Annotated in this window: 47 protein-coding genes, 2 tRNA genes and 1 pseudogene (1 of these 50 only partly in view); 26 read left to right on the top strand and 24 right to left on the bottom strand. The window is 38.7% G+C overall.

The window, feature by feature from the left end; genetic code table 11:
* The 4 genes from D0T08_RS03595 to D0T08_RS03580 form a co-directional block, all read left to right on the top strand.
* Window positions 1–259, top strand: the 3' portion of a protein-coding gene (locus D0T08_RS03595; RefSeq protein WP_116981204.1) for a hypothetical protein. It extends 311 nt beyond the left edge of the window; the window shows 259 of its 570 coding nt (coding positions 312–570); its start codon lies beyond the left edge, outside the window; the stop codon is at window positions 257–259.
* Window positions 249–809, top strand: a complete 561-nt coding sequence (locus D0T08_RS03590) for a hypothetical protein (protein WP_116981203.1) — start codon at window positions 249–251, stop codon at window positions 807–809. Before D0T08_RS03595 ends, D0T08_RS03590 begins: the two co-directional genes overlap by 11 nt.
* A gap of 210 nt (window positions 810–1,019) precedes the next feature.
* On the top strand, window positions 1,020–1,379 hold the full coding sequence (locus D0T08_RS03585; RefSeq protein WP_116981202.1) for a hypothetical protein: 360 nt from the start codon (window positions 1,020–1,022) through the stop codon (window positions 1,377–1,379).
* 119 nt (window positions 1,380–1,498) lie between these two features.
* Window positions 1,499–1,693, top strand: a complete 195-nt coding sequence (locus D0T08_RS03580; protein WP_116981201.1) for a hypothetical protein — start codon at window positions 1,499–1,501, stop codon at window positions 1,691–1,693.
* 182 nt (window positions 1,694–1,875) lie between these two features.
* On the opposite strand, the gene D0T08_RS03575 is transcribed toward D0T08_RS03580, so the two are convergent.
* From D0T08_RS03575 to D0T08_RS03555, 5 genes are all read right to left on the bottom strand, one after another.
* Window positions 1,876–1,949: transfer RNA gene (locus D0T08_RS03575), tRNA-Pro, on the bottom strand.
* 89 nt (window positions 1,950–2,038) lie between these two features.
* Window positions 2,039–2,126, bottom strand: a tRNA-Ser gene (locus tag D0T08_RS03570).
* A 109-nt stretch (window positions 2,127–2,235) separates the two neighbouring features.
* Complete coding sequence (locus tag D0T08_RS03565) at window positions 2,236–2,964, bottom strand: energy transducer TonB (RefSeq protein ID WP_116981200.1); 729 nt, start codon at window positions 2,962–2,964, stop codon at window positions 2,236–2,238.
* A gap of 83 nt (window positions 2,965–3,047) precedes the next feature.
* Window positions 3,048–3,779, bottom strand: a complete 732-nt coding sequence (locus D0T08_RS03560) for an energy transducer TonB (protein ID WP_116981199.1) — start codon at window positions 3,777–3,779, stop codon at window positions 3,048–3,050.
* Window positions 3,780–3,798: 19 nt separating this feature from the next.
* Window positions 3,799–5,307 carry an acetyl/propionyl/methylcrotonyl-CoA carboxylase subunit alpha gene (locus tag D0T08_RS03555; protein WP_116981198.1) on the bottom strand — a complete coding sequence of 503 codons (1,509 nt, stop codon included), beginning with the start codon at window positions 5,305–5,307 and terminating at the stop codon, window positions 3,799–3,801.
* A gap of 488 nt (window positions 5,308–5,795) precedes the next feature.
* Here D0T08_RS03555 and D0T08_RS03550 point away from each other — a divergent pair, with 488 nt between their 5' ends.
* Entirely contained in the window at window positions 5,796–7,058 is a 1,263-nt protein-coding gene (locus tag D0T08_RS03550; protein WP_116981197.1) for a pyridoxal phosphate-dependent aminotransferase family protein, read from the top strand.
* A 235-nt stretch (window positions 7,059–7,293) separates the two neighbouring features.
* The gene (locus tag D0T08_RS03545; RefSeq protein ID WP_116981196.1) at window positions 7,294–7,470 is read left to right on the top strand and encodes a histone H1; all 177 of its coding nucleotides are present in this window, start codon (window positions 7,294–7,296) and stop codon (window positions 7,468–7,470) included.
* A gap of 59 nt (window positions 7,471–7,529) precedes the next feature.
* On the opposite strand, the gene D0T08_RS03540 is transcribed toward D0T08_RS03545, so the two are convergent.
* Window positions 7,530–7,937, bottom strand: a complete 408-nt coding sequence (locus tag D0T08_RS03540) for a MaoC family dehydratase (protein ID WP_116981195.1) — start codon at window positions 7,935–7,937, stop codon at window positions 7,530–7,532.
* A 410-nt stretch (window positions 7,938–8,347) separates the two neighbouring features.
* Window positions 8,348–10,786: an outer membrane beta-barrel family protein gene (locus tag D0T08_RS03535; RefSeq protein ID WP_116981194.1), complete on the bottom strand. Its 2,439-nt coding sequence runs from the start codon at window positions 10,784–10,786 to the stop codon at window positions 8,348–8,350.
* Window positions 10,787–11,454: 668 nt separating this feature from the next.
* Here D0T08_RS03535 and D0T08_RS27520 point away from each other — a divergent pair.
* Together D0T08_RS27520 and D0T08_RS03530 are read left to right on the top strand one after the other, a co-directional pair.
* Entirely contained in the window at window positions 11,455–11,616 is a 162-nt protein-coding gene (locus D0T08_RS27520; RefSeq protein ID WP_158561184.1) for a hypothetical protein, read from the top strand.
* Between the two features lie 143 nt (window positions 11,617–11,759).
* A complete protein-coding gene (locus D0T08_RS03530; RefSeq protein ID WP_116981492.1) occupies window positions 11,760–14,540 on the top strand; it encodes a glycoside hydrolase family 2 protein in 2,781 nt (926 codons plus the stop codon).
* A gap of 304 nt (window positions 14,541–14,844) precedes the next feature.
* On the opposite strand, the gene D0T08_RS03525 is transcribed toward D0T08_RS03530, so the two are convergent.
* A complete protein-coding gene (locus D0T08_RS03525; protein ID WP_147322696.1) occupies window positions 14,845–15,537 on the bottom strand; it encodes a hypothetical protein in 693 nt (230 codons plus the stop codon).
* Between the two features lie 108 nt (window positions 15,538–15,645).
* Here D0T08_RS03525 and D0T08_RS03520 point away from each other — a divergent pair, with 108 nt between their 5' ends.
* The 3 genes from D0T08_RS03520 to D0T08_RS03510 are packed head-to-tail and all read left to right on the top strand — an operon-like array spanning window position 15,646 to window position 19,087.
* Complete coding sequence (locus tag D0T08_RS03520; RefSeq protein ID WP_147322695.1) at window positions 15,646–16,518, top strand: hypothetical protein; 873 nt, start codon at window positions 15,646–15,648, stop codon at window positions 16,516–16,518.
* Window positions 16,519–17,445, top strand: coding sequence for a tRNA (adenosine(37)-N6)-dimethylallyltransferase MiaA (gene miaA, locus D0T08_RS03515; protein ID WP_116981191.1), 927 nt, complete (start codon window positions 16,519–16,521; stop codon window positions 17,443–17,445).
* A 58-nt stretch (window positions 17,446–17,503) separates the two neighbouring features.
* Window positions 17,504–19,087, top strand: coding sequence for a ThuA domain-containing protein (locus tag D0T08_RS03510; RefSeq protein ID WP_116981190.1), 1,584 nt, complete (start codon window positions 17,504–17,506; stop codon window positions 19,085–19,087).
* Between the two features lie 39 nt (window positions 19,088–19,126).
* Here D0T08_RS03510 and D0T08_RS03505 read toward each other — a convergent pair whose 3' ends face one another.
* The 8 genes and pseudogenes from D0T08_RS03505 to D0T08_RS03475 all read right to left on the bottom strand — a co-directional run bounded on the left by D0T08_RS03505 (window position 19,127) and on the right by D0T08_RS03475 (window position 25,556).
* Window positions 19,127–19,729: a histidine kinase gene (locus tag D0T08_RS03505; protein ID WP_116981189.1), complete on the bottom strand. Its 603-nt coding sequence runs from the start codon at window positions 19,727–19,729 to the stop codon at window positions 19,127–19,129.
* Window positions 19,730–19,887: 158 nt separating this feature from the next.
* Window positions 19,888–20,070 carry a hypothetical protein gene (locus tag D0T08_RS03500; RefSeq protein ID WP_116981188.1) on the bottom strand — a complete coding sequence of 61 codons (183 nt, stop codon included), beginning with the start codon at window positions 20,068–20,070 and terminating at the stop codon, window positions 19,888–19,890.
* Window positions 20,071–20,352: 282 nt separating this feature from the next.
* Complete coding sequence (locus D0T08_RS03495; RefSeq protein WP_116981187.1) at window positions 20,353–21,369, bottom strand: hypothetical protein; 1,017 nt, start codon at window positions 21,367–21,369, stop codon at window positions 20,353–20,355.
* A gap of 148 nt (window positions 21,370–21,517) precedes the next feature.
* Window positions 21,518–22,180, bottom strand: coding sequence for a response regulator transcription factor (locus tag D0T08_RS03490; protein WP_116981186.1), 663 nt, complete (start codon window positions 22,178–22,180; stop codon window positions 21,518–21,520).
* Between the two features lie 149 nt (window positions 22,181–22,329).
* The gene (locus D0T08_RS03485) at window positions 22,330–22,947 is read right to left on the bottom strand and encodes a hypothetical protein (protein ID WP_116981185.1); all 618 of its coding nucleotides are present in this window, start codon (window positions 22,945–22,947) and stop codon (window positions 22,330–22,332) included.
* Window positions 22,948–23,060: 113 nt separating this feature from the next.
* Window positions 23,061–23,420 carry a hypothetical protein gene (locus D0T08_RS28190; RefSeq protein WP_409012903.1) on the bottom strand — a complete coding sequence of 120 codons (360 nt, stop codon included), beginning with the start codon at window positions 23,418–23,420 and terminating at the stop codon, window positions 23,061–23,063.
* A gap of 9 nt (window positions 23,421–23,429) precedes the next feature.
* A pseudogene (locus tag D0T08_RS03480) lies at window positions 23,430–25,088 on the bottom strand (glycoside hydrolase family 127 protein); the annotation flags it as partial.
* Window positions 25,089–25,127: 39 nt separating this feature from the next.
* Window positions 25,128–25,556 carry a hypothetical protein gene (locus tag D0T08_RS03475; RefSeq protein ID WP_116981184.1) on the bottom strand — a complete coding sequence of 143 codons (429 nt, stop codon included), beginning with the start codon at window positions 25,554–25,556 and terminating at the stop codon, window positions 25,128–25,130.
* Window positions 25,557–25,803: 247 nt separating this feature from the next.
* Here D0T08_RS03475 and D0T08_RS03470 point away from each other — a divergent pair, with 247 nt between their 5' ends.
* Window positions 25,804–27,315 (top strand): sulfatase, encoded by a 1,512-nt coding sequence (locus D0T08_RS03470; RefSeq protein WP_116981183.1) that lies wholly within the window; start codon window positions 25,804–25,806, stop codon window positions 27,313–27,315.
* A 46-nt stretch (window positions 27,316–27,361) separates the two neighbouring features.
* Here D0T08_RS03470 and D0T08_RS03465 read toward each other — a convergent pair whose 3' ends face one another.
* On the bottom strand, window positions 27,362–30,505 hold the full coding sequence (locus D0T08_RS03465) for a two-component regulator propeller domain-containing protein (RefSeq protein WP_116981182.1): 3,144 nt from the start codon (window positions 30,503–30,505) through the stop codon (window positions 27,362–27,364).
* 482 nt (window positions 30,506–30,987) lie between these two features.
* On the opposite strand from D0T08_RS03465, the gene D0T08_RS03460 reads away from it, so the two are divergent.
* Window positions 30,988–31,410: a hypothetical protein gene (locus D0T08_RS03460; protein WP_116981181.1), complete on the top strand. Its 423-nt coding sequence runs from the start codon at window positions 30,988–30,990 to the stop codon at window positions 31,408–31,410.
* 110 nt (window positions 31,411–31,520) lie between these two features.
* Here the strand turns inward: D0T08_RS03460 and D0T08_RS03455 are convergent, their stop codons facing one another.
* On the bottom strand, window positions 31,521–32,897 hold the full coding sequence (locus D0T08_RS03455) for a glycoside hydrolase family 30 beta sandwich domain-containing protein (RefSeq protein WP_116981180.1): 1,377 nt from the start codon (window positions 32,895–32,897) through the stop codon (window positions 31,521–31,523).
* 160 nt (window positions 32,898–33,057) lie between these two features.
* Between D0T08_RS03455 and D0T08_RS03450 the strand changes: the two genes are divergently transcribed.
* The 9 genes from D0T08_RS03450 (at window position 33,058) to galK (ending at window position 46,099) form a co-directional block, all read left to right on the top strand.
* Window positions 33,058–34,041: a nucleoside hydrolase gene (locus D0T08_RS03450; RefSeq protein WP_116981179.1), complete on the top strand. Its 984-nt coding sequence runs from the start codon at window positions 33,058–33,060 to the stop codon at window positions 34,039–34,041.
* 35 nt (window positions 34,042–34,076) lie between these two features.
* Window positions 34,077–35,072, top strand: coding sequence for a GRP family sugar transporter (locus D0T08_RS03445; protein ID WP_116981178.1), 996 nt, complete (start codon window positions 34,077–34,079; stop codon window positions 35,070–35,072).
* A 33-nt stretch (window positions 35,073–35,105) separates the two neighbouring features.
* Entirely contained in the window at window positions 35,106–36,026 is a 921-nt protein-coding gene (rbsK, locus tag D0T08_RS03440) for a ribokinase (RefSeq protein ID WP_116981177.1), read from the top strand.
* 49 nt (window positions 36,027–36,075) lie between these two features.
* Window positions 36,076–36,972, top strand: coding sequence for a PorP/SprF family type IX secretion system membrane protein (locus D0T08_RS03435; RefSeq protein WP_116981176.1), 897 nt, complete (start codon window positions 36,076–36,078; stop codon window positions 36,970–36,972).
* A gap of 224 nt (window positions 36,973–37,196) precedes the next feature.
* Window positions 37,197–37,490 (top strand): hypothetical protein, encoded by a 294-nt coding sequence (locus D0T08_RS03430; RefSeq protein ID WP_116981175.1) that lies wholly within the window; start codon window positions 37,197–37,199, stop codon window positions 37,488–37,490.
* Window positions 37,491–37,862: 372 nt separating this feature from the next.
* Entirely contained in the window at window positions 37,863–40,682 is a 2,820-nt protein-coding gene (locus D0T08_RS03420; RefSeq protein WP_116981173.1) for a 2-oxoglutarate dehydrogenase E1 component, read from the top strand.
* Window positions 40,683–40,754: 72 nt separating this feature from the next.
* Entirely contained in the window at window positions 40,755–42,359 is a 1,605-nt protein-coding gene (odhB, locus tag D0T08_RS03415) for a 2-oxoglutarate dehydrogenase complex dihydrolipoyllysine-residue succinyltransferase (RefSeq protein ID WP_116981171.1), read from the top strand.
* Between the two features lie 257 nt (window positions 42,360–42,616).
* Entirely contained in the window at window positions 42,617–44,941 is a 2,325-nt protein-coding gene (gene ppk1 / locus D0T08_RS03410; RefSeq protein WP_116981169.1) for a polyphosphate kinase 1, read from the top strand.
* Between the two features lie 3 nt (window positions 44,942–44,944).
* On the top strand, window positions 44,945–46,099 hold the full coding sequence (galK, locus tag D0T08_RS03405; protein WP_116981167.1) for a galactokinase: 1,155 nt from the start codon (window positions 44,945–44,947) through the stop codon (window positions 46,097–46,099).
* A 70-nt stretch (window positions 46,100–46,169) separates the two neighbouring features.
* Here the strand turns inward: galK and D0T08_RS03400 are convergent, their stop codons facing one another.
* Both D0T08_RS03400 and gyrB read right to left on the bottom strand, forming a co-directional pair.
* Window positions 46,170–46,658 carry a DUF6252 family protein gene (locus tag D0T08_RS03400; protein ID WP_116981165.1) on the bottom strand — a complete coding sequence of 163 codons (489 nt, stop codon included), beginning with the start codon at window positions 46,656–46,658 and terminating at the stop codon, window positions 46,170–46,172.
* Window positions 46,659–46,957: 299 nt separating this feature from the next.
* Complete coding sequence (gene gyrB, locus D0T08_RS03395) at window positions 46,958–48,931, bottom strand: DNA topoisomerase (ATP-hydrolyzing) subunit B (protein WP_116981163.1); 1,974 nt, start codon at window positions 48,929–48,931, stop codon at window positions 46,958–46,960.
* A gap of 226 nt (window positions 48,932–49,157) precedes the next feature.
* Between gyrB and D0T08_RS03390 the strand changes: the two genes are divergently transcribed.
* Together D0T08_RS03390 and D0T08_RS03385 are read left to right on the top strand one after the other, a co-directional pair.
* Window positions 49,158–49,673: a phosphoglycerate mutase family protein gene (locus D0T08_RS03390; RefSeq protein ID WP_116981162.1), complete on the top strand. Its 516-nt coding sequence runs from the start codon at window positions 49,158–49,160 to the stop codon at window positions 49,671–49,673.
* A gap of 111 nt (window positions 49,674–49,784) precedes the next feature.
* A complete protein-coding gene (locus D0T08_RS03385; RefSeq protein WP_116981160.1) occupies window positions 49,785–51,437 on the top strand; it encodes a S41 family peptidase in 1,653 nt (550 codons plus the stop codon).
* A gap of 198 nt (window positions 51,438–51,635) precedes the next feature.
* Here D0T08_RS03385 and tsaB read toward each other — a convergent pair whose 3' ends face one another.
* The 3 genes from tsaB to D0T08_RS03370 form a co-directional block, all read right to left on the bottom strand.
* On the bottom strand, window positions 51,636–52,334 hold the full coding sequence (gene tsaB, locus D0T08_RS03380) for a tRNA (adenosine(37)-N6)-threonylcarbamoyltransferase complex dimerization subunit type 1 TsaB (RefSeq protein ID WP_116981158.1): 699 nt from the start codon (window positions 52,332–52,334) through the stop codon (window positions 51,636–51,638).
* A 70-nt stretch (window positions 52,335–52,404) separates the two neighbouring features.
* On the bottom strand, window positions 52,405–53,652 hold the full coding sequence (locus D0T08_RS03375; RefSeq protein WP_116981156.1) for an ABC transporter permease: 1,248 nt from the start codon (window positions 53,650–53,652) through the stop codon (window positions 52,405–52,407).
* 136 nt (window positions 53,653–53,788) lie between these two features.
* On the bottom strand, window positions 53,789–54,955 hold the full coding sequence (locus tag D0T08_RS03370) for a nucleotidyltransferase family protein (RefSeq protein ID WP_116981155.1): 1,167 nt from the start codon (window positions 54,953–54,955) through the stop codon (window positions 53,789–53,791).
* An 861-nt stretch (window positions 54,956–55,816) separates the two neighbouring features.
* Between D0T08_RS03370 and D0T08_RS03365 the strand changes: the two genes are divergently transcribed.
* Together D0T08_RS03365 and D0T08_RS03360 are read left to right on the top strand one after the other, a co-directional pair.
* A complete protein-coding gene (locus tag D0T08_RS03365; RefSeq protein ID WP_116981153.1) occupies window positions 55,817–56,101 on the top strand; it encodes a PqqD family peptide modification chaperone in 285 nt (94 codons plus the stop codon).
* 13 nt (window positions 56,102–56,114) lie between these two features.
* A complete protein-coding gene (locus D0T08_RS03360; protein ID WP_147322694.1) occupies window positions 56,115–56,564 on the top strand; it encodes a lasso peptide biosynthesis B2 protein in 450 nt (149 codons plus the stop codon).
* Window positions 56,565–56,573: 9 nt separating this feature from the next.
* Here D0T08_RS03360 and D0T08_RS03355 read toward each other — a convergent pair whose 3' ends face one another.
* Window positions 56,574–57,503: a serine kinase gene (locus D0T08_RS03355; RefSeq protein ID WP_116981150.1), complete on the bottom strand. Its 930-nt coding sequence runs from the start codon at window positions 57,501–57,503 to the stop codon at window positions 56,574–56,576.
* Window positions 57,504–57,671 lie beyond the last annotated feature (168 nt).

Genomic DNA, 57,671 nt, shown 5'->3' with positions numbered 1-57,671 from the left:
AAATAACGAAGAGACTATTAAGGTTATAATTCCTCATGGAGAAAATTTGCTAGTTTCTAATGAAAAATTTCCTACGTTTTCTAATGATATTAGAATTGAAGAAAGAGCAAGACTATCTAAATGGCTAATTTTTAAGCAACCATTAGTTATTTCAAATGAATACAGAATAGCAAGTTATTTAGTGAAAGTAATAGATGTTTTCAATAATGAAGAGACTATAGAAGTATTAATTTTAAGAGAATTAAAAAATGAAGCCTAGAAAAGTAAAGTTAAATTGCCCGTTTTTCAGAATAGTTTCAGACGGAAGTATATCCAACGTAAGTGTAGGAGAAGGCAGACTTATACCTTCATTAGTAATTGATACGGGAAATCACTTTGAGATTAACGAATTAATTAAACTTCATAAAGATACATTGCCTGGAGATTCAATAACTACTTGGGGATTACCAGATACTTTTTTTAAACCAAAGAATGTGTTTCTCTCTCTTAACTTTATTAAACCTATGAAAATAGACTTTGCCATTGAATTTTCTTTAGTAAATCATTGTGCTACTATAGATGGAATTATTCATGCAAATGCGTTCTATTTGCAAGTTGGTAAGAAAGGAGATAAAGTTTCAGAACAAAAAAATGATAGTATTATGATAGAAGTCTCCAGTACTGACTTTAGAGAAAAATGGGAACAATTGTTCTTTTATACAGTAAAAGAAAAATTTTGTAAAAAATTAAACTTATCAAAAAAAGAAGAGTTTGAAATGACTACGAAGATTATAAATAAAATGAGGGATGCTTGGAAACTAAGAAGATAATCTAAGTAAGAATTTTGTTTGTGGCTAAGGAGCAATAAATAAAGTAAACGATAGAAAGTTCTATTAAAGTAACTTAAGAAAACTTTTACATTACGGCAACCAAATCCAAGCTGCTTATATTTTTCTACCGCTCCCAAATAATGTCCTTGCCCTTTTCATCAAAAACCACCCTTTTTCACTAATTTCACAGCTCATTTTAAACCTAACCCAATGAGCCGATATTTACTGTTGGTTTTTGTTATATTTCTTACTTCCTGCGGACAACAATTAAAAGATAAAGCGCACGCACTCCATTCTGCTGATAGTACCGCTGTGGGGCAATGGACGCCGCCTGATGAAAATATTAAAGACTTGACCATTTATAAAAAAGGAGGCAAAGTATTTCTTCACGAGAATTTTAAAGACAACTCGGTATTGAACGAAGAAATGGTAGTAGAGTCAACTACGAATGTAATCACATTAAAATATAAAGAGATTATAGCAGATCAATACATGGTCATTGATAAAGATGGAAGTTTGAAATGGTTTACACCGGATGGACGGGAATATGCGAAATCTAAACCTAAGTGATAATTCCCTTGGGAATTAGCAACGGCTGTTTTCAATAGAAATTGAGATATAATTGTTTTGTCAGGCAAACTTATGTTTGCCTTTTTTGTTTATACTTCATCTATAATCAATAATGAAATATGAATGTAAAAGTAGTGTATGAAGAAAGGGGGATATTACTAGAAAAAGACTTCCATGATTGTGATTCTGTTATAGCCGCTATGAATTTATTGGCAGAACAGGAGATTGATGCCCGATCAATCATTGGTGTAATTAATAATGACGAGATAGATTACATAAGAAAGCCTTACAGGGCTTCTAATGTTGATGAATAAAGGTTTTAAAGACGAAATTGAACTAATAATCATTATCAGTTACTCAGAGGGTGGCCAGATTCGAACCGCAGCGGCGGACCGTTGACGACCCAACATCATGATAATTGGCAAATAACTATTTGCAAATTTTAGGATAAAAACCAAAAACCCTCTCAGAATCACTTCTAAGAGGGTTTTGTGTGTCGGGGTGGCCAGATTCGAACTGACGACCTTCTGCTCCCAAAGCAGACGCGATACCGGGCTACGCTACACCCCGAGGGCGGTATCTAAAAATTTGAGAGTGCAAAGGTAGAAAAATTTATTTTTAAATCAAAAATTTATTTTTAAAAATTTCTACTCATCTCGCGGAGAGGGCGGGATTCGAACCCGCGGTACGCTTTAGACGTACGACAGTTTAGCAAACTGCTCCTTTCGGCCACTCAGGCACCTCTCCTTTCCCGTTTGGGACTGCAAATATACAGGCTCATTTTATTTAATCAAAAACTGAACCCTATTTTTTATTAATTTTTTTCAAAATAAACTCAACTGCCCAAATTACGCCATTATAGAAAGCTAATCGGGATAGTATGGATAACTTTTACGGGGGTATCGCCTTTCATTGCCGGTTGCCAGCCTTCAATCAGCTTCACTACTCTGATAGCCTCAGCATCCAGGTCTTTGTCTCCTTTTTTGAGTACGCTGTAATCAGAGGCTTTTCCCGTTTCGTCAATGATGAATCGCACATATACTCTTCCATTGGCACCTCTTTTAAAAGCGCCCGGAGGTATCCGCAGATTTCGGGCAATTACTTGTAGATAGACACTGCTACCCCCAATTACTGTTGGTGGTCGGCTAAGGGCTTCATAAGTAGTATCACTTCCACTAATTACCTGATAAGTAGTTTTGGATGGGTCAGCCTTGACTGATACAAATTTCTTGTCGGCATAATCATATGCCTGTTCTAATTCACCTCCGGGTAAGAAGTATTTCCAGATGCCTGTTTTCTCATCTTTTGCATAATTCCCGATAGCTAACACATTCTGATTGACACCATAGCGAATCCAGGTACTGTCTTTCTGATTGTCTTTATAATAACCTTCTTCCGCCAGCTTATTATTCACCCACTTTTTATATAAGCCATTCTTTATCTTTTTGGCATCTTTCATTACATAATACTCCTCTTTAATGTTGGTGAATGGGCTGGGGGAGGAGGTATCCGTCACTTTCTTTAATTCCTGACAAAAGGCAGTCGATGTGCTGAGCATTAATGCTAGGATTATTAGTTTTTTCATAGTCACAAAAGGTTTATTGTATGGTTTATTTTAATTTTGTGCGATCTGGCTGATTATTTTCTATTCTATTGGCGATTCACATTTCAATCTTTTGCAAATATAATTGGCAGAATATGAATGACTTTTACCGGCTTACCATCCTTGATTGCAGGCAACCAGTCATCAATTAATTTTACTACTCTGAGTGCCTCCATATCCAAACTCTTATTTCGTTTATTTATTACCTTAAAATCTGAGGTTTTCCCGGCTTCATCAATCGTAAAACGGACAAATACAGTTCCGCCGATATTATTTCTCATAGCTTCAACAGGATACCGAAGATTCTGGGCAACTTTTTCCAGATAAGCGTATTGTCCACCAATAATTAAAGGTGGACGGCTAAGTGGAGCGTATATAGTATCTATATCACTGATTATCTGATAAATGGTATTTTTTTTTGGAGGTTTAAAAGATACAAGGACTTTCTTCGTAAAGTCATATTCCTGGTCGAGTTCAGTAGCGTTTATATAAAACTCCCATATACCTACTTTCTCATCATTGGCATAATTTCCAATATTCAGGATGGTTTGACCGGAATAGCGTGTCCAAATGCTGTCTTTCTTATTATTTTTATAATAACCTTCTTCTGTTAATTTATCATTTACCCATTTTTTATATAAACCATGCTTCACCTTTTTGTCATCTGCTAATACCTCATATTCTTCTCTTTCGTTTGTAAAAGGGTTAGATGAATGCTTTTTAAGCACTTTCTTCAACTCCTGCCCTGGGGCTGTCAATGCACCAAACATCAACACAGCAATAATTACTTTTTTCATAGTCACATACTTGTATAGCTTATCTCAATTTTGTGCGGTTCTTTCGCCATTGGCTGGCGTTATTAACCAGCGTGCCGTTATTATCAGCAACTTTTGGTTTGTTCTTATTGTTCAATAATTCGGCTGCTAATACAGCCACAATTTCCAGTTCGCTTTTGTCGGTTTCTTCTTCCAGAACTTCAGGGGTGAAATAGAGGCTTACGAAACGGGTATCAAAATTGCCGCTCACGAATGCTTCGTGTCTGAGGGCAAATTTGCAGAAAGGCAGGGTAGTAGCTACACCTGTAATCTTGAATTCATCTATGGCGCGAATCATCTTTTCTATGGCCTCAGTGCGGTCGTTGCCATAGGTAATGAGCTTGGCTATCATCGGGTCATAATAAATCGGAATCTCCATGCCTTCTTCGATGCCATCATCAACTCGCACCCCGTTTCCTTGCGGACGAACATAAGTTTGAAGTGTGCCCACGTTGGGCAGGAAATTATTAGCAGGGTCTTCTGCACAGACGCGTACTTCAATCGAGTGACCGTTTATCTGTAAATCTTCCTGTTTCATGCTCAAAGGTTTCCCCTCTGCCACATGAATCATTTCTTTTACCAAATCAACGCCTGTAATTAACTCCGTAACCGGATGCTCTACCTGTAAGCGGGTATTCATTTCCAGAAAGTAAAAATCCAGATTTTCGTCTACAATAAACTCTACTGTGCCCGCGCCATAATAATTGCAAGCTTTGGCCACATTCACGGCACAAATCCCCATCGCTTCTCTGATACCCGGAGTTAAGACTGCTGATGGCGCTTCCTCAATCACTTTCTGATGGCGACGTTGGATGGAGCATTCACGTTCAAAGAAATATACTACATTGCCGTGCTGGTCGCCCATTACCTGTATTTCTATATGCTTGGGCTTGGTGATGTATTTTTCAATGAAACAAGAGCCATTGCCAAAGGCTGAAATAGCCTCGCCTACCGCTCTGTCCATTTGTTCGTCAAATTCTTCTTCTTTTTCTACTACCCGCATCCCTTTTCCACCGCCACCGGCACTCGCTTTTATCAGAATCGGGTAGCCGATTTCGGCTGCTTTGGCTTTGGCTGCCACACGGTCGGTAATGGCATCAGGCGTGCCTGGTACCATTGGAATATTATAGGAGGCAACGGCATGTTTGGAAGAAAGTTTATCCCCCATAATCTCAATAGATTCAGGTGATGGGCCGATGAAAATGAGTCCGGCATCTTTTACTGCCTTAGAAAAACCTGCATTTTCAGAAAGAAACCCATAGCCCGGATGAATAGCATCCACACCCAGGCTTTGGGCTACTGCTATGATTTTATCGCCTAACAAATAAGATTCTTTAGAGGGGGGCGGGCCAATGCACACGGCTTCATCGGCATATTTTACGTGAGGTGCGTTTCTATCTGCTTCCGAGAAGACCGCTACGGTACTGATTCCCATTTCACGGGAGGTTCGCATGACACGAAGCGCGATTTCACCTCTATTGGCTACAAGAATTTTTTTGATGGTCGGCATATTGAATTTCTGGCTGTAAAAGCGTTGTCTGGTTGTGAGTATATTTATTAGAATGCAAGAAATAGCCCTTATTAAATTTAAAATAAAATACTTATTAAAGGTGCGCAACGTAGAGACAGGGCAATGCCCTGTCTCTACAAATAAGATAATCCAAAGACTTTTATTTTATGAAGAATAATAATGGGCGCCACGCAGCCAAAACTATTGCGTTTCAGCAAGCAAACTTTAAACGGGCCTATATTTCTTGAATCTATTAAACATACTCTTGTTTTTAGATTACGAAGTAACAGCAAAATCTCATTTATTTTTGAATATTTAATTAAAAATCTTGCACATTTTTCATAAAATACTCTAGCATAGGGGTAGACTGCTTGTTATCCATCCAAAATATTGATACTTTTGTTGAAAAAATGAAGATTTCTTCATCATTTTATTGTTAATAAATCAGGCAACGGACAATTGTGTTCCTTCATTTCCTCCTTATTATAATGGCAAGAGATATTTTTGATAAAACAATTAGCGATTTAGGATCTATTGGTACTGCTGCAAAACAGCTTAGTGCTCACCATTACTACTCTTTTCCAAGATTGACAGGCGAATTAGGGCCTCATATGCAATTTAACGGAAAGCCTGTATTAAACTGGTCGTTGAATAATTATTTAGGTTTAGCCAATCATCCGGAAGTACGTCAGGCAGATACAGAAGCAACCGAAAAATACGGTCTGGCTTATCCGATGGGCGCCAGAATGATGACAGGTAATACTGAATTGCACGAGGCGTTTGAAAAAGAACTGGCAGCGTATGTAGGGAAAAAAGATTCTTTCTTGTTGAACTATGGCTATCAGGGAGTAATGTCGGTAATTGAGTGTATTGTTGACCGTCGTGATGTGATTGTTTATGATGCCGAAAGCCATGCCTGTTTGATAGATGGTATCCGTTTGCACAAAGCCAAAGGAGGCGAATACTACAAGTTTGTGCATAATGATATGGATAGCCTTGAGAAAAACTTAATCAGAGCGACTAAACTGGCAGAAGAAACGGGTGGAGGAATATTGGTGATTACCGAGGGTGTATTTGGTATGTCGGGCAAGGTGGGTAGTCTGGATAAAATTGTTGAGTTAAAGAAAAAATATAGCTTCCGTCTGTTGGTGGATGATGCGCATGGTTTCGGAACGATGGGTGCTACAGGCGCGGGTGTTCCTGAACATTTTGGTGTGCAGGATGAAGTAGATTTACACTTCTGTACATTTGCCAAATCAATGGCAGCTATTGGTGCATTTATAGCGGCTGACCCTGATGTGGTGATGTTTTTGAAATACAATATGCGTTCACAAACTTATGCCAAAGCATTGCCCATGCCATATGTATTAGGTGGAATGAAACGTCTGGAATTGATAAAAAATCACCCGGAATACAGAGAGAAACTTTGGACAATTGTTCACGCTTTGCAGGATGGTTTCCGTAAGCGTGGTTTCGATATCGGTGATACTACGTCGCCTGTTACCCCGGTTTTATTGCATGGTAATTATGACCTGCCAACGGTTACGAATCTGATTCGTGACCTGAGAGAAAATATGGGTATTTTCTGCTCGGTTATCATCTATCCGGTAGTGCCAAAAGGTGTAATTATGTTGCGTATTATCCCTACAGCCTCTCATACACTGGAAGATGTGGAATACACGATGGATTGCTTCGAAAAAGTGCAGGCCAAGCTACAGGCGGGCGAATATGCTCCTTTGACATTGGCTTAGTTATAGAGAGGGAAAAAGCCATTTTTTTGCCCTCCAAACAACATTCTACATATATAGACGTTAAAAAGTCAGGCTAAGACCTGACTTTTTGCATTTTTTTACAAAAAAGGGCATTTTTGCATGGTATTTTTTGTAGAAAAATTTGTAATTTTCATCAAACTATCTAACTTGCAAGTAGTTTATTTCGTATTTAAGTAGATAATTTCATTCATTAACCAAATCCGTTACAATTACTATGAACAAGTACAAAGAACTCAGTGACCTTGTTGCTTCATTAGCAGGAGATTTTGACAAATTTTATGACAAAGGCAACAAAGCTGCTGGCACAAGAGTTAGAGCCGGAATGGCACAACTGGCTGCTTGGGCAAAAGCTACAAGAGCCGAAGTTCAGTCCATAAAAAATGGTGAATAAAACCGCTTTTGTTTAAAGATTTGTATAGAGAGATAAGCTCACAAAAAGAGCTTATCTCTCTATATTTTTTCGGGGTGCATCAACGTCGCTAAACCTCTGATGGTGCGGCGGGAAGTACCCTTGATAAATACCTCTCCGGTTATCTCTGCTACGTGTTTTTCACGGTCGACAGTCATTACGTTAAATACTACTTCGTAATCTGTATCTACAAACATCGGGAAGAGGTATTCTGTCTCCTGCTTCATATATACCGAGCCCTCACCCGGAAACTCCATACCCAGAATACGTGTAAAAACACTACTACTCAAGTGCCCATGAATAATCGGGCGTTTGAAGCGGGTTTTAGCGGCATACTCAGGGTCAAGGTGCAGAGGGTTTTTGTCTCCGGTTACTTCGGCAAATTTCTGTACATCTTCCTGCGAAAAGCGGAATTCATATTTATAGGTATCTCCAATTTCTAAAGGCATAAGAATGGGTTTGTTTTTTTAGGAATGATGTGCAAATATAGGAATTAGTCTATTATTATTTTATTGGGTGAAATGGTGGATGTTATGGTTGTTACTTCCAGTATTTAGGGTGTGCCTTATATTTTTCGTTTTCATAGTCCCGGGTGTTACTTTTTTGGGCTGCAAAAAAGTAACCAAAAAAGCAGCCATCATTTAAACTCGTACAATTAAAAACCTATTATTTCTCTTCTTATTGCACAAACTTTCTCTAGGTTTTTAATCGTACTCAGACAGGAAATGATGTTTTAAGGTTATCATTTTTAGTTGTTATTTTTTGATTTGTTCATTCCTATGGTTTTAAAATTTATAAATAAAAAAAGCGAACCAGTCTTTAGTCTCCTGGTTCGCCTCGTAATAGGTTCAACAACTAATCAATTATCTCCCTGCACATCATCATTTTTGATACCGCGTTTGTTCTTTTTGATTGATTCTTTGAGTTTACCAAATTTATAATTCAGGCTGAAGTTGAATGATCTGAAATAATTCCGCTGCTCACTGTATTGCAGGAAATCGGGGCCAAAAGAGTCTCTTATATTTCTTCTGAATTTATTAAAAGGATTATTGAAAGAGGCCGAAAACGACAACTTATCTTTTACTACATCTTTATTGACACTAGCCGAGTAACCCAAAAAAGCATTGGTTTTTTCCTGAATATTAATATTCGGGCCATTAAAATTGATATTCACATTTACACGCCAGTTTTTCTCTAATCTATAGCCCGATGAAAGATTTGCGCCATACATGAGGCCTTTATTTTTGATGAGTTTGCCATTGATAATACCCTCTGTCATGGCATAAGCCATTCTAGGGTTGATGCTCATGTTCCATTTTTTTGTAATCGGATAGTTGAAATTGACCATAACCATCGGTAATAATTTAGCTTTCCCCACATTACCAAAGGAAGAGCGTGTAATTCTGGTAGCCGGATCATAAACAATAACAGGGAAAAACATATTTTTAATGAATGTATGTCCTACACTGAGACTGAAAGAACTTTTACCCGACCAGTTGTAACCTATATTGATATCATTCATAATAGAAGGTTTCAAGTCAGGATTACCTGTGCGCTCAAAACTTGGATTTGAACGATCAATAAAAGGATTGAGCTGATAAATATTAGGTCTTCTGATACGTTGCGTATAACCGAAGTTCAGTCCGGATTTTTTAAATTTCCGGTTGAGTGAAATCGTTGGAATTACATTAAAGTAATTCTGACTTACTGTTGAATTGGTAGTAGCAAAATTAGCATCCAGCACTGTTTGCTCCACTCTTACACCTGCTTTGACACCCCATTTCTTGAAATTATATTGATAGGTATTATAGATTCCGTAAATATTCTGTGTGTTAGAAAATTTATTGCTAAGCTCGTTTATAACCTCATAAACATCTGTATCAGAACTATAGGTGCGATATTCAAAATTACTCTTGTTATCTCTTAGAATACCTTTCAATCCTGCTTCTATCGTCAGCTTTTTGATAGGATGTACATAATCGACCTGTAGGGTATGTTCAGAAAACAGCTGGTCGTTTAATTGACGATAATTGGGTAAATCATAGTTGATACGCTCTGAAATGCCAATCACGTTATCTTGTCCGCTGTCAAAACCATAGTATCTGTAAGAAAATGTAAGCAAACGATTTTTGTCTGCCTTGAAACCCAATTGATAATTCAGCGCTGCATCAAAGCCGGAACCTGTGCCATTGCCTGTATTATTGAGAAAATAGCGTTGTAAGATTTGACTGCCTTGTGTCAGGTCTGAACTTTGGCTGCTTACAGCATCATTGGTGTTGCCGTTGATGTTAAATTGTCCGGAAATCAGGTTCAGACTATCTAATTCATAACTTAGCTCCAATCCCAGATATCCACTCGTATTTTCTGACTTGTTGAACCCACGCTGGTCGAGTAGGGTTGAAGTTTCGCCAAAAGTATTTCGGGTAAGAATGGTAGCAGTTTGAGGATTCTTATACAGATTGCCACCACCAAAAGCCGAAAGTCCCCATTTACCCATTTTAGCAGAGAGTGAACCTCCAACACCAGGACCGCCCACAGGAAAACGTTCGCTTATGTTTAAACTACCATTATATCCATTAGTTACATTCTTATTGGTAATGATATTGATAATGCCTGAGAGGCCCTCAGCATCGTATTTAGAAGGGGGAGTAGTGATTACTTCAATGCGCTGAATAGAGGAAGCAGGCATACTTCTGAGTATATCTTTATAACTTCTTTCGACCATACTTGATGGCTTGCCATTAATTAATATCCTGAAGTCAGTGTTTCCCTTTAATTGGATATTATCTTCGGCGTCAAGAGAAAGATACGGCACTTTTCTCATCATATCCAATACGCTGAATACTTTACTTTCAGGGTCAGCCTGTGTATCGTAGGAGATACGGTCAACTTCCTGTTTTACTATTTGTTTGGTGGCGCTCACTTTTACTTCTTTCAAACCAAGGGCTTCTTCAGTAATAGATATTTTGCCTAAATCAAGAACGGCTTTGGTTGAATCAGACAAATCGGCTTTCAGTATTTTCCCTTTATACCCAACCCCTGATATGACGAGATAATATTTATAAGGTTTGAGTCCGACAAATTTGAATGAACCATCCGCTTTAGAATAATCTACTTTTACGGACACATTTTTGTCTTTCATGAGAGCAACTGTAATAAAATCAGGATTTTTTTGTGATAATGAATCGACAAGAACCCCCATAATTTGCTGGCCTTTCGGGGCCTTTTGTGCGTGCGCATAAGCGGTGAGTAGCAAGCCTGCCAAAGCAAGCATGCAAGAAAGTAAGAGCTTTTTCATGAGTTTTTATTCGTTTTTGTATTTATAAAGCAATAGTTTTCCATCAGGGCAAAATGCCCTTAAAATTTTCACTCATGACCCATCAAAGTCATGAAGTGAAGAACCCTTTATTCGTGATACGGTTTAGTGATTTTAATCTATGACATTACAAATATATAATAAGGTACTTTGTAATGCAAGGTAATATGTAAAAAAATATTTCACTTAAATTGATAAGGATTACAGACTATTAGATGCGAGTGAATAAAAATTGTTACAATAGAATGCTGATTTAGAATAGTTGCTCTATCAAAAATTGATAAAGCACTTGACAAAGCATTGATAAAGCATACATCAAAGCAAAGTAAAAGCACCTGACAAAGCAATGCAAAAGCACTAATAGTATATATAAACAAAGAATAAAATAAACTATTAAACTAAAAAAGTATAAACAGTAGAGGCCGATTAGGATTCAGGAAATAGGTGTTCTTTAAAATTTTTCGAAATTCGGAAAAAATAATCTTTTGCATCTACACCTAACAGTATGATTAGACCAAAATCTTCCCAAATACTTTGAAAACAAAATTCTAAGTCAGAAATTTCGAGGATAACCATTCACGACTGGCCGTCGCAACTAGCAGTCCGCAACTGGCCGTCTGCAACTAGCCGTCTGCATAACAATTATTGCAATGGAGAAAGAGAAAGGCAAGATAGACAACCAAACGGAACCGAAAAAGGTAGCCAATACGGTAGCTACCTTTTTAGCAGACAATCAGATTGGAGTTGGAAAAGGTTCCCGATATGGTGGGAACCTTTTTTTTAAGCCACTCAAGCGACATCAGAAAAGGTGACCGATATGGTAGGAACCTTTTTGAGCGGGATGGCCAATTTCTGGAATACAGAATGTCATTTTATAATACTTAAATTAAAAATGTTAAACAAGTTCACTATCTTAGCTGTTCAAAACTATTCACCTAAAATTTGTATGAACCATATGACCCATTCGAAAAAATTACTTTACCTACTCTGTTATTTCCTGATTTTTAATCTCTCTGCCCAGGAGACTATTCCTTTACCCGAACACCCAAGACCTGATTTTGAAAGAGCCGACTGGCAAAACCTGAACGGCAACTGGGCTTTTGAATTTGATAAAAACGATGTGGGTGTTACTCAGAAATGGCATGCCTCTGCCAAACCATTTACCAAAACTATCAGTGTGCCGTTCCCTTGGGGTTCACCATTATCAGGTGTGAAAGACGAAGCCGATATAGCCTGGTATAAAAAGTCAATCACGGTTAGTCCCTCATGGAAAGGCAAGAAAGTATTCGTGACCATCGGTGCTTCTGATTGGGAAACGACTGTTTGGCTTGATGGCAAATTGTTAGGTAGCCATAAAGGTGGTTATACACCGTTTTCGTTTGAACTAACAAATGTAAAGCACGGAGCGAAACAAAATCTGGTCATCAGGGTAGACGATAAACGCCGTGATTTTACTTTATATGGCAAGCAAGGCTACGGCAATGCCCGTGGTTTATGGCAGACGATTTACTTAGAGGGTCGCGGACAAAATTATATTGATGCTGTGCATTTTACACCTGATATTGATAAATCGGAAGTAAAAGTAACTACTTATCTGGCAAAACCTGCTCCGCAGGATATTGCTTTATCGGTAAGTATAGATGGTCCGCAAAGCACTGCAGTGAAACAGACTTTTCCGAAAGGACAGACTCAATATTCATTTACTATTCCAATCCCATCGGCTCGCTTATGGAATCTGGAAGACCCTTATTTATATGATGCAACTGTAAAATTGGGCGACGATGCCGTGAAATCTTATTTTGGTATGCGCAAGATTTCTACAGTGAATCTGCCGGGTACTAATTATAAATACATAGCCTTAAATAACAAGCCTGTATATATGCAGCTGGCACTTGACCAATCTTATCATCCGGAGGGTTTTTATACTTTCCCGACTGATGAATTTATGAAGAAAGAAATTCTGATTGCCCGTAATATTGGTTTGAACGGCATCCGTACGCACATTAAAGTAGATGTGCCTCGTAAATTGTACTGGGCGGATAAACTGGGTGTACTAGTGATGTCTGACCTACCTAATAGTTGGGGAGAACCGGGTAAAGAGGCCCAGCAGGAGTCAGAATTTACGCTCAAAGAAATGATTAAGCGAGATTATAATCACCCTGCTATTTTCTCATGGATTACTTTTAACGAAACATGGGGGTTACGCACCAAGAAAGAGGTGAATGGTAAAGTAGAGAATATTTATACGCCTGAAACACAGAAATGGGTGGCCTCAGTGTATCGTCTGGCGAAATCATTGGATGGTACGCGTCTGGTAGAAGATAACTCTATTTGTTGCGGCGCAGGACATACCGAAACTGATATTAATTCATGGCACGAATATCTGCCAGGTTGGGCATGGGAAGACCATCTGAAAGATTTGACTGAAAAAACGTCGGTAGGTAGTGATTTCCACTACGAAAAAGGATACCTGCAAACAGATGTACCTAATATTAACTCTGAATGCGGGAACGTATGGGGCTACGAGGGTAGTACAGGCGATTGCGACTGGAGCTGGGATTATCACCAGATGATTAATGTGTTCAGAAAGTATCCGAAAGTAGCGGGTTGGTTATACACTGAGCATCATGATGTGATTAATGAATGGAACGGCTACGTGCGTTTTGACCGTACTGAGAAAGACTTAGGTTTACAGGATATGGTTAAAGGCATGAGTCTGAAAGACTTCCATTCGCCATTTTATATTTCAACAGGCAATACGATTTCTAAAACAGCACAGCCCAACGAAGTAATTACTGTGCCATTATATGCTTCGTTCATGACTGATAGAACGGATGTTGGCAATAAACTGACTTTGAAAATAAACCTATATGGCTATGATGCTTTGGGGCAGGAAAAAACCTGGAGCAGCATGGAGCGCACAGTTGATTATCAGCCCTGGTTACAAAAAGAGCTACCATCATTGGATGTGAAAATGCCGAATGAAAAGGCAGTTGTAACGATGTCGCTGGTATTGGTAGATAACGCAGGTAATGAATTACACCATAATGTAATGAACTTTATTGTGGATGCGCCAACACCTAGCGAAATCGTATTACTCTCAGGCAAAAAAGCTAAATTAGTAAGTGTAGATGCGAAGAATTTCAAAGGTGCCAAGTGGTCTGGTAAGCAATGGAATGTATTAGATGGTTTGAAAGTGAATGGTGCCGGAAGTGGCTATTTTGAGTATGCATTTAAAATACCAAACAACCTTGACCTGAATACAGTGGAAAGCGTGGCTTTTGTAGTAGAAGCAGGAGCGAAGCAACTGTTTGCTAAAGACATGGACAAAAAGCTGAAAGGCAATGAAAACTGGATGCTAGGTGCCATTGCAGACCCTGTGCAAAACCCGAATGCGTATGCCATGACTGACATGATCAAGTTCCCGACATCGGTAGGTATAAGTGTAAATAATATATTTGTTAGTCGTCATGATTTGCCTGATGATCCTTCTGACCACCGTGGTGTTCTCTCTTGGCATAACCAATTAAGAGATAAGAAACTCCGTGAAGCGGGCTCTTATGGGTATCGTCTGGGAATTATTATTCCACCAAGAGCATTGGAGGAAGCGAAGAAGACAGGGGAAATTGTAGTAAGAATGGAAGTACCTGAGAGTATGAATGGAGGTCTGGCGATTTATGGTGATAAATTCGGCCGTTATCCATTAAACCCGACTGTAGCGTTTGTATTGAAATAAGGATAATGTATCTGTTAAATTAAATAAATTTTAAAGTTTTAATATATCGTTCCTACGGGACTTAAAGTTATCTTGCTCCACTTTCTACTTTCTACCGCTGCGGCGGCCGCCGCAGCGGTAGAAGTAAATAACATCATTAATTTCAAATATCCCGTAGGAATAATATATTAAAGTAAAGATTAATCTTAATGTATCAAGATGATAAAATCAATCACTATAAGATGAAAATGAAAATGGGCATGCACCGGAAAAGTTTGCATGCCCATTTCTTTTACTTTAACCTAGGTTCTATATCTAAAGCAAATTAATTCTGTTTGGGTGTTGAGGTACCTTGCTCGTTTGGGAGAATAATCACCGTCGGAGGAACAGTTGATGGCTTTCTCGGACTTGCCACCGGAACTGCACTTTGTGCAGATGGGGTAGTTGAGCTCTGAACTGGTTGCGTTGCCAGTATTGGGCCGGCATCAGTTACACCAGTATCTTTAATAGAAGCCTCACATTGTCTGATCGTCATGGCGATACCATCATCCATCAAACCCTCTCTGATGGCCTGATGATAGAACATAATCGCTCTTTTCAGCATATCAGCCGTGGCCTTTGGTGTATTTTGTCTCCAGGCCAGACGCTGTAATTCAGCTCCTTGTGCCAGGGTAATCTTAGGCAATTCACCTTTATTCGGGTCATCAGGATTCATGCTGATGAGCTCAATCAGATTGGTTTTTGCAGGCTCATACTTGCGCATACCATAATAATCCTTGAATTTTTGAGTCAGATACATGGCATGAGACGAATTAGTGACCTGGTCAGAAATTTTGCTTTCCGACTGAAATTCAGGTAATTTCGCACATTCACGATAACGGAAAAAGGCATCCCAATAACGTCCGGCTTTAAAGTAATCATCAGCCTCTTGTAATAGATACGCACGGGATGTTTGACCAAAAGCTGAAATTGAGAGTGAAACTATTCCCAACATCAAGAAAAAACGCATAGTCTTCATAAGAAAACAGTTTTATAGTTCTTAGCGGTTTTTAAAATTTGATTTTGTTAAATAAACGTCGATTATAATAAAAAAATTGAGAGAAACCGTTAAAAATTAATTAATTTTTTGAAACGATTCATTAGCGAAATATCAACCTTTATCCAACAACATAGTAATATACCATTTCTATACAATTTTGATGCCTTTCCGCCATCACCCTTTGTATATATTTATCTGCCTGAAAAACAGCTGGTTATCCATTGCGTTTCGATAGAGCCATCTATACAGAATGGGGATTTTTTTCAACATTTAAGTAAAGCCTTCACACAACTAGGGCTGCGTATGATTCATCTTTGGGAAGATGTCTGGTATACACAGCAAAGAATTGTACAGTCACGCTTGCTATCAATTTTAGGTGAATCGGCTACTATTCCGGCAAGATTGACTAAAAGCAGACGTATTGATAAACCGACTTTGGATAGGTTTCTTTTAGAAAACCATTTGCAGATTCCAACAGGTGCTAAGTTTAAATACGGGCTATATTTGCCTAAGAGATATTTCAGAGTGATTGAAAAAAATAAGAATATTTTCACTCAGGCTTTAAGTGAGGCATTGGAGCAACAGGAAGAAATATTGATAGCAGCTGCCTCTTTCAGCACGGCAAGAACATTTGTTCGTGAGGGTGTTTCTTACAGAAGTTTTGAATTGATACGGTTTGCTAATCTGAAAGGCTTTACGGTAGTAGGTGGTTTTGATAAGTTGTTACAAACTTTCATCAAAGAGCAAAGACCCGAGGATATTATGACTTACGCTGATGCAGATTGGTCGGATGGTGCCAGTTATGAAAAATTAGGTTTTGAGCGAATAGAATTGACAGTTCCGCAGTCATTTCGATTGGATGCAGATAATAGAAGAATCTGGAAAAGAGAAGAGAAAAGCGAGAAACAAGTGTGGAATGCAGGGAGTTGGAAGTATTTGTTGAAATTAAAGCAGGGATAAATGGGAGCGCAGCAAAAACTCATAGTGATATTGGGCCCAACGGCATCAGGCAAAACAAAACTGGCTGTTGCATTAGCTGCTACAATCGGAGGGGAGATTATCAGCGCCGATAGCCGACAGGTATACAAAGGAATGAATATCGGTACGGGTAAAGATTATGAAGAATATAATCACCCATCGGGTCTGAAAATTCCTTATCATTTAATTGACGTTGTAGAAGCGGGGGAGGAGTATCATGTGGCTCGTTTTCAGAAAGACTTTCAGCAAGCTTATAAGGATATAATTGATAGAGGGAAAGTACCTATTCTTTGCGGTGGCACGGGTATGTATATTGAGGCAGTGTTAAAGAATTATCAGCATACACAGATTCCGATTGATAATCTATTAAGAGAGCAATTAGAAGCGAAAGAGTATCAAGATTTACTCAATCAGTTTCAACAAGAGTATCAGACATTTACTCCTGTCGCAGATACTTCTACTAAAAAGCGGTTAATCAGGGCTATTGAGATTGGTCGTTTTATGCGAAATAATCCGCAAGTTAATGATGCAAAGGAAGCTTATGAGGCATTAATCTTTGGTATTTCTATTCCGACAGAAGTGCGGCGGGAACGGATTACCAAGCGGTTATATAAACGCCTGGAAGAAGGTATGATTGAAGAGGTCCAGGCTCTTTTAGATAAGGGAATAAGTGCTGAAAAACTGATTTTTTATGGTTTGGAATATAAGTTCATTACCGAATATCTATTGGGTCAATTGGGTTATGAGGAAATGGTAACAAAACTGGAAGTAGCCATCCACCAATTTGCCAAGCGCCAGATGACTTTTTTTAGGAGTATGGAGAAAAAAGACCTGCCTATTTATTGGTTAGATGGGATGGATGCAACAGAAAATCTCGCCAATCAAATAATTCATCAGATTCAGACTTAAGATATATAAAAAAACGCTCATTCTTACTTATTTTTGTAGAATATGAATTCTGTTACAGATGAAGCAATTAATATCCCTAACTATACTATGTTTACTTACGCACTTTGCTTTTGGGCAAAAAGTACTGGTATTTTATGATGCGGTCAATACACCCGAATTGAACGCATTGGCAGCAACCGCTTCATCGAAAAAAATAAGTCTGGATACCACTTCTAATCCGACCAGATTTACTGAAAATACATTAAAAAACTACAATGCCATTGTTTTTCTGAATACCTCAGCCAATCGGCTGAATTTCAGACAAGCGGCCGAGCTACAAAGATTTATACAAGCTGGTGGTGGTTTTGTGGGGATTGGCAAAGCAGCAGAGCATTCATACAAATGGCTTTGGTACGAGAAAATTCTGGGAGGTACATTAGCCCAAACTCAATTAGAAAATCCTGCTCAATTAAGCCTGATTACTAATGCCAGTATAGGCAAAACAGCCTTACCGCCACTCTGGAAAGTAAATGATAAGCCTTTGGTTTTTAATAATCTGCCCACCCGTTGCAAACCTGTACTATTAGATGTGATGGGTAAAACCTGGGCCTGGTATTATACCACAGACGAGGGTGGAAAGCTGTTTTATACGGCTTTGGGCTGTGAGCCCTCCGCCTATACAAACCCGGATTTTATTAGCCATGTCTGGTCGGGTATTGAAGAAGTATCTGCAAAAGCCTTACCTGATTATGTGAAAATTGCCGGAACTGCCTTACCTGATGAAAAGAACTTCCTGAAAATTGTATTATCAGATAATTTACAGAATCCGTTGGCTCTGGCGACTTTGCGAAATGAGAATGTGCTATTGGTAGAAGAGGATGGTAGTGTGAAAATGTATGAAGCCAAAAAAAGCAAGACCAGCCTATTAGGTAAGATTGAAATACCTAAGATGAAAGCCATCAGGCTCGACCCCGAATTTTATCAGAATGGTTATATCTATACTTTTGCTGAAACAGCGCTGAATGAATATAAAATCGGGCGAATGCAATTGGTTGGCGACACCACCATTATGATGACAGATTTTACCAGTCAATCGACGAATCCTTTAGTACGCAATGCGGTATATGATTTTGAAAGATATGCTAAAAGTCCGTATCGGTTACCGAAGTATTTCGACAAGAAATCTTTCAGATATGTCGATGAACAAGGCGTGATATTGGAAACACTAGATGAAGACGGCAATGTGAAGAACATAGAGCCTTTTCTGACAGATATGAAGTTTAATTTCATTAAAGACCTGTCATTTGGGGCTGATGGAGGGCTATATTTTCTGGAAGATAATCAGCTAAAGAAAATAGATTATTCAGAAGTTAATCGTAAACCGATTGCGATTGCCTCGGCAGATGTATTAACCGGAAATATGCCTTTAAAAGTAAAGTTTACTTCTGACGGCTCAATTGATTTTGATAAGAATGATAAAATCAGTTTTGAATGGAATTTTGATGGGGTTAATCAGTCAACAGAACCGAATCCTGAATTTACATTTACCAAGCCAGGGCCTTATGAGATAAAGTTGAAAGTAAGTGATGGGAATGGAGAAACTGCAGAGGCAATAGTCAAAATTCAGGTGAATAAAGTGCCTGTAAAGAGTAGAAAAAAATAATCACCCTTTCCAGCAGGTAAAAGGGTGATAGGTTCACGGCTATTTAGTTGGAATTTCAATGATAAAAGTTGTATTGGGTATCACGCCTTCAGTACGGCAATTCAGTTTTTCACCTACGTTTTTTACCAGCAAGTGAATCTTCATATTGGCATAATCGCTTTGTTTCTGAATCAAATCTTCAATCTGTCTGAATACGAATAAGGGCTTTACCTGTATTCTTTCAGTATTCAGATTGGTCTCTATCTCCTGAAAAAACTCCATACGTTCGCCTAGTCGTTTTTTCTCTAATTCGAGAAATAGTATTACGGTCTCTATTTCCTGCGCCAGAGAGATATTCTTTTGTTTGGAGTTAACAGAGATTGATTTGAGTAAATTACTGAACTCGGTCAGGTACTGGGCAGCTTCCATGGGGCTATGCACTAGAATATACTGCTTAATCGAATTCAGGTTACTGTATAAAAACTGCGGATTACCCATAACATTCTCTAATTCCCGTATTTTGGCTACAATGTGCGACTCTCTTTTTTGTTTCAGATACGTTGTCAGACTCCACAAGAAACTAATCAGCAATAACAAACCCATTGCCACATACATAAACACGTTCATTATCACTAATAAAAGAGTGGGATAAAAAAAAATCATAGCGATGGTTGTTTCGGCTTTTGCAAATCTATTGAAACCACGGGGCGGTGTAAAGGGAGATTTAGTATTTGGGGGATTTTATACTATATCTGGTAGTTTTGGGCAGGTATTTGGGGGAGGGCTAGAAGTATGAGAAATGGCTAATTTAGCTAATAAAATTATTTCGGAGATAGTTCCAGTACTACCTCGTTATAAGAAGTAAATATACTATAACCTCCTTTGATATTTGAATAGCGTGGATATGGAGGAGAAAAGGCCTGTTCTAATTCGGTTGCCGTGTAGTAGGTTCTGGAAAATTCATTGTAACTTTTACTAAGGGTTCTGGGATATAGCTGTTTCATAACCTATAAACGAAACTTTTAATTGAGCCGATTTTTGATTGAGAGAGAACAAAATAGCCATATTTGTTGGTGAACTGACCAACTTTTGAATGTTCTTCAAAAAACAGATGCGCCAATAAGGGCCTCGCCTACAGATTCATCAGCAATATAGCCATTAATTATAAACTTTTGTGCAATTGAGTTAGTAAAGACAAATAGGAAAAAGAATTGGATACATAAAATTTTCACATAATTATTTAGCGAAGTAAGATGGAGTTCGTGCAAACTCCATCTTTAAAATTTTTATTTTGATGCCGTACATTCATGATAGAATGTATCGTGACCTATACCTGATGACTTTACCCAACCTGTGGCCGGATAGGTACTGCCTGGAGCGCCAAAAGGTTGAGCGACACTACTTTCTGAGCATTCATAACAGATGCCTGAATCAATAGTTATCAATTGATTACTCACACCATTAAAGTATAAAAACTGTGCTTGTAATCTTAGTTGAGAGGTATTATTATTAAACCATATCCCAACCGTTCTTTTTCTATGTTTAGCTATTGCATCATAACCATAAAAAGCTCCGTCGATATCTATGCCAAATACATCAGGAGTCCCATATAAAGTAAAGTAACCAGCAAATGCTCTATTGTCACCAGAACCGTATAAATTATGACATTCCCGGTCTAAATTTGTTACATCTTTTATTCTTAGATTTTTATCAAGTATAGCAATTCTTTCCTTTTTTAACGGAGAAATTTTTATCTCTTGAGATAAGTTCCCTTTAAGAACATCTTTTAATTTATTTTCGCTAAAATTATTTATCTTTAATATTCTATCATATTCTAACTTATATGCACTATTTCCAACTAAAATTACACCTTCGTGATTAAATAATATAGAATGTATAGGTTGCTCAGTATTTCTAATGGCCTCTATTTCATTACCTTCTTTTATAAGTGTTAAAAATCCTTCATATCCTTTATTGGATTTCGTTTCACCAATTTTTACTTTATCCGATTCAGTAAGTTTTTCATAAGCCCTTTTCATTGAAGTGTAATTCTGAAATTGACTTTCCCAGTTTTTTAAGTATTCATGGTTTTGGTTTTTCATTAACTCATCAAATACCTTTCTAAAATGTTTCTCATCAACAAACTTTAGTCTACCATTCTCAACTGTTATTTTATTTGTTTGCTGTACTTTTTCTTGTACTTTCGGCGGTGTTGTGACCTCTTCTTTACAAGAAATAAAAACGTAAGTAAGACAAGACGTTAATATTAGTACTAGCACTTTGGGCAATGAATGTTTTTTCATAAATTTAAATGTTTAATTGTAAAAAGATTAAATAGTAAGCCCCTGGTCCACCAAGATTTTCGGGGCTTACTTTATTAACAAATATAAAAGAGGACAGATAAGTAATCAATAAGTGAAAACACCGAAATTTATTCTGATATAGGTGATTTCACTTATCAAATGCAGGTGAAGAATCTTTGTACAATTGCGAAGCTATTTGTCTTAACTCTCTTGAGCCAGTCAAATCTAATTTCTTAATGATATTGTTTTTGTGCGCCTCAACCGTCTTTTCACTGATAAAAAGTAGCTCAGCAATTCGCTTGATTGAATAGTTATAACTTAATAAGCGCAGAGTTTCATTTTCTCTTTGGCTCAATTGATTTAATACTGTATTTCGCTTATCAAAAACAGGGCTCTGAATTTTTTTTATGAGTATAGGAGAGATATATCTTTCTCCTTTGATGAGGCATTGAACGCAGTTTATTAAAGACTCACTTGAGGTATCTTTCAGATAATAAGCATCTGCATTGGTAAATATGGCATTAATAATAGATGTATTGTCCAATTCTGAAAGGCAAAGAATACATTTAGTAGATAGATGAAGAATAGATTTAATTTTGCGGATTAACTCTAGTCCGTATTTGCCCTCTAAAATTACAAAGTCAGGTTTTGTACTAAGTATTTTCTCAAAAATAGACTTTTCGTTTTCTATTCCCAAAGAAATACACATTCCATATTTAGAAGAATCATTTATAAGAGCAACGGCATCTATAAAGTTTTGAGTAACAGAAAGTATTGAGATTTCTTGTGATGGATTCATTTTATTAGTCATGTGCAAAGATGTTTATGACAAAAATACAAAAATACTCTGATATAAAGAATAAACTTTTACTCAATTTATTCTATTAAAGTATCTGAATTTTGGTTTTAGTTCAAGATACGTTTAGTATAGAAGACTGTAATTTCTGCTATTATATAAACTCAGAACCGATAAAAACTATAATACACCACAAAATTGATTCTAGCTTCCGTATCCCGGATGTATTGCTGGTAGGCTGCTTCCAGGCCTAATTTAAGGTGTTTTGAAACGCTATATCTGTATTCAAGGCCTCCACTGAACCCCAGTGACAGACTTCTTTGGAAATAAGGCGGATCTGGGATATATTCTAAGCCAACAGGTGGATTTTTCATAGGATTAAGCCTGAAACCTCCGTATCGGAATTGGGTAGACCTAACAGCGCCTGCAGAAGCATTGATACCCCAGAAATGAGATTGTCGCTTAAAAATGCCTACTAGAAAACCTATATTCAATTTTTGTGAGCTGCTTTGCAGAAAAGATATGGTATAAGGATTATTCGCTACACCAAAATCTTCAGCACTAGTATGTCTCTGGGCATTAGCAAAACTTAATTGCGACTGAAACGCTATAAGCTTAGTTAGTTGTCTCTCATATTTAGGAGTGAAGTTATACCCCTTTATATCACCTGTACCGAATAAGGTAAATCCTCCTGATAATCCAATGGTATTTTTTAATTCACTTTGGGAAAAAGAAGATAAGCTGATAAATATTAGCAGCAAAAGCACAATAGTTGTTTTCATAAAGATGTGGTTGTTAATTAATGATTTAGTCAGATGCAAAATTTGTCTATACAAAAATAAAGAAGTCCACGAGATAATCATGGACTTCTTTAGGGAAATTTATAGTAAGCTAATCACTCAGTCAATATCTCCAGATTTTTAATTTTGGTTGGAAACCAGACCCGCATTTCTCCCTGTCCACGATTAGATCGGGCGTAGTAGGGGATCAATACTAAAGGTTGGGTTGTGGTATTAACAGAAGAATCATCCAGAATATTAATAGCATTAGCAGTACCTTTTAATGTCATTACACCATTCAGTAAATTAGGCTGAAAACTGGTCTGGAACTGTTGTTTTTCTGGTACTATCAGGTTGGAGGTATGGCCATTGTTATCAACGAATTCGGCGCAGTAGACAATCGGGCCGTATTCTATGGCAATTTTACCGATATCGTCTTTTACTTTGGCATTGGCAATGGTCTGGCGTACTTCCATTGGTAAGTCTACTTCTATCACATCGCCTTTTTTCCAGAGTCGGTCAATGGCGATATAGCCGTTTTCCAGTTTTAACTCTAAAGGCTGACCATTTACTTTTACTGAAACTTCTTTTACTAATGTGCCTTTATAAGCATATAAATCTGTAGGGAATGCCTGATTTTTTGCCCAGCCCGGAATACGAACATACATGGCGTATTGTAGCCCTTTTTTGTTCTGTGGTTCCACATTGATTTTGATATTTCCCTCCCAGGGATAATTGCTGGTTTGGGTAATAGTAACGTTTTCTTTGGGGGAAACTTCCATTGTCGAAGTATTGCTTATAAACAAATTGACATACACCCGATTATCTTTTTGCGCATAGATATAACCCGGGATGGAAGGCATAAAACGGCAGATATTGGTCGGGCAACATGAACAGGTAAACCAGGGCGAGCGTTTATTCTCTCCTGTCAGTTTGCCATTTTTAATGGTGTATTCCATCGGATTTTCGTAGTTGAAAGTCTTTCCATCCAACCCTATACCGCTGATTAAACCATTATAAAGTGTACGCTCCAATACATCAATATATTTCGCATCACCATACATCATAAACATCCGGTGATTCCAGTAAACGCTGGCAATAGCGGCACAAGTTTCGCAATAAGCACTATGGTTTGATAATTCATAATCAGGCCCGAAGCCCTCCCAGTTACCTGCTTGTCCGAGTCCGCCTGTGATATAGGTTTTCTTTGTAAAGGCATTCTCCCATATTTTGGTAATGGCATTCAGGTATTCCAGATTATTGGTTAATGAGGCTACATCAGCCATACCTGCGTAGAGATAGCCTGCCCTTACTGAATGGCCTAGTGCTTCGGTTTGTTGTACGACCGGAATATTATCCTGCCAGTAAGCACCTGTTTGCCAGACAGTCGCATCTTTATCTCCTGTTTTCTTTTCGTATGGTCGCTTACCGCGGCAATCAATAAAGAATTTAGAGAGGTCGAGTTATTCTTTTTTACCCGTGATTCTGTACAGTTTCACCAAGCCTATTTCAATCACCTGATGTCCTGGTGCTACTGCTTTTTTACCCGGTCCGAAAACTGTCAGCAGGTGGTCAGCGTTCTTAGTGGCAATGTTGAGCATATTCTTTTTGCCTGTAGCCAGATAATGTGCAGAAGCTGCTTCGTAGAAGTGCCCCATATTGTATAATTCATGGCTTAGTTCATGCTCTTTCTCATATCGCTCTTTGCCAATCCAGGGATGGGTGGTATCGCCCATCGTGCGGGTAGTATATAAATAGCCATCAGGCTCTTGTGCTTTGCCAATGAGCGTGATCAGTGAATCAATATAGGTGTCTAGTTTCGCATCGTATCTGACATGAAGTGAATAGGCTGCACCCTCAATTATTTTATAAATATCCGAATCATCAAATGGATAGGTAGTGCAGAGTTTCCCTTTATGTGCTACTGCCTGCTCAAAGTTTTTAATACGCCCGGTCTCTTTTGACTTCTGAAACGACCACGGAATAGTTACTGTACGGTTGATTTCCAATTTAGGCAACCAGAAATTATCATTCAGTTTTACTTTCGTAAAAGGTACACCGCTATAAGGATAATCTTTCTGGAATTGTGCCAAAGACAGCAGAGAAACAAAACTAAAGATAATGGTGATGATGGAGCGTTTCATTGATACGATATAGTTTAGGATAGGTGAGTTTTGGTTTACTTACAAATCTGTACTGTTCAGTTTTACTATCTCTTTTGTTTTAATAGCATTGTCTAAAGTTATCCAGCCACGAAAATCGTTTCCTACCTTAAACTCTGCATAACATATTTTATTAAGTCCTTCTGTTACAATATAGGTTTCGTTGATAAGTACCAATCTATTCGACCATTCAACACTTAATCTGAATTTTTCCAATTCACGTATTCCCTCGAAAACTCCAAAACGTCTATGTATAAAGGAAAATCTCTGATTAGCATTTGAGGGTTGACCAATGGTGATGGTGTCTCCTTTGGCGAAATTCACACCAGAAATTGTGCATACCGGAACTTTCATTTTATCAGATTCTTTTTCTGAACTTTTTTTAGAATCCTGGCCAGAAACCGTTGAGATACCAAAGGCCGTCAATAAAAATAGCAATGTTATTTTCATAGTTGTAGTAGATAATTTTAATTGTTTTTGAGGTTTAACTTCTAAGGTGAATCGAACCTCTGTTTAAGCTATACTTAAAATGTAACTCGTAAAAGAACCGAATGTTCTGCCTTTAAAGATAGCAGATTTTGAAAATATGAACAATAAAAGATGGATTATCTGACAAAAGACTAATTATGTAGATTGATACTTGGGCATTTGCCAATTTTTCTGAATATTTGTAGCTATTCATTCAACCTCTTCGCTCATGAAAGTAAAACTACTATTGTTCGCCTTTGTGCTATTTCTATGTGGATGGAAAGGCAAAACTCCACCTCCGACAAAACCTAAAAATATCATCTTTATTCTGGCCGATGACCATCGCTATGATTTCATGGGATTCATGGGTAAAGTGCCCGGTCTGCAAACACCTAATATGGACAGAATTGCACGCGAGGGCACACATATCCAGAATGCCTTTGTGAGTACTGCTCTTTGTTCGCCTAGCAGAGCCAGTATTCTTACCGGGCAATATGCACACACACATACTATTGTAGACAACCAGGCACCCTTACCAAAGGGCTTGAAGTTCTTTCCTCAATACCTGCAAAAAGCCGGATATAGCACCGCTTTCTTGGGTAAATGGCATATGGGTAATACAGATGATGCCCCACAACCCGGTTTCAACTATTGGCTGAGCTTCAAGGGGCAGGGCGTCTATTATAATCCTACGTTCAATATTAATGGCAAGCAGGTAGCGCATAAAGACAGCAGTTATATCTCTGATTTATTGACCGACTATGCCGAACAATGGCTCAACTCTTTAGATAAAAATAAGCCTTTCTGCATGTACCTGTCACATAAAGGCGTGCACGCAGAGTTTCAGCCTGCTAAAAGACATAAAGGCACTTTTAAAGATGCCTTGGTTTATCCTGAATCGATGTATCTGACAAAGACCGATACCAGTAAGATTTTCGGCGCTATGCCTACGCATAATCCTAATCAGCCACCGATGAACCCGAATATGAAAGACATGCCGCAATGGGTGAAAAATCAGCGTTATAGCTGGCATGGCGTTGATTATCTGTATCATGGGCAAATCCAGTTCAATGATTTTTATCGCCAATATGCTGAAACACTGAGAGGCGTTGACGATAGTATCGGCAGGGTTTTGAAATGGTTGGAAGATAACGGTCAAGCCGAAAATACTTTAGTGATTTATATGGGTGATAATGGCTTTAGCTTTGGCGAACATGGCCTGATAGACAAACGCCATGCTTACGAAGAGTCGATGCGTGTACCTTTGATTATGCGTTGTCCGAGTATTATTAAGGGTAATTCAAAGGTAACAGAGGTGATTCAGAATATAGATATTGCGCCAACCATTCTGAATTATGCAGGAGTACCAACACCTATGCAGATGCAGGGCAAATCATTTCTGCCGATTCTGCAAGGGAAAAAGATAGATTGGAAAGACAAGGCTTTTTATGAGTATTACTGGGAATATGATTTCCCGCAAACCCCAACGATGTTTGCCGTAAGAACCGACCGTTACAAATATATTTTCAATCATGGCGTATGGGATGCTAACGAATTATACGATTTGAAAAACGATCCGTTGGAGGTGAATAATTTAATCAGAAGTGCTGAGCATCAGACGATTGCGAAAGACCTGAGAGACCAGGTTTGGAGTTGGTTAGAAGACACCAAAGGCATGCAGATACCGTTGAAACGTATTCCGAATAAGAGGGGAGACCATCGGTATCGGGGGACTTATTGATTAATAAGATATTTTTAGCAGGCGGTATCAAATACTGCCTGCTTTTTTATATGTCAACCTCCTTCACAGGTAATACCATTACTACTCTTGTTCCGATGCCCTCACCTTGTTCATTTTCTAAATCAATGGTCTGGATATTCAGGGTATAGTTTTCTTCAAGCTTCATTAATTCCAGGCGGTTTTTGATGAGAGAGGTTCCTTTGGAAACATGTTCTTTATGGGCTTGCTGAATATTGCCTGCAGCTTTTCGGCCGATACCATTGTCTTCAATTTCACAGATAAGGGTTTCTTTGGTGTCCTTTTTGAATCTTATCCATATTTTACCCTGATGTCCTTCCCGGCGTCCTGTCATGAGTCCGTGCCAGATGGCGTTTTCTACATGAGGTTGAATCATCATACTAGGAATCTGAATTTCAGTTGGCTCGATAGCATCGTCAACCTCTATATTGTATTGAAAAGAATTAGAGAAACGCAGACTTTCCATCTGAACAAAGTAAGTCAATAACTCTACCTCTTTATTCAATGAGACAAACTGGCTGCCTGAATTATCTAATACCAGACGCACCAGTTTGGCGAACTTAGATAGGTAACGTGAGGCTTCGACCGGATTATTTTCCAGAATAAATGATTGAATGGAATTGAGCACATTAAAAATAAAGTGAGGATTCAGCTGTGAGCGGAGGGCTGTGAGTTTTAGCTCATTAATCTGTTTCTGTATCTCTGTTTTTTCTGCCTCGCGAACTTCAATGTCTTTAATCTGACGCCTGTATATGTAGTAAAGTGAACCACTTACAATCAATAAGAATATTACTCTAAACCAGAGCGTCTTCCACCAAGGTGGCGTAATAATAAGCGTGAAAGTAGCTACATCTCTGCTCCAGTTCAGACCATCGCTCATAGCGGTTACTTTAAAAGTATAGCTACCTGCCGGAAGATTCGTATAACTGGCATATTTGTTATTCTGTGCGTCTTTCCAGGTATTATCTGCGCCATCAAGAATATATTTATATCGGTTCTGACTGCCATTATTAAAGTTAAGCCCGACATACTCAAAGGTTACATCATTTTGCTGATAATTGACTGTCAAGGGTTCATTAGAATTGAAAGGAACATCAACATTATTAATCTTGATACCTGTTATAAATGGTTTTGGCGCACTGCGTTTGATGTTAAAATTATCTAATGCCAGTAAGGAAAAAGAATTATCAGAACCAATAAAGAGGGTGTCACCTGCTGTATTAAAAGGCAGAATAGCTCCGATATTGTTATTGGCTAATCCATTGGCGGTAGTCAGATGCTGAATCACATTGGTTTTCAGGTTCAGATAGTTTAGTCCCTGCGGAGAGCCTATCCATAAAATATCATTTTTGTCAAGTAGTAAGTGCTCTACATCATTGCTCAATAAACCATCAAACTTATCATAAAGAGTGAACGTATCTTTACGTAAATCATAGATGAATACGCCGACACGGGTTGCTAAATAGAGATTCCCTTTTTTGTCTGCAGTCATGAAACTAATGGCATCACTGTCGAACCCCTTTTTCTCGCCAACTTTAATGATTGAGAAAGTATCTTTCTTCCTATCCCATTTTATTAATCCACCACCGGCAGGTGTACCCATCCACATATTCCCTTCATAATCTTCCGTAATACTATAAGCCATTCGCAAGGGGAAAGCAGGCTTTGTTTTCTGCGAATATTGCTTGAACCGATTGGTTTTAGGGTCATAGATGATGGTACCATTACCATTAGCCACACCCATCCAGATGAGTCCTTTGCTATCAATGTATTGGTAATTTACCAAAGATGAGTCCAGAGCAGTTGGCTTAGTTGAATTCCTGATTCGGCCAAACTGATAGGTACTTGGTTTAAACCACCATAAGCCATATTGGGTAGCTAGCCAGAGCGTATCTTTACTATGCAATCGGGTTGAAACGCCTACAGCAATCTCAGGATGTTGTTTACTTCCAAAGAAAAACCGCTCCATATCGTCTTTGCTGAGGTCTGACATAAACCAGCCATTGCCATAAGTGCCTACAAAGATTTTATCAGGACTCATTCGTTGAAAAGTAGGTGCGGAGGCAACTGACCACGATAGACTATTGATAGCCTTGTTGATATTAGGATAAGTAATAATGGCCTGCTTTGATTTTGAAATAAGGTACAGCCCATCAAAATGGCATATCCAGAGACTCCCATCTTTGTCTTTCAGATAAGTCGGAATCCGGTTTCCACTCATAGAGGCTGTCCAGACAGGCTTATTACTTAAATCTTTTAATTGATTGGTAGCCAGATTTAATAGAATAGGTTTTCCCTCCTGTTTTTCTATTATCGCTGTATTGTTGTCAAGCGGATAGATGGTTGCCAGGCGGTCATTGGCCAATTCAGATGGTTTTATATTAATTTGAAAAGACTCGACTTTTCTGGTATCAGGAAAATACTTATAGACTACATTGGTATTTCTCAACAATACCCAGAGGGTTCGGTCAGGGGCTTGTTTGCAGGTGTTGAGTTCATTCAGAAAGCTTAAATGCGGAAATTTCTGAACAGCTGGTACCAATTTTTTTTTGCTGAAATCGACCCAATTGATTTGATAAGTCTGGATGTTTTTAATAATAAACTTATTGCCTTCTACTTCATAAAGATTGTGCCCTAAGGCAATCCGGTTTTTCTCATAGGCTTCTTTGGGAGTGTAATAAGATTGAATGACCTTAAAACTTTTATCCAATATGTGCAAACCCGAGAAAGTAAGTACCCAAAGATTGCCTTTCTGGTCTAATTTTAAATCATATACATTGTTATCTAATAGTTTCAGGTCTGTGGAGCGGGCGAAGAAAATATTGCGAAATGTACGCTTATGGGTGTCCATAATGGTTAAACCATCAGCCGTACCAATGGCCAGTTGATTATCGGGTAATACGATAATTGAAGAAAGCTGGTCTGATATAATAGAGTTGGTGTCTTTGGTATGTGTAAATTGAACAAACCTTTCGCCATCATAACGATTCAGACCCTCGGGAGTAGCAATCCACAAAAAACCATCCTGATCCTGAACGATAGCTTTTACCTCATTGCTTGATAAGCCATTCCGAGAGTTGAAATGCTCAATATTATTGAAAAGCAACTGGGCGGTAGTCTGACCACAGGAAAGTAGTAGGGTTAACCATATATTTATTAAAAAAAATCTCACTCAGCGTAGGGTTTACAGTTAATGTTTTGTCAGTTAATAACGCACGCTTTAAGACGGCATGAAAACTTGTTTCCGAAATTTACTAAAAAGCCAGACAGGTATGTTTTCAAAAGCAAATTATCCGCTATAAATCTTATTGAAAGAATAGGAAGCCCTAATATGTGGATAATCAAGTATGTTGTCGATGAATGAATGACCTGGAAACGGGTGCAAATAAGTGGGGCATGATGATGTCTTGAGGTTTTAACAGTTCAGGTTATAATTAATCCATACAACTAATATAGGCTAAAAATGTTTGTAAAACTCACTTTACCATTCTCTGAAGCTGCTCAAGTATCCTTATCTAACTAAAACGCCACTTTCTCGTTTTTTTCTGCCAGAATCTAATTCGTTACTGCCATCTACAAATTCTCACTTTCGGGGGTTTCAAATTTCGCACAATTTTGTCCCATCAAATTAATCAAACAATTAACATCACAGTCATGAAAACTTTCAATGCTTTTAACAAATTCTTCGCTTATGCATTCCTTTGTTCAATGGTATTCCTGTACAGTTGTAAAGACAAAGATTCAGTTGACCCATCAATGGCCGACCAGGTTACAGGAACCTATAATGTAACTTCAATTTCGCAAGGAGGTATTGTGGTTACTTTGCCGATGCAAGGCGTATCAGGTGAGTACTCAGTCAGCAAAATCAATGATTCTAAAGTAAAAGTTTCTTATGTGTTGAAATCGGCGGGTTATCCTGACGAAGTAGGTTCAGAAGATGCTACTTTGAAAAAAGCCAATGATGGAAGCATTGAGTTTCATACCACAGAAAAAGTAGGAAACTTTGCTAATAACACCATTACATTTGCCTTTACTGACGAGAACGGAGATATAACTATCGTAGCCAAAAAGAAGTAAGAAACCCAGACACCGCTTATCAGACTATAGTCTGATAAGCAATTGCTGAGACATAAAAACAGCCACCTTATGAACGAGATAGGGTGGCTTCATTATATTATTAGTTTGATTTACCAGATATATGTAGCTACCGAGCCACCGTTAAGTGATTGGCTCAGCGTTTTGCCCTTGCTCGAAATTGCAAATGCCTGAGGTTTGTCAGATTCATTCAGCACAATCAAAACAGTTTTGCCTGTGGGTGTTTTAAAAGCCACATTAGCCAGTCCCATTGTGATATTGGATGAAATACGTACTGAACCCGGACGGGCAAATTTAGACGCATGCGCCACAATATAATAAGCCGGATTTCTGACTATTGAATTACCGATAGTAATGGCTCCTAAACACTCAGTACAACCACCATCGGTATGAGGATTTTGTTTAGGGTCGGCGGCCAGATTCCATTCCAGTACATTTTTGCTCCAGTTTCTTGGGGCGCCGATAATCAGATTTTTTACATGCCATTTTAAATCTCCTGCAAAATTGCCCGGTGCACCAATCCATTGCTCTGTAAAGTACAGATTTTTATCAGGATGTGCTTCATGTACATCTGTCAGAGCTTCAACCGTACCGCCATATAGATGAAAGGCCGAACCATCTATATACTTACGCGCTTCCGGGTCATTCAATACACTGATTGGGTAATCGGGGCGGTCGGCATTATGGTCGTAAAGGATAATTTTGGTTTTGATGGCTGCTGCTTTGAATGCAGGACCCAAACTTTTCCTGATAAATGCCGCTTGTTCGCTTGGCAACATCAAAAGACTTGGGTTATTGCCCGGATGCAAAGGTTCGTTTTGAATTGTAATGGCATCAATCCTGATACCTTCTTTTTGCATGCTTTGAATGTACTTTACCAGATATTTGGCATAAGCCTGGTAATACTCAGGTTTCAGGCTTCCACCCTTAGAATTGCCGTTGGTTTTCATCCAAACCGGAGGTGTCCATGGTGAGCCTAAGATTTTGATACTAGGATTGATTTTCAGGATTTGTTTCAATACAGGTATCAGGTCTTTTTGCTCTTCTGCTAGGCTGAATTTCTGTATATTAGGGTCAGTTTCACCATTAGTGAGGTCGTTATAAGTAAAAACATGGTCGCTCAGATCAGATGCGCCAATGCTGACTCTCAAATAACTGATGCCGATATTGTTCTGGTCTGTAGCAAAGAGTTCTTTCAGCAAGGCAGCCTTTTCATCAGTCTTTAACTGATTAATCAAAGTGGCGCTACCGCCTGTAAGCGTAAAGCCAAATCCATCCATGCTCTGGAAGCGTTTGGTATCGTCTACAAAAATGGTTGGGCCATCGGTCTTTTCATTGCCGAATATTACTATTTCGTTTTGTTTCTGAAATAAAGCCGATTTATCGGCATTGGTAAGCCATACTTCTGCCTGTTGCGCTTTTGTGAGAGTAGCTACAAAGCAAAGCAGAAGGATTAAAGTAGGTTTCATAGATTGGGTTTTTATAGTTTTTGGCAAGTTAGAGAGAAATATAAAACAAAGCCATTTTTTTGTCGATGAGAATAAGTATTTCTTCTTGTGTAAATACAAACAATTAACATTTATTTCCTATTTTTGACAAACATAATTCAGCCTATAACCATCTATTCAAATGCCAAAGTTTCTAGTTATCATACTTTGTATGCTAAGCCTGTCTGTCTCTGCTCAGAAAAAACAACCTGTCGCTGTTATTTTTGATACCGATATTGCCCCGGATTATGATGATGTAGGCGCTATGGCGCTGCTCCACGCTTTTGCTGATGCCGGAGAGGCTAAAATTCTGGCCACTATCTCATGCAATGCCTTTGAAACAACAGTGCCAACTATCAGCTTATTAAATACCTATTTCGGTCGCCCGAATATTCCTACAGGTATTACTAAAAAAGAGAAGCCTAATATGAACTGCTCGCAGAAATGGGCGGAGTTTATTGTAGAGAAATACCCGCATAAACTGAAATCAAATGCTGATGCCATAGAGGCTACCAAACTTTACAGACAAATTTTAGCCAAACAACCCGACCAATCGGTAACCATTATAACAGTAGGATTCTTTACTAATCTGGCCGATTTATTAGCCTCTCAACCGGATGAATTTTCGAAACTTTCAGGGAAAGACCTGATAAAGAAAAAAGTGAAATTATTGGTCTCAATGGCAGCAGGGTTAAACAAAGAAAATCGCGGACATGAGTTTAATGTGCATATTGATACCAAAGCATCACAAAAGGTCTTTACCGAATGGAACACACCCATGCTTCTGAGTGGCTTTGAGATTGGAGAGAAGATAAGAACGGGCATACGTTTAATTAATAACGAAAGCATTCAGAATAGCCCTGTAAAAGATGCTTATCAGGTAGCACTCACCAAGGATAAAAATACCATTGGCCGCAATAGTTGGGACCAGACAGCAGTATTGGTGGCAGTAAAAGGAATAGAACCGTATTTTTCGACCAGAAAACTGGATTTTGAGATTAAAGATGATGGGACGAATGTGTTGATTCCGGGAGAGAAGATAATTTACCTGACGGAAAAAATGCCTGCGGCAGAAGTGGCAACCATTATTGAAGATTATATGATGCATCAGCCGAAGAAGAAATAATGTTATTCGATTCATACCTCTAACCTTATAAAGCTATGTTTATTATTGAAACCTATCCGCTTGCGGTTATCTTCTGCATCATTACGATGCTGTGCTGGGGCTCATGGGCTAATACCCAGAAACTGGCAGCTTCCACCTGGCGATTTGAGCTTTTTTATTGGGATTATGTCATAGGCATTGTGCTAATAGCTACTTTATTTGCTTTTACTTTAGGAAGCGTAGGAGAGGAGGGAAGAGGTTTTCTGGAAGACATTAAACAGGCCGATTCCTCCAATATTGGTTCGGCTATGCTGGGTGGGGTGGTATTCAATATTGCTAATATTCTCTTGGGCGCAGCCATTTCTATTGCAGGTATGGCGGTGGCTTTTCCGGTGGGTATCGGTTTGGCTTTAGTGATTGGTGTGATTGTGAATTATATGGATAATCCGGTTGGTAACTCTTATATGATTTTTCTAGGGGTAGCTTTAGTAGCTGCGGCTATCTTGTTAAATGCTTATGCTTACCGCCGGACTGCCTCGCAGTCTCAGGGAGTATCTTCTAAAGGTTTAGCGCTTTCTGTAGTAGCAGGAGTGTTGATGGGCTATTTCTACAAATATGTAGCACAGGCTATGTTTCCAAACTTTTTAGTGCCGGAGGATGGTAAACTGAGCCCTTATACCGCAGTGTTCTTTTTCTCGATTGGCATCTTTTTGAGTAATTTTGTGTTTAATACATTCCTGATGTTGCGTCCGTTTGTTGGTTCACCTGTCAGCTATGGAGATTATTTCGGAGGGAGTCTGAAAAACCATCTGACCGGAATTTTAGGCGGAGCCATCTGGTGTGTGGGTATGGCATTTAGTATTATTGCTTCTGACAAAGCCGGAACTGCCATTTCTTATGGCTTAGGACAGGGGGCAACAGTAGTAGCTGCACTCTGGGGCATTTATATCTGGAAAGAATTCAAGAACGCACCCAAAGGCACGTCTACTATTTTAAATGCTATGTTGCTACTCTATATTATAGGGTTAGCTTTGATAATTGCTGCAAGATAAAATTAAAAATATCCACAAAACTATACATTTATTATGTCAAAAATAGTAGTTATAGGTAGTTCAAACACCGATATGGTGGTGAAGACCAATCGTTTCCCGAACCCCGGTGAAACTATTTTGGGAGGAACCTTTTTTATGTTTGCCGGAGGAAAAGGTGCTAATCAGGCGGTAGCAGCGGCACGCATGGGGGGTGATGTGGTATTGGTTACTAAAGTAGGGAACGATGTTTTTGGCAAACAAGCTATTGAGGGCTTTCAGAAAGAAAAAATCAATACCTATTATATCAGTACAGATCATGAGAAAGCATCGGGCACAGCTTTGATAATCGTCAATGAACACGGAGAAAACAAAATTGTTGTAGCACCCGGCTCAAATGATACACTTTCTCAGGACGATATTATGAAAGCTGCGAAAGAAATAGAAAATGCTGAAGTGGTATTAATGCAATTGGAAGTTCCTATTAGTAGCGTAGTTTTTGCAGCAACCCATGGATTGAAATCAGAAAGCAAAGTGATTCTGAACCCTGCACCTGCGCAAGCATTGCCTGACGAAATCTATTCAAACCTATATCTGATTACGCCTAACGAAACAGAAGCGCAGCTTTTAACAGGTGTAGAAGTAAAAGATGATGACTCTATCAAAGAGGCAGCAGAGATTTTATTAGACAAAGGCGTGAGAAATGTTATCATCACTTTAGGTGCCAGAGGTGCTTATTTCAGGAATGAATATCAATCCTTTTTTATTGATGCTCCGCAAGTAGACGCCGTAGATACCACAGCAGCCGGAGATATTTTTAATGGAACATTGGCAGTGGCTCTGGCCCACAAAAAAGACTGGAAATCGGCTATTGAACTGGCCTGTAAAGCGGCATCGCTTTCGGTAACGCGTATGGGCGCCCAGGCATCGGCTCCATTTTTAAGCGAAATTTCATCACTATCTAACTTCTATTTCTAATAATTGGTTTTATTTTTGTTGCTGTCAAATAGAAATTATAAGGATAAGAATGATGAGAAAATACCTGCTACTATTACTTTTACCCATCACCACACTGGTTAAAGCACAAACTGTACTGGAAGACCAATTTCAGTTTAACTTTCTGGCGCTGAATCCCGCCATGACAGGTGCACGTGAGTCTTTTAGTCTGAACGGGATGTTCGGTAACCAATTTAATGGGACACTTCGGCCGCAACAGGTTTACCAGCTTTTTTCAATGGATGGCCCGATTCAGGAGGGAAGAGGCGGATTGGGCTTACAAGCCTATAACAGCAATATAGCCGGATTTAACAATGCCGGCGCTAAAGTATCGTATGCTTACCGACAAAAATTCGGTGATGTATTTACAGTTGCTCTGGGCGCTGATGCCGGATTTATTTATCAGCCAACTATCGTGACCGGGCAAGGCATTAAACAGATGTTCCCATATGCCGGATTAGGTGGCTTGTTTTCAACCAACCAGTTCTTTCTGAGTGTGTCCAAACCCGTCTTATTCATCAACGATGGCTTATTCAACAGCAAGAAACCATTGTATACCATGCTTGGCTTTTCGTTAGGAGAGATGGAAAATGTCATGTTGAATATGAGTGGTACTTTAGAAACCAATAAAGGAGCTTCGGCCAATTTTTTTATAACAGCTAAGGCATGGTTTAAACAGAAGGCAGGTTTTGGTATCATATATCGTTCTGAAGCGCCATTTGGAACAAAAATAAATAAAATTGTACCGATGGTTGAATTTCAATTGGGAGAGAGCTTCCGTTTAGGTGGGTCTTACGACTTCAAACCAATGGCCTATCCAAATTCATCGTCGCAGGGAGCATTCCAGCAGAGAGGTATTTTTCAGCTATACCTACGATATGATTTTATACGTGATGGCGACAGCAACAATCGTATGAAATACTATTAATCCTAAGTCCCTCTGCGAAGAGGGATTTTTGTTTTTTTCAGAACAAAATCTCAATTACCGCAGCGGCGGCCGACTGGGTGTCCTCGCTAAATTCCTTGCCCTAACAGTATGATTCTATTCAAAACTTCCCGAAACACTTTGAAGATCCGGACTAAAGACCGAAATTAAGGAGATGCACAGTCAGGGATACCCAGTTCTGATTATAATTTATATAATAACAATTTATGACCGCAGCGAGAAAGAAGATAAATATAGCTGACAGAAGCAAGACTGACTATATAATATCCTGTCAACCGGAACAAAAAAAGGTTACCAATATGGCGGGAACCTTTTTGAATGAGGAGTCTGTAAAAGTATCAACCACTAAAACAGAGCCGAAAAAGGTTACCAATATGGTGGGAACCTTTTTGAATGAGAAGTCTGTAAAAGGGCCATCTACTAAAACGCAGCCGAAAAAGGTTGCCAATATGGTAGGAACCTTTTTTAATAGGAGCATATCGATGGTTTTCAATAGGTAATTTTGGAGGATATCAGAGTAAAAACTATTAAAACAGAGCAAGAAAAGGTTACCAATACGGTAGGAACCTTTTTGAATGAGGAGCAAATATTCTGGCTCAAAAACCATCAGCCTCAACTGTGGTGGAACAAACGGGAATATATTTTCACTCAAACCTCACTAATCTATTTTCTTTCAATCAACAGATAATCATTTTAGTGAAAAAATTGTTATTTTATTAAATACCTTACTGTAACTTTGCAACGTTTTCGCAAATGGGGGTTTGCCAAAGCAAAATACTTTTTGATTATCACTAAGTAAAGCAGGTTATTCAGGTTTTACGACAAAATATTATCGTTCCCCGAAACGAGCATCAATAATTTTAAAATTTTCAATGGACCAATACTCGTACATCGCCAATGCAGACGTAGCCGCATTGGATGCTATTTACCAACAATACAAACAAGACCCGGCGTCAGTTGATGAAAGCTGGCAGAATTTCTTCAGGGGTTTTGAATTTAGCCAGACCTATAACAACGGACATACAAACGGCACTAACGGAACAGTTTCGACTGCTTCAACTGCAGTAGCTACTCCAAAAACTTCTGTTGCCTCTCCAAGTGCTGAACACACACGCAAAGAAATGGAAGTGGTTCACTTAATCAGAGGGTATCGCTCTCGTGGACACTTACTATCAAAAACCAATCCGATTGGGCCAAGAAAAGATCGTAAGCCTATGCTTGACCTGAGCGACTTTAACCTTTCGGATGCAGACTTAGATACAGTTTTTGAGGCTGGTGTGGAGCTTTTTGGCGAAGCAGCAACCTTGCGTAAAATATGTGAAGCGTTAACCAAAGTATACCTGGGCAAAATAGGTTTTGAATATTTATATATCAGAGACCGCCATGCCAAAAGCTGGTTACGTAAGAAAATTGAGCAGGAATATCTGAACTTCGACCCAACACGTGAACAAAAATTGCGAATTTTTGAGAAACTGAATGAAGCCGTTAATTTCGAAAACTTCCTGCATACTAAATTCTTAGGTAAAAAACGCTTCTCGCTAGAAGGTGGGGAATCAACTATTCCGGCTTTAGATATAGCGATCAACCGTGGGGCTGAATTAGGTGTGGAAGAAGTAGTAATTGGTATGGCTCACCGCGGTCGTCTGAACATCCTTACCAATATTCTTCAAAAACCTTATGAGCAGGTTTTCAATGAGTTTGAAGAAAACGTGCAACTGGATGCTTATACCGACGGCGACGTGAAATACCATATGGGTTATTCGAGCCAGGTAGAAACACCGGAAGGCAAAAGGGTGAGTCTGAAACTGATGGCTAACCCATCGCACTTGGAAGCGGTGAATCCGGTAGTAGTAGGGTATGCACGTGCCAGAGCCGATGCTCATTACGAAAAGGCTGCTGTAAAGCCTAATGACCGTGATGATATTTATGATAAAATTCTGCCAATCGTTATTCATGGCGATGCAGCTGTAGCCGGTCAAGGGATTGTATATGAGGTAACACAGATGTCTAACCTGCCGGGTTATTATACAGGTGGTACGCTTCATTTTGTTATCAACAATCAGGTTGGTTTTACTACCGATTTTGAAGATGCGCGTTCGTCTATCTATTGTACTGATATTGCTAAAATCATTGATGCTCCGATCTTCCATGTGAATGGTGATGACCCTGAAGCAGTGGTTTATGCCATGAAACTGGCTACAGAGTTCCGTCAGGAGTTCAATCGTGACGTGTTCGTAAACATGGTTTGTTATCGTAAATACGGTCATAACGAATCAGACGAACCACGTATGACACAGCCAACCATGTATAAGGTGATTGATAGCCATTCGAATCCACGTGAGATATATCTACAGGAATTGATGGAGCGTGGAGATGCCGATGCGAAATTCTCAGAAGAATTGAAGAAAGAATTTGAAGGAGAATTGCAGGATTTACTGGCAAAAGTAAAACAGAAACAATTGCCTTATCAGAAACCAAAACTGGAAGAAGAGTGGGAAAAATTGCGTCGTTCAGTACCAGGCGATTTCGACCAATCACCTGTAACAGGTATTCCTGTTACTGAAATTGAGAAAATCGGTAAAGCATTATCAACAGTACCTCAAGGTTTTAAACCTTTGAAACAGATTGAAAAAGTACTGGAAGAAAGACGTGCCATTTTTGCACAGGAAAAACCTTTTAACTGGTCTGTGGGTGAATTACTGGCTTATGGCGCTATCCTGGATGAGGGCAAAGTAGTTCGTATTACCGGACAAGACGTGCAACGTGGTACATTTACTCACCGCCATGCCGTATTGCACGATGCAGATACCAACCAGTTGTATACCAATCTGGCGCATGTAGACGAAAAACAAGGTAAATTCGAGATATACAACTCATTACTGGCCGAATATGGCGTAATGGGCTTTGAATATGGTTATTCAATGGCTAACCCAAATGCTCTGGTAATCTGGGAAGCACAATTCGGTGATTTTGCGAATGGTGCACAAATCATGATTGATCAGTTCATTGCGGCTTCTGAGTCTAAATGGAACAGCATGAACGGCCTGGTTCTACTATTACCTCATGGATATGAAGGCCAAGGCCCTGAACACTCTAATGCACGTCCTGAACGCTTCCTGCAATTAGCGGCTGAGTACAATATGTATGTTTGTGCGTGTACAACACCTGCCAATATATTCCACATGTTACGCCGTCAGGTAGCATTGCCATTCCGTAAGCCATGTATCCATATGTCGCCAAAATCAATGTTAAGACACCCATTGGCGGTTTCAAAAATAGAAGATTTTGCAGAAGGCACACGCTTTCAGGAAACCATTGGTGACGAATACGCTGATCCTAAAAAGGTAAAACGCGTGCTATTGTGTAGCGGAAAAGTCTATTACGATTTGCTGGATAAGCAACAGAAAGACAAACGTACTGATGTTGCCATTATTCGTGTTGAACAATTACACCCATTCCCGGTTAAACAAGTAGAAGCGCATCTGGCTAAATACAAAAAGCCAGAAGTAATATGGGTACAGGAAGAACCTGAAAACATGGGTTACTGGTCGTTTGTGTTGAGAGAGTTTCCGCAAATCGGTGTCGGTAATGTAATTGCCCGTAAATCGAGTGCATCTCCGGCTACAGGTTATACAAAAATACATGCTAAAGAGCAGGCGGATATTGTAGAGAAGGCTTTTGAGAAAAAATAAGTCAGCTAGCAGTAAACCAATAGAGAATTAATAAATATATCGATATCAATAACTTAGCAATAAAAACAAGTTATGGCAATAGAAATGAAAGTCCCTTCGGTGGGCGAATCAGTAAGCGAGGTAACGATCGCATCCTGGATAAAAAAAGATGGTGACACTGTAAAAATGGACGAAGTAATCTGTGAACTGGAGTCCGATAAAGCCACCTTCGAACTGCCCGCAGAAGCCGACGGTATTTTAAGAATTGTAGCAGCTGAAGGTACAACACTACCTATTGGCGCTTTGATTTGTAAAATTGAAACCACAAACGATAAACCACAAGCATCAACTCCTGCTCCGGAACCAACCCCGGCTCCGAAAGAAGAGCCAAAAGCTCCGGCTGCTGAACCAACACCTGCACCTGTTGCAACTACTCCGGCAGCACCTGCTGAGGGTAAAACCATTGATGTGGTTGTTCCGGCAGTAGGCGAGTCAATTTCAGAAGTAACCATTGCTTCATGGTCTAAAAAAGACGGTGATAGCGTGAAAATGGATGAGGTAATTTGTGAACTGGAATCAGATAAAGCAACCTTTGAACTACCATCACCTGAAAATGGTGTGATTACGATTGTAGCACAGGCAGGCCAGGTTATACCTATTGGTGGTGTAGTAGCAAAAATAGCCATAGGCGGTGCAGTAAACACTGCTCCGGCAGCCACTCAACCGGCAGCACAAGAAGAAAAACCAGCTACTCCGGCATCAGGTAATAACTATGCTGCAGGACACCCGTCTCCAGTAGCGGCGAAAGTATTGGCAGAAAAAGGTATAGACCCGGCAACTGTACAAGGTACAGGTGTAGGCGGCCGTATCATGAAAGAAGATGCCTTGAAAGCTACGCCGACTCCTGCGCAACCAACAGCACCAAGCACACCACAGCCAACGCCTGCGACAGAGCCTAAAGCTCCGGCAAGTACACCTGTTGCTTCTGGTGTTGAAGGCAGAATTTCTCGCAGAGAAAAAATGACTTCTCTTCGCAAAACCATTGCCAGACGTCTGGTAGCTGTAAAACAAGAAACAGCGATGCTGACGACTTTCAATGAGGTGGATATGAAGCCAATCATGGATTTGAGAGCCAAGTATAAAGATAAATTCAAAGAAACACATGGTGTAGGCCTAGGCTTTATGTCATTCTTTACCAAGGCTTGCGCTATTGCACTAAAAGATTTCCCTGTAGTAAATGCTTATATCGATGGCGATGAAATCGTATATAACGATTATGCAGATATAGCTATTGCCGTTTCTGCTCCTCGCGGTCTGGTAGTTCCGGTTATCAGAAATGCCGAGAAACTAAGCTTTGCAGGTATCGAATCAGAAGTAGTTCGTCTGGCAGGAAAAGCAAGAGATAATAAACTGACTATTGAAGAAATGACCGGAGGAACTTTCACTATTACCAATGGTGGTATTTTCGGCTCAATGTTATCAACTCCAATCATCAACGCACCGCAATCGGCTATCTTAGGTATGCATAATATTGTGGAGAGACCAGTGGTTGTCAATGGTGAAATCGTTATCCGCCCAATCATGTATGTAGCCCTAAGCTATGATCATCGTACGATTGATGGTAAAGATTCGGTAAGTTTTTTAGTAAGAGTAAAACAACTATTAGAAGACCCGGCCAGAATCTTGTTGGGGGTATAATCAATAGCAGATTATCAGTAATTGACATATTTAAACCCCTTGCACTTAATTAGGTTCAAGGGGTTTCTGCTTTAATAAAATCTATATTTCCATCTAACAATCTATTCAAAATTGTCGTTTAAACAGATATAATACTTTGGTGATGAAAACCAATAAAATAGTGCTGAAAATTGCACTTATCTATTAAATTATTGTTAATTACTTGAATTTTTTAGCATAAATGCCGTACTTCGCCAAACACATTTTGTTATCGAGCAATGGAAGAAAAGAATAAAAATATATCTAATGAAAAAGGCTCGAAAGGTAGCCTTTTTTCATTTTTGAATGGTTTGGTGACCCCCTCTAAAAGCGAAGAAAAAAGTACTGCCGTTCCTGAATCAAAAATAAGTCGTTATGCAGATAGCATAGAGCAATCAAATTATATCAGCCGTGATTTGAGCTGGCTTAAATTTAATGAGCGTGTATTAGACCAGGCTTGCGAAAAGAACCTCAATCTTTTTGAGCGTTTAAAGTTCCTGGCCATTACCTCTTCTAACCTCGACGAATTCTTTACCGTTCGCTTAGGTAGCTTATATAATTATCTTGATTATAACAAAGAACGTATAGATTATTCAGGGTTGCGTGAAATCCCTTTCCGCAAAGCTCTTTTATTAGCTGTACGACAATTTTGCCAGGAGCAGGATCGAGTTTTTAATGAAGAATTAACGCCACTTTTTAAAGACTATAAATTTCAGGTTGTTAAAATCAGCGACCTCAGCGAGAGCGAATTAGCAGAAGCGATAAATTATTTTGATTACACAATTTATCCGATGCTTACACCTATGCTCTTCGACCATACCCATGCCTTTCCGGTATTAATTGCCAAAACGCTCATTTTTGGTGTGGTTACTGATACAAACCGCTCAACGCTTTTGTCAGATGATAGTGATACGAAGAAAATCTCATTTGTACAGATACCCGGCAACTTGCCACGATTCTTCACGATTGAAAGAGGCGATGAAGTATTATTTTTGCCGATTGAGGAGATAGTAAGACACGAAATAAAGAAACTCTACCGGAATGTAGAGATTCAAGCCGTAAACCTTTTCAGAATTGTCAGAAACGGTGATTTTACTTTGGAGGAATCAGATGATATTGAAGCTGATTTTGTAGATGAAATCAAGCAGAAAATTAAGAGCCGTCGATTGGGTAGGGTAGTCTTTATGGAGATTGAACCCGATGCTAACGAATGGATGATAACTATTCTGCAAAAACGTTGGGAGATAGACAAATACAATATTTTTACTGATGAGTGTCTGATTGATTATACTTGTCTTTGGCAGATTATCCGCCATCCGGAATTTCAGGAAGAGTTGGAGCCTGTTCACCCTCCGGTTCAACCGCCGAGGTTAAAAGAGAAGAATACAGATATTTTTGAAGTAGTTCGTGAAAAAGACTTATTGCTTCACCATCCCTATAACAATTTTGAGCCTGTTCTTCAATTGCTGGAAAAAGCAGCTGAAGATCCTGATGTATTGGCGATTAAACTAACGATTTATAGGTTAGCCAAACGCTCTCGTGTCACACAGGCTTTGCTGAAAGCGGCTGAAAATGGCAAACATGTATCAGTATTATTTGAGATAAAAGCCCGTTTCGACGAAGAAAACAATATCAGAGAAGCAGAGCGCTTGCAGCGTGCGGGCTGTTTTGTAATTTATGGTATTGGCTGGTATAAAACCCATACCAAACTGATGCTGATTGTTCGTAAAGAGGGTAATAGAGTAATACAATATGCCCACTTAGCCAGTGGTAATTATAACGAAGATACAGCCAGGTTATATACCGATATTGGCCTATTGACTACCAACCCGATTTATACCAAAGATATTTCTGAGTTTTTCAATGTTATTACCGGGCACTCGCAACCTGCCAACTATCAATACCTCATCACCTCTCCAAGAGATATGAGAAAACGCCTGATAGAATTAATCAGAAATGAAGCTGCTAATGCGCAGAATGGATTGCCAAGTGGTATCTGTATCAAATTAAACTCGTTGGAAGACCGCTACGTAATTGATGAATTGTACAAAGCATCTCAGGCAGGCGTAAAAATAAAACTGATTATCAGAGGTATTTGCTGTCTGCGCCCGGGGCGTCAGAATCTGAGTGAAAATATTACAGTGCGCTCTATTGTAGGTTTGTTCCTGGAGCATGCACGTATCTTCTATTTTCATAATAATAATGAGCCAAAACTGTATGGGGGCAGTGCCGATATTATGGTACGCAGTTTTGATAAACGCATTGAGTCTTTGTTTGAACTGGTAGATACAGAAGTGAAAAAGCACGCCATTCATATTCTGGATTACAACCTGCGCGACAATGTAAATGCTTATGAATTGCAGGAAGATGGCTCCTACATCAGAGTAGTTTGTTCGTTAAATCCTGACGACCAACCGATTGATATTCATAAAATGTTCTTCGAAATTGAAGAAAATGAAATGGAAGATATAAATTTGTTCCCGTTGAAAGAGAAAGAAGAGGCTGACTCAGAGCAAACAACACCAGAGGCGACAGAAACACCAATAGAAGAAGAAACAAAATAGTAGATGTATTCAGAAAATATCAAGCAGAAGTTCTCAGACTTATTTAATCAAGCGCCTGAAATCATTGTTCGTGCCCCCGGGCGCATCAACCTGATTGGTGAGCATACCGATTATAACGATGGCTTTGTACTACCAGCAGCCATCGATAAAGCAATCTATTTTGCCGTTTCAAAAAGAGACGATAGAACTATTAAACTCTTTGCCTATGATTTAGATGACGCCTATGAGTTCTCGTTAGACAATCTTACGAAATCAGATAAAGGCTGGGCTAATTTCCTGATTGGTATGGTAGCCGAAATCACCAAGAACAATGATAAACTAACACAGGGTTTTAATGTGGTTTTCGGAGGAGATGTACCCTTAGGCGCAGGTTTGTCATCTTCCGCAGCAGTAGAAAGTGGTATTGGTTTTGCCCTCAATCAACTGTATGGATTTGAGCTATCGAGCATTGATTTAGCTTTGACTGCGCAACAGGCTGAACATAATTTTGCTGGTGTAAAATGTGGCATTATGGATATGTTTGCTTCTATTCATGGGAAAGATAAAGCCGTTATTAAGCTCGATTGCCGTGATTTGAGCTACGAATATTTCCCGTTCAATACTTCAGCATATGCGATTATCTTATGTAATTCAGGGGTAAAGCATAATTTAGGAGATTCTGAATACAACAAGCGCAGAGCAGAATGTGAAGAGGGGATCAGCATTTTGCAGGGGCCTTATCCGCAGGTAGATAGCCTGAGAGATGTTACGATGCATATGCTACGCAGCCACGCAGATAAATTACCTCAGATAGTGTATAACCGTTGTAGATATGTGGTTGAAGAAATCAATCGGGTAGAACTAGCCTGTAAAGACTTATTGAACGATGATTTCGTTGCCTTCGGAGAAAAAATGTACGAAACTCATGACGGATTAAGTGAATTATACGAAGTAAGCTGCGAGGAACTAGACTTTCTGGTTGAACAAACCAGAGATAACGAAGCCGTAGCGGGTTCAAGAATGATGGGAGGCGGCTTTGGGGGCTGTACCATTAATCTGGTAAAAAAAGAAGCTGTAGACGATTTTCTTGTTGAAATGGGCAAAGCTTACGAATCACAATTCGGGCAGAAATTAGAGTCTTATAGAGTGGCTATTACCAATGGGGTAGAGGAGATTTAAAGATTTATGAAATATCTTAAAACGACAAAGGGCAGGAATCTCCTGCCCTTTGTCGTTATGTTTGTTAATGTTATTTAAATAATACATTAAATGTCCCTGCGCTTACAGGCAGTTGAGTGCCTTTACTATTTTTGATAGTGAAAGAAAATGTACCTTTCACACCTTTGGCATCTTTTTCCGTGATCACTAAAGTCCCTGTTCCGCCATGAATAGTGCTATATTCAAGGTCAGATGTTTTGCCAAGCGTCATATAGGCCTTGATAGTAGTATCATCAATTTTATGGGTTCCTTTGCCTACATTTAATGGAACTTCAATATGGATAATGTTGGAAGTAGAACTATAAAGACCATAGATACCATAAGTACCAGTAATGACTGAGGTAGCATAGGCAAAATCAGGAGCGAAATCTTTCCCATCTACTTTACAATAGAATCCTGCTTTGGCGGTATTTTGTCCATCAGGAGATTGTCCGTCCGGGTTAACATCATCACCTTTTTTGCTGCAAGCAGATAAAAGAGATACAAATACAATAGCGAGTAATAAGATTTGTTTTTTCATGGCGTTGTTTTTGTTTTGTTTGTGTTTATGCTACAAAAGTATAGCAAGCATCAACGCTCATAAAGGCAGAATGTAATACTGGCAGAAAATGATTAAATTATGGGGAGACTGGCTTGAAAATCGGCTGAAATATCCAATAAAAAAGCAGTTATCAGAATTACCCGATAACTGCTTTTTTATTGAGTGATTTAGTGAATGTGTGATTGAGTGATTAAAAATAAAATCTCAAATATTATTTTCCTCAATAATTGTGAATTAATTTAATCACTAATTCGCTCAATCACTCATTCACTAAATTCTTAAATATCAACTCTTGCATACTTTGCATTTCTTTCGATAAAATCGCGGCGTGGGGCTACTTCATCGCCCATCAGCATCGAGAACAAGTGGTCTGCTTCTGCTGCTGATTCGATAGAAACTTGTTTTAGCGTGCGTTTATCAGGGCGCATGGTAGTTTCCCATAGCTGCTCAGGATTCATCTCTCCTAAACCTTTATAACGTTGAATTCCGACACTATCTTCACGACCTCCACCTGCTAAACGTTTTACTTCACGTTCACGTTGTTCTTCTGTCCAGCAGTATACCTCTTCTTTACCTTTCTTCACTAAGTATAATGGCGGTTGGGCAATGTAGATATAGCCATTCTCAATCAACTCACGCATATAACGATAGAAGAAAGTCAGAATCAGCGTACGAATGTGACTGCCATCAATATCTGCATCGGTCATGATAATGATTTTATGATAACGTAGCTTATCGGTATTCAAAGCTCTTTCGTCACCATCTTTACCAATCTGTACCCCTAGAGCAGTAAAGATATTCTTTATCTCTTCATTTTCGTAGATACGATACTCCTGTGCTTTTTCAACGTTCAGAATTTTACCTCTCAAAGGCAGAATCGCCTGAAATGCACGGTTTCTGCCTTGTTTGGCACTACCACCTGCACTATCACCCTCCACCAGATACACTTCGCAAACCGATGGGTCAGATTCTGAGCAGTCAGCCAGCTTACCAGGCAAACCAGTACCAACCAATACATTTTTACGTTGTACCATCTCACGCGCTTTACGTGCCGCAATACGTGCCTTAGCTGCTAATACAACCTTATCTACAATGATACGTGCTTCTTTAGGGTGTTCTTCCAGATAATTTTCAAGCATTTCGGCCACACATGCACTTACGGCAGAGGTTACTTCGCTATTGCCTAATTTGGTTTTGGTTTGTCCTTCAAACTGAGGTTCAGCTACTTTTACTGAAATAACGGCTGTTAATCCCTCACGGAAGTCATCACCACTGATTTCAATTTTTTCTTTCGCCAATATCCCCGACTTTTCAGCATAACCTTTCAAGGTACGTGTCAAAGCCATACGGAAACCTGATACGTGCGTACCACCTTCGTGGGTATTGATATTATTCACAAAAGATGATACATTTTCGCTGTAGCTGGTATTATACAACATGGCCACATCAACAGGAATCCCATCTTTGTTTCCTTCCATAAACATTGGCTCAGGAATCAATCTTTCACGGCCCGAATCGATATAAGAAACAAATTCAGCAAGCCCACCTTCTGAGAAGAAAGTATCTGACTTCGCATTGCCCGCTTCGTCTATGTCTCTTAAATCAGTAAGAATAATCGTAATTCCTTTGTTCAGGAATGATAATTCACGCAGACGGTTAGCTACTGTTTCGTACTTATATTCAGTAGTCGTAAATATGCTGCCATCCGGTTTAAAAGTAACAAAGGTACCGGTATCTTCAGCATTACCGATTTCACGAACCGAATAGAGTGGTTTACCGATATTATACTCTTGTTCAAATATTTTACCCTCACGGTGTACTTCTACTCTTAAGTGGGTTGAAAGTGCATTTACGCAGGATACTCCCACACCGTGCAGACCTCCGGAAACCTTATATGTATCTTTATCAAATTTACCACCGGCGTGTAATACGGTCATTACAATCTCCAAGGCAGATTTTTGCTCTTTTGTATTGATACCAGTCGGAATCCCACGACCATTATCTTTTACTGTTACTGAATTATCTTCGTTAATAGTTACCTGTATCGTATCACAATGTCCTGCAAGTGCTTCATCTATCGAATTATCTACAACTTCCCAGATTAAGTGGTGGAGACCTTTTACCCCAATATCACCGATATACATGGCCGGGCGTTTTCTTACTGCCTCTAATCCTTCTAACACCTGGATGTTATCCGCTCCGTAATTCGCTTTTGAGTTTTGTGGCTCTTTAATTTCTTGATTTTCTGTCATAATTTGTTTTTATGTAAACTCTTGACTGTCAATGGTTTAATCGTGCCTGAAAAAGGATATTTGATATTCACCATTAATTAATATAAATTAGTTGTAAAGTTACGGTTTTTTATCTACAAATCGAAATTTCTCAACTAATGATTATCAGTAAAAACCATATATTTTAAAACATTATTTCCCTTAAAAATATCCCTATTTTTCACCAATCGAATCACCTGATTATTTTATGAAAAACTATCTTTACTTATTGCTTTGTTTACTATTTTTATCTGCTTGTAGCCGCCCTGTTTCTTCAACCTATTACATTGTACGTCATGGCGAAAAGGTCGATACCACGTCTGCTGACCCAGAGTTAAGTGCAGCAGGAAAAGAAAGGGCTGAAACATTGAAAAACCTATTGGCTGGTAAGAAAATCTCGGCTGTATACACCACTAAATATTTAAGAACAACCCACACAGGTAAACCGCTGGCAGATGCTATGGCTTTAAGTATTCAGAACTACGACCCTAGAAACCAGAAACCATTTGTTGAGGATTTGAAAAAACTGGAAGGGAAAAATATACTGGTAGTGGGGCATAGCAATACGGTTCGCCATATTGTCAATGGCCTGTATGAAAAAGATACCTTGACGAAAGATTTGCCAGAATCCGATTTTGATAATCTTTATATTGTAAAAAGACAAACTTTGCCTAAAAAGAAGTTGAGTTTTGAGGCAAAAAACTATGGTAAGCCAACGCAATAATTTACCTTTTATCACAATCAGATACCTTTTGGATAAGTTTTTGCGTTAATTTGTAATAGTTGCTTTTTTGAGCCCTAGATTGATAAAAATTTTATAATAAATAGAAAAGAAATGAAACGTATCCGTAAGTTTTCCATCATTATTTTCATTTTTCTGGCCATTCCTTTTGTGGCGTTTAAATACGACGACCGCTATTTTGAAATAGCTAAGAACCTCGATATTTTCGCTACGATGTTTAAAGAACTGAACGCTTATTATGTTGACGAAATCAATCCGAACAAGGCCATGAGATTGAGTATTGAGTCGATGTTGAAACAACTCGACCCCTATACGAATTTCTATCCGGAAGATGATATTGAAGACTATATGACGATGGCTACCGGCAAATACAATGGTATTGGGGCCACAGTGTCGCACCAGAACAACAAACACCTGGTAGTAATGATTTACGAAGGTTCGCCTGCCGATAAAGCCGGAATGAAGATTGGTGATGAAATATTGAAAGTAGATGGTGTAGACGTGGTTTCTCGTAAAGGCGTAGATATGGGACGTTTGATGAAAGGACAAACCGGCACTACAGTGAAAATGCAGATTAAACGCTATGGACAAAACTCTCCAATCGATTTAGTGGTAGGCCGTGATATTGTGAAAACATTGAACGTACCTCACTCAGGCATGGTTAACGATGAAGTCGGATACATTCAGCTAAACGACTTTACCGCAACTGCTGCCAAGGAAGTAAAATCAGCTTTCAGCGAGTTAAAGGCTGCAGGAATGAAAAAGCTTATTTTTGATTTGAGAGGCAATCCGGGTGGTTTATTAAATATGTCGGTTGAAATCTGTAATGTGTTTTTACCAAAAGACCAACTGATTGTAGAAACCAGAGGTAAGGTAGCTGACTGGAATAAGAAGTTTACATCAATGGAAAACCCGATGGATACGGAAATTCCTATTGTGGTGCTGGTAAATAGCATGAGTGCTTCGGCTTCTGAAATTGTGAGTGGTACTTTGCAGGATTATGACCGTGCCGTAATTATCGGTCAACGTTCATTTGGTAAAGGATTGGTACAAACCACTCGCGATTTGACTTATAATACCAAAATGAAAATCACGACTGCTAAATACTACATCCCGAGTGGACGTTGTATTCAGGCTTTGGATTATAGCCACAGAAACGCGGATGGTAGTGTAGGTAAAGTGCCGGATTCTTTGAAAACTGCTTTTAAAACCAAAAATGGTCGTACGGTATATGATGGCGGCGGCATTGACCCTGATATTAAAACAGAAGTGCCAGCTATGGCTTCGGTCACAGCAAACTTATTGGCAAAAAATGTAATTTTTGACTATGCAACTAAGTATTATTTTGAGCATGCTAACGAAAAACCTCAAGAGAAATTCTCTTTGAAAGACTCAGACTATCAAGACTTTACGACTTGGTTAAAAACCAGAGACTTTACTTATTCTACCTCTATGGAAAAAAGTCTGGACAACTTGGAAGCTTCGGCTAAGAAAGAAAACAGCCTGGATGCAGTGCAAGAGAATTTAAAATCATTGAGAGATAAAATCAGCCAAAGCAAACAACAGGATTTGATAAAAAATAAGGCAGATATTAAAGAACAACTGGAGGCAGAGATTCTAAGCCGTTACTACTATCAGAAAGCCATGAAATTTGTTTCATTCGAGCGTGATAAAGAAGTACAGGAGGCCTTGAAGTTATTTAAAGATATGCCAAAATATCAGTCCATTCTGAAAGGAGGGAAATAAAATATTTAGCAAGGATTTTCTTCTAGCGTGCCACGCCTCTACTCGAAAGAATATGGGTGTGGCACGCTTACTTTTGGAGTTAGTATTCTATTGATTAATCTCGGCAGATCCATCTCTGAGTGCTTAAGCATGACACGCCCTTTCTAGTCGGAGTATAGGCCGGACGCCGCCGCGGGTGCCACGCAGATCCTATGTTTTTTACACCTTCTTGGGCGTAGTAGCCATAAACTCCTTTAAATAGTAAGGCTCAAAATCTGCTACATTTTCAAATTGATTATTCCGATAAGCTTCGTAGGCCAGAATACCAATTCCCTTCGCTGATGGATTGATGGTTTGCTCTAAGAAAACCGCATTAGTATATTTTCCTAAAACATCCTTACACTTAGCTGCCCCATCGCCAAAGAAGATAATTTTCTGCGTTTCTAATATCTCTGCAAACGAATTTTCGTCAATGATTTTCGCTTCAGTAGGAGAGACTTGCTCTAATGTATCTGCCCTATATAAAGCACAATAGACTTCCATACGGCGCGCATCAAGCATAGGGCAAAGCATTTCATTGCCACTAACTGATTGCACTATACTATGAATCTGCCAAGCTAAAGCTTGTAGGGTATTCACAGCAAGTAAAGGTTTATCAAGTGTAAAACATAGACCTTTGGCGGTAGAAACGCCAATTCGTAAGCCTGTATAAGAGCCGGGGCCTTTGGCTACTGCAATGGCATCAAGATTGGAAAATTCAAGACCGGAAACTTTTACAACATGCTGAATTAAAGTAGTGAGCATTCCGGAAGAAGATTTTTCATGGAATAACTCGCTCAAGGCCAGCAATTGGTCATCCTGATGGATAGCGGTTGAACATCCTTTAGTAGAAGTTTCGATACTGAGAATAATAGCCATTACACGATTGAGCAATTTTTGAAAGGGCAAAATTACTCAATCGTGTAAGAAAGTATCGAAAAATTGGAATTTATTTACTTCTGATGGCAATTACAGGGTCTAAACGGGCAGCCTGCCAGGCAGGTATAATACCGAAAAGTATACCAATAGTACTAGAGACACCAATCCCCAGAATAATATTGCCGTAGCTTAAAATAATATCTAAGGAGCCTAAAGGCAAGAAACTTAAAATATATACCAGTAAGAGTCCGAAAAGCCCACCTACAACACAAAGGAATATAGACTCAAATAAGAACTGAAATAGAATAAAGTAGTTTTTAGCACCAAGTGATTTCTGAATACCAATAATATTGGTGCGTTCTTTTACTGTCACGAACATAATATTAGCAATACCGAATCCACCAATTAATAAAGCAAAAATACCGATAACAAACCCACTGACACGTAATGTACTGAATAACTGACCCAGCATGGCTGCGGCCGCCTCAGGGCGGTTCAGAGCAAAACTATCTTCCTGAGTAGGTCGTAAACCTCTTTTGGTACGTAATAAGCCTGTTATTTCACCCTCCAATTCAAAAAGCCCTTCATCTCCCTCATAACCTTTAAAAACAATATCGCCAGTCAATTCGCCGGAAGAAAAGATTCTTTTATGAGATAAGAACGGAATAATTACTTTCTGGTCTGGCTCTCCACCAAAATCGGCAATCTGTTTACCTTTCCTTTCCTGCACCCCAATCACAGTAATATTCTGCCCTTTCATTTTAAATGTTTTTCCAATCGGATCAGTATCCTGGAATAATGCATCAGCAATTTCAGCACCTAATACGGCTACATTTTTCCCTGATTCTATTTCCTGAGAGGCAAAATAACGTCCATTAACAATCGGTACTTCTGTGATTTCATTAAACTCATAGGTAATGCCCTGACACAAAGCATTGATACTATTACTACCTTTACGGCAGGTTACATCCCCAGCAAAATCCATCATGGCACCTGCCTGCGCATGTTCCAGATTTTCTCGCAGATACTTAAATTCATTATATTTAGGCTCCGGACGCATAAAGTATTTCCACCACGGGTAATCGCCATTAGTAAATAACCAGGGCCATTTTTGTACATAAATTACATTTGTACCAATAGAATTAAGGCTATTTTTAATGTTGGCTTCTAGCGAATCTACCATGGTGAGCACGCCTATAATAGAGAAAATACCTACCGTTACACCCATTAAAGAGAGCATTGTACGGAATAAATTAGACCTGAGCGCCTGCCAGGCAAACCGGAAACTCTCAAATGCTAAAAAGAAAAATTTTATCATGAATCTGCGATTGAATGATTAACTATGAGAGCGGATTTGGACTAACGAAAATAAAATTCTTCTGAGGATAAAAAAAATAAAAAAGGCTGATTAGTAGCATTTAATCAACTAACGGCAAATAATGAGGATATATGGATTAATTTTTTCTATTAAACGTATTGAAATAAAGGTAACTCAAGAGTGAGCTTGACAGATTTAATAATTTATACGATGCAGGAAACACAATCAATCTGTTTCCACTAGGGTTGGGATAAGACAGGTATCTCATAAAATTAGTAATGCAATAGTAAGATTCTTTTATGTTTTTGTGATAACTAAACTTTAATCTGAAAAAATTAATTCTCGCTTTTTTACTTATTTCATAAGGAATGGCTTCTTCCCAGAAAGAAATATTTAATGCATCATATTCTGGTATTGCTCTATTAAAAGTAGTGAGATCTGCTATAGGGACGAAAAAATTGATCAGCGCCAAACCCTTAAATAAGCTTTTTTCGATAGAATAGTTGTTAAGTTTTTCAAGGAATAAATCCCAGTTAAAATCCTGACCATACTGATCAACGAAACATAGTAAGTCTGAAATATATTTCAGTTTTGTCCACGCTTCTTTTTTACCATTATGTAAAATAATGATTAGCAGCATCCTTTCCTGTTCATCAAATTTATCAGTAAATAACTCGCTGGTAGCGAAGCCGTAGCTGAAGGGTTTCATCACTAATTCCCAGTGGAAGTCAAATTTAAATATATACTTAAAGGCATTTTCTTTAACCAAAGGCATTTCAACCCGTTCTGTTTCAATTAATGCTTTCAGTAAATCTTCGGGGGTATATTTTTTAGTATATTCTGATAAATGTCCTAGCTCGTAACCATCTTTTTTCAATAGGTGCAGTGCCTCAAAAACTTTATTTCTATCAATCAGAAAATCCATGTCAGCCCCCTCTCTGAAAGATTTTTTGTATAAAATCTTGCTCCAGGTGAGCCCTTTATAAGGAATAAAGGGAATCTGATGCTCACTAAAAAGTTTCTGAATTCGGGTCAGCTCAGCCGACATAAATAAACTATGTGCACTTTTTATTTTTACTTCCTGATTTAGGAGGCTAAAGAAGTCAGCATTGATTTTTTCTGATGTAATTCCTTTTAGCGCCGAATATACCGTTGGTCTGATGCTATGATAGGCAAGCATTTTATACAGCTTCTCCCAGTTAACTTTATGGTTTTCAATAATGTCTAGAAGCTTAGTAACAGGTGCTTGTAAGAGGCTTATTTTGCAACACTCTATCAAAAACTGGAGTTCAACGGAAAGCATTTTTAAGTAAAGTAGATAAAAAGGATATTTTTTAAATTAGGGCTTTAATTGTCAGTATTGCCACTTGCTGGATGGTTAATCCTGACAAATGGCAATAGGAATCTCAGTTTTCAAAACTTACCTAATTAACTTGCATGAGGGTCAAGCAGATTAATTCCAGGTAATATCTTAGAACTAGTCTTTGATTTAACTTCAATAACTTCTAAAGATGGTATCGCCCAGACCTTTTTTGGTGTGGCATTTTTTTTCTTTGAAGAATACATATTTCCTAAACTAATAAAGTGGATAAAAAAATAAATTAAACTCACGACATTATTCCATGAGGGTCAAGAAGATTAAAGCCGGATAATAGTCTAGCGTCTGTTTTTGACTTTACATCAATACGCTCTAATATTGGTGTAATCCAGGTCTTTTTTGAACAATTGGGTTTTTGCGGAAAGCGAATGGTTTTCACGATAGTAAAATTGAAAGGTTAAAAAAGATTTTGAATAAAACAACTTTAAAATTAACCTATACTATGAGGGTCAAGAAGATTCATGCCAGGAAATAGCTTAGAATCATGGTTTGATTTTACATCAATTTGCTCAAATTTAGGAGTTTGCCAATCCTTTTTTTTGGCATTGGACTTAGGTTTTGGAGCTAAATTAGCAGTTTTCAAAATAATAAAAATTGAGAGTGTAAGGTGAAATATTTCAGCGTATAATCTTACAGATTTCTATCGTAAGAAACAATAGTGCTTGAAATTTTTAATTTGTATTTCGATACTTGAATGCTAAAAAATTATCATATTGCACTGATTAATGGAAATGTAGTATCAAAATTGTAGCCAAAATTATTTAGTTGATATTTAATATTTATAGAATGATTAGTTTGACATCGCAGTTGAAGCGGAATGAGGAGCAGTTTATCGTAAATAGTCTGGGAGAAGAAGCAGTTATGATGAATACAGCCAGTGGAGATTTTATAGGACTAAACAGTGTAGGTACTGAAATCTGGAATTTGTTAGAAGAACAGAAGAGTTTTGAGGAATTGGTAAAAGAACTGATGGAGATTTATGAGGTAGCCGAAAAACAATGCATAGATGAAACTCTGCCATATCTGAATAAAATGATTGGCGAAAAAATGATTCAGTTGGTAGAAAACTAAACAATGCCTTGTATTGAAAAAACTGCTTAACAAAGCGGATAGTTTTATAAAAATGCCTGCTTTGCGGAAAAGACTTTTTGCCGAGGCAGTGTGCACTTCGGCTATTGTAAAATTCTCATTGTTGTTTATGCCTTTCAATAAGGTTTCCCGATGGTTGGGTAATCGTAATCTGCAAGTGTCTGAGACTCAGATTCCTTCTGAAAAGGATATCTATCTGGTAGAAACACAAAAAGCCCTAAAACTTTGCGATAAATATACACCTTGGCCTACAGAATGCTATACACAGGCTTTAACGGCCAAAATTCTATTGCACAAAAGAGCCATTAACAGTGTATTGTATATCGGATTTAAGAAAGGAGAAAATAATCATTTCGAAGGGCATGCATGGTTAATAAGTCAGAGCCATGTCATAACTGGGCACTGTGATTTTAGTCAATATCAGGTACATTCGTTCTTTAGCTAATAGTTGCCATTAGCTGGTTTTAACAGTGGTTTTACCCAGAGTAGACTCAATGAAACCAGTTAAATCATTGAAAGTACTATTATCATCAGGGCGACTGATTAATCTAACCGGAATCTGATTTGATAGCGCACTTATTATGGCAAAGTAATCCTTTTTTCTGTCCATAGCCTCTGCAAAGGGTAGGCGATAAGCATAATATTGGATATGCTTGAAGGCTTCAATACCTTGTATAGATTGAGTTCGAATCTCGTTTTTATCAAGGGTTGGGTCTTTTTCTAGAATGAAAATCTGTTTGATAGGGTGCGCCTGAATATCAAAAGACTCATAAAAAGACCTGTTATACTTTTCTATCTCGGGCCTGATTCTGTTTTCTTCCTTATACGAATCAATACCTACTTTTTCGAAAGCATCTTTCCAAAGTTTCATCATCGGGTAAGCCGCAAAGGCTTTTAAAATGCCGTCTTCCTGCACGGGTACACATATATCATCCGAAAAAATACGGTATCCTTTGGCTTGTAAGGTTGCAATGGTAGTTGATTTACCTGCACCCGAATCTCCCATGAATAAAACAATGCCATCTTCGTCATAAATTGCCGAGGTATGCATCGGAATAAACCCTCTCTGGTATAAGATGGCCGCCATAGTATTAGAGAGGAAAAAAAGCCTTACACTTTTTTCGTCGGCATCGGGTAAAGGCTCAATGATTACTTCGTTGCCGTTGGCAGCATAGTACGAAGCAATATTGTCTATGTGCAGTAAATATTCGGTAGGGGTAATGAAAATATTGGGTTGTTCTTCTGTTGCTTTTTCTGAAATGGGTACAGGAATTTTTCCTATACAAACAGTTACATCAGGAGTAGTAGTAAGAGAAATAACAAATAATTCGGGGAAATGAATGTCAGTTGCTATGCTCAGGCCATAGGCAAAATAATAATTCATCGATGATTTTGAAGATTATCAGAAACGCTTATTTACTCAAAAAACCTTTAGCTATCAGATAAGGAAGAAGTACATATAAAACTAAGCCCTTGATAAGAAAAAAGAAAAAACCAGCCCAGCCAAGTCGTTTAAACCAGGCTATAATTTTATTTTTGTCAATCCTTCTAT

Origin of the sequence: Emticicia sp. C21 (genome assembly GCF_003418935.1) — a bacterium.
Lineage (GTDB): Bacteria > Bacteroidota > Bacteroidia > Cytophagales > Spirosomataceae > Emticicia.
This window is presented reverse-complemented; position numbering and strand designations above follow the sequence as displayed.

Coding starts and splice junctions, on each gene's coding strand:
- D0T08_RS03590 (WP_116981203.1), top strand. CDS start 249: ATGAAGCCTAGAAAAGTAAAGTTAAATTGCCCGTTTTTCAGAATAGTT.
- D0T08_RS03585 (WP_116981202.1), top strand. CDS start 1,020: ATGAGCCGATATTTACTGTTGGTTTTTGTTATATTTCTTACTTCCTGC.
- D0T08_RS03580 (WP_116981201.1), top strand. CDS start 1,499: ATGAATGTAAAAGTAGTGTATGAAGAAAGGGGGATATTACTAGAAAAA.
- D0T08_RS03565 (WP_116981200.1), bottom strand. CDS start 2,964: ATGAAAAAACTAATAATCCTAGCATTAATGCTCAGCACATCGACTGCC.
- D0T08_RS03560 (WP_116981199.1), bottom strand. CDS start 3,779: ATGAAAAAAGTAATTATTGCTGTGTTGATGTTTGGTGCATTGACAGCC.
- D0T08_RS03555 (WP_116981198.1), bottom strand. CDS start 5,307: ATGCCGACCATCAAAAAAATTCTTGTAGCCAATAGAGGTGAAATCGCG.
- D0T08_RS03550 (WP_116981197.1), top strand. CDS start 5,796: ATGGCAAGAGATATTTTTGATAAAACAATTAGCGATTTAGGATCTATT.
- D0T08_RS03545 (WP_116981196.1), top strand. CDS start 7,294: ATGAACAAGTACAAAGAACTCAGTGACCTTGTTGCTTCATTAGCAGGA.
- D0T08_RS03540 (WP_116981195.1), bottom strand. CDS start 7,937: ATGCCTTTAGAAATTGGAGATACCTATAAATATGAATTCCGCTTTTCG.
- D0T08_RS03535 (WP_116981194.1), bottom strand. CDS start 10,786: ATGAAAAAGCTCTTACTTTCTTGCATGCTTGCTTTGGCAGGCTTGCTA.
- D0T08_RS27520 (WP_158561184.1), top strand. CDS start 11,455: ATGGAGAAAGAGAAAGGCAAGATAGACAACCAAACGGAACCGAAAAAG.
- D0T08_RS03530 (WP_116981492.1), top strand. CDS start 11,760: ATGACCCATTCGAAAAAATTACTTTACCTACTCTGTTATTTCCTGATT.
- D0T08_RS03525 (WP_147322696.1), bottom strand. CDS start 15,537: ATGAAGACTATGCGTTTTTTCTTGATGTTGGGAATAGTTTCACTCTCA.
- miaA (WP_116981191.1), top strand. CDS start 16,519: ATGGGAGCGCAGCAAAAACTCATAGTGATATTGGGCCCAACGGCATCA.
- D0T08_RS03510 (WP_116981190.1), top strand. CDS start 17,504: ATGAAGCAATTAATATCCCTAACTATACTATGTTTACTTACGCACTTT.
- D0T08_RS03505 (WP_116981189.1), bottom strand. CDS start 19,729: ATGATTTTTTTTTATCCCACTCTTTTATTAGTGATAATGAACGTGTTT.
- D0T08_RS03500 (WP_116981188.1), bottom strand. CDS start 20,070: ATGAAACAGCTATATCCCAGAACCCTTAGTAAAAGTTACAATGAATTT.
- D0T08_RS03495 (WP_116981187.1), bottom strand. CDS start 21,369: ATGAAAAAACATTCATTGCCCAAAGTGCTAGTACTAATATTAACGTCT.
- D0T08_RS03490 (WP_116981186.1), bottom strand. CDS start 22,180: ATGACTAATAAAATGAATCCATCACAAGAAATCTCAATACTTTCTGTT.
- D0T08_RS03485 (WP_116981185.1), bottom strand. CDS start 22,947: ATGAAAACAACTATTGTGCTTTTGCTGCTAATATTTATCAGCTTATCT.
- D0T08_RS28190 (WP_409012903.1), bottom strand. CDS start 23,420: ATGGAAGTACGCCAGACCATTGCCAATGCCAAAGTAAAAGACGATATC.
- D0T08_RS03475 (WP_116981184.1), bottom strand. CDS start 25,556: ATGAAAATAACATTGCTATTTTTATTGACGGCCTTTGGTATCTCAACG.
- D0T08_RS03470 (WP_116981183.1), top strand. CDS start 25,804: ATGAAAGTAAAACTACTATTGTTCGCCTTTGTGCTATTTCTATGTGGA.
- D0T08_RS03460 (WP_116981181.1), top strand. CDS start 30,988: ATGAAAACTTTCAATGCTTTTAACAAATTCTTCGCTTATGCATTCCTT.
- D0T08_RS03455 (WP_116981180.1), bottom strand. CDS start 32,897: ATGAAACCTACTTTAATCCTTCTGCTTTGCTTTGTAGCTACTCTCACA.
- D0T08_RS03450 (WP_116981179.1), top strand. CDS start 33,058: ATGCCAAAGTTTCTAGTTATCATACTTTGTATGCTAAGCCTGTCTGTC.
- D0T08_RS03445 (WP_116981178.1), top strand. CDS start 34,077: ATGTTTATTATTGAAACCTATCCGCTTGCGGTTATCTTCTGCATCATT.
- rbsK (WP_116981177.1), top strand. CDS start 35,106: ATGTCAAAAATAGTAGTTATAGGTAGTTCAAACACCGATATGGTGGTG.
- D0T08_RS03435 (WP_116981176.1), top strand. CDS start 36,076: ATGATGAGAAAATACCTGCTACTATTACTTTTACCCATCACCACACTG.
- D0T08_RS03430 (WP_116981175.1), top strand. CDS start 37,197: ATGACCGCAGCGAGAAAGAAGATAAATATAGCTGACAGAAGCAAGACT.
- D0T08_RS03420 (WP_116981173.1), top strand. CDS start 37,863: ATGGACCAATACTCGTACATCGCCAATGCAGACGTAGCCGCATTGGAT.
- odhB (WP_116981171.1), top strand. CDS start 40,755: ATGGCAATAGAAATGAAAGTCCCTTCGGTGGGCGAATCAGTAAGCGAG.
- ppk1 (WP_116981169.1), top strand. CDS start 42,617: ATGGAAGAAAAGAATAAAAATATATCTAATGAAAAAGGCTCGAAAGGT.
- galK (WP_116981167.1), top strand. CDS start 44,945: ATGTATTCAGAAAATATCAAGCAGAAGTTCTCAGACTTATTTAATCAA.
- D0T08_RS03400 (WP_116981165.1), bottom strand. CDS start 46,658: ATGAAAAAACAAATCTTATTACTCGCTATTGTATTTGTATCTCTTTTA.
- gyrB (WP_116981163.1), bottom strand. CDS start 48,931: ATGACAGAAAATCAAGAAATTAAAGAGCCACAAAACTCAAAAGCGAAT.
- D0T08_RS03390 (WP_116981162.1), top strand. CDS start 49,158: ATGAAAAACTATCTTTACTTATTGCTTTGTTTACTATTTTTATCTGCT.
- D0T08_RS03385 (WP_116981160.1), top strand. CDS start 49,785: ATGAAACGTATCCGTAAGTTTTCCATCATTATTTTCATTTTTCTGGCC.
- tsaB (WP_116981158.1), bottom strand. CDS start 52,334: ATGGCTATTATTCTCAGTATCGAAACTTCTACTAAAGGATGTTCAACC.
- D0T08_RS03375 (WP_116981156.1), bottom strand. CDS start 53,652: ATGATAAAATTTTTCTTTTTAGCATTTGAGAGTTTCCGGTTTGCCTGG.
- D0T08_RS03370 (WP_116981155.1), bottom strand. CDS start 54,955: ATGCTTTCCGTTGAACTCCAGTTTTTGATAGAGTGTTGCAAAATAAGC.
- D0T08_RS03365 (WP_116981153.1), top strand. CDS start 55,817: ATGATTAGTTTGACATCGCAGTTGAAGCGGAATGAGGAGCAGTTTATC.
- D0T08_RS03355 (WP_116981150.1), bottom strand. CDS start 57,503: ATGAATTATTATTTTGCCTATGGCCTGAGCATAGCAACTGACATTCAT.